Raw genomic sequence first — 56877 nt, 5'->3', positions numbered from 1 at the left:
GCATATGGGCCGGTTGGAGCAATTGGGTGTGGACGCGGCGCTTATTGGGGAGCACTTCATGAGGCAGGCCGATGTAAAGGAAGCGGTAGAGCATATTATGAGCGGACTTAGTAGAAAGTCATGCCATGTGCAATAGGAGACAGGCGCCATGACCATAACATATCCAGCAGACAGAGCGGGGCGCGCATCGCGTGCCGTGAAAGCAAAAATATGCGGATTAACGACTCTTGACATCACCCGCCGCGTGGTCAAATGCGGACCGGATCATATCGGCTTCGTGTTCGCGCCGAGCCGCCGACAAGTGTTGCCGCTAGAGGTGAATCATTGGTTGAAGACGTTGAAAGCGGAAGGGGTAGCTCTTCCCGGCACGGTAGGCGTATTCGCGCAGCCGACGCGCCAAGCGTTGCAGGAAGTGCTGGATGCCGCTCCGCTGGATGCCGTCCAATTCAATGCTGAACACGATCCATCGCTTCTGGAATGGGTGAAATCTAAGTATAATGTCGGCGTGTGGGTGACCGTACCGATAGGATCGGGCTCGCATGCGGAGCAAGACGGCAAGGACCCGGTTATGCCGGAAATGGGCATTATCCGCCAAATACCGTTCATCGACGTCATACTGCTTGACACCCACCATCCCGCTCAAGGAGGCGGCTCAGGAAAAACGTTCGATTGGAACGTCATCCCGTCGTATCAAGAGCTGCTGCGGAACTGCGGGCTTCCGTTATACGTAGCGGGCGGATTGGGACCTGAGAATGTCGCCAGCTTGCTGGCGCGGCACCAAGTGCATGGTGTCGATGTATCCAGCGGCGTGGAAACGAATGGAACGAAGGATATCGATAAAGTAGCATCATTTATTGAAAGGGTGAGCCATCATGACAACTAATTCTACGACGACCGTGCTTCCGGATGCGAACGGGCGGTTCGGACCGTTTGGCGGCAGATTCGTGCCGGAAACGTTAATGACCGCTTTGCTGGAATTGGAGGAAGCGTATCGGAAATATGCGCAGGAACCGGATTTCAAGGCTGAGCTGATAAAGCTGCTGACGGAGTATTCCGGCCGTCCGACATCATTGTATTATGCGGAACGTTTATCCCAAGCTTTGGGCGGAGCCAAAATTTACTTGAAACGCGAGGATCTGAACCATACGGGGGCGCACAAAATCAATAATACCATCGGTCAAGCTCTGCTCGCCAAACGAATGGGCAAAAAGAAAGTCATAGCCGAGACTGGCGCCGGACAGCACGGCGTCGCGACGGCAACGGTTGCCGCGCTGCTCGGGATGGAGTGCAAGGTATTCATGGGAGAAGAGGACATGAAACGCCAACGGTTGAACGTATTTCGGATGCAGCTGCTCGGAGCGGAGGTCGTGCCTGTGCTGTCCGGAACGAGAACGCTGAAGGATGCATGCAGCGAGACGATGCGATATTGGGTCAGCAACGTGACGGATACGTTTTACATTCTCGGCACTGTTGCCGGGCCGCACCCGTATCCGATGATGGTGCGTGATTTTCAACGGATCATCGGCGACGAGACGCGCCGGCAAATCTTGGAGCGCGAAGAGCGGCTCCCTGATTTAATTATCGCTGCCGTGGGTGGCGGCAGCAATGCAATGGGGATTTTCTACCCGTTCATTCAGGATGAATCCGTCCGCCTGATGGGAGTCGAGGCCGCAGGGAAAGGAATAGATACCCCCCTGCATGCAGCAACGATGACGCTCGGCACGCCGGGAGTATTCCAGGGAACGCTTAGCTATTTGCTTCAGGATGAGCACGGTCAAGTGCAGCCTGCGCATTCCATTTCGGCAGGATTGGACTACCCAGGCGTCGGACCGGAGCACTCCTATCTGAAATATACGGAGCGGGCAACATATGCGCCGATTACTGATGCCGAGGCGCTGGACGCGCTGCAGCTGCTGAGCCGCACCGAAGGCATCATTCCTGCGCTGGAATCGTCTCATGCGGTGGCGCAGGCGGTTAAGGTGGCTCCGGCGATGCAGCCGGATGAAATCATCGTTATTTGCTTATCCGGGCGCGGAGATAAAGATGTGAACACGATTATGGAAACGTTGGGAGGGGATTTGGCATGAATGACACATTGACGAATCAGAGCAACCGGTTGGATGCAACCTTCTCGCGTTTGCGGGAAGAAAAGAAGTCAGCCTTGATGCCGTTCTTCACGTTAGGGGACCCGAGCTGCGATGTTACACTGGAATTGCTGCTTCGCATGGAGGCAGCGGGCGCTGACATTATTGAGCTTGGCATTCCGTATTCCGATCCCTTGGCTGACGGACCCATTATCGAACGGGCATCGGCGCGTGCATTGACGAACGGAGTGACGCTTGCCGACGGATTCCGAATTGCCAAGCTGGCGCGTGAACGGGGGGCGCAAATTCCATACGTGCTGTTCACGTATTATAATCCGGTCATGCAGCTGGGTGTCGAGAAATTTTTTCAAGCTGCGGCCGAGGCCCAGTTAAGCGGAGTCATCATTCCTGACTTGCCTTATGAAGAAAGCGAGCTGGTACGCATTGCGGGCGACAAATACGGCATTCATCTTGTTCCGTTAGTCGCGCCGACATCGTCAGAGCGCATCGGCCGCATTACGGAGCAAGGGCGCGGTTTTATTTATTGCGTATCTTCTCTCGGCGTCACAGGGGTGCGGGAATCGTTCGACGACCAAGTGGAGACCTTCGTTAAACAGGTTCGGAGCACGACGAATTTGCCAATCGCAATCGGGTTCGGCATTTCAAAGCCGGAGCATGTGCGCCGCTTCTCTTCATTTTGCGATGGAGTCATAGTCGGCAGCGCCATTGTGCGCCGCATTGAAGAGTCGCTGCCCTTGCTGACAAATCCGGAAACTGCCGCGGAAGGGATCTTGCAAATTTGCAATTTTGTGCGACAATTAAAACATTAACTTTTCTGTATGGAGAAGCACGAATCCGTACAGAAAGCAACATCGGAAGCTTATGCTTTTTGAGGGTCAATGCAAGATTCACTATGCGCAATAACTTCCATAGGCTTAGAAAGGTGGTTACCGGATGCAACCGAAAAGCAGTATCGTTCATCTCCCTGTGTACCAGCCGGGGAAATCCATTGAACAAGTAAAGCGCGAGCTGGGCTTGGAACGCATTATTAAGCTCGCGTCGAATGAGAACCCATTCGGGTGCTCTGACAAGGCCAAGCAGGCAATTCAGCAAGAAATCGAGAATGCGAGCCTCTATCCTGACGGCGCAGCGGTAGCTTTAACGGAAGCTGTAGCGAAGTATTTGGATGTTCAGCCGAATCAAGTTATATTCGGCGCGGGTTCAGACGAGATCATCCTTATGATCTGCCGGGCATTCCTCGTTCCAGGGGACGAGCATATTGTGGCCGATCAGACCTTCCCCCAATATAAGCACAATGCAGATATTGAAGGCGCGGTCACGGTAGAAATCCCGCTGCTCGACGGAACGCACGATCTGGAAGCGATGCTCGCAGCCGTTAATGAACGGACGAAGATTGTCTGGATCTGCAATCCGAACAACCCGACGGGCACGATCATTTCGCAAGCGGAGCTGGAGCGCTTCATGGAACGGGTGCCAGCCCATGTTCTTGTCGTGTTAGACGAGGCTTACTGCGAATATGTTATGGACGACTCTTTTCCTGACAGCATGAAGCTGATTTCGCAATATAAGAACGTCATTTCTTTGCGCACGTTCTCCAAGATTTATGGTTTGGCATCTCTTCGCATCGGTTATGGGATCGGGCATGCGGACGTTATTCATTTGATTAACCAGGTGCGCGAGCCGTTCAACACGACGCGTTTTGCCCAAGCGGCAGCCCTTGCGGCGGTGGAAGATCAAGCTTTTATTGCGGATTGCCGCGAGAAGAATGCAGCCGGAATCAAATATATCGAACAGCAATTTGAACGGTTACAGCTCAAGAGCTTTCCGGCTCATGGCAACTTCATCATGGTCGATGTCGGCAGACCTGCCGTTGACATGTTCGATGCTCTGCTTCGCAGGGGCATCATAACGCGTGCGGGACATAAGAAGTATCCGAATCACTTGCGCATTACAGTCGGAAGCCAAGAGCAGAACGAAGCGATGATACAAGCATTAGAATCAGCATTAGAAGAAGATAAGGTGACATCATGAGAACCAAGATAACGATTTTGGGCGTGGGGCTTATTGGTGGCTCCCTCGCCCTTTGTTTTAAGAACAAGCCGGGACTGCATGTCGTCGGCTATTCGCCTAATCCAGCCTCCACGGAGAAATATATAAAGCGGGGCGTAGTCGATGAAGCTACGACATCCTTGTTCGAAGCTGTTCAGGGAGCTGACTATATATTTGTGTGCTCACCGGTCGGAATGTTGGATGCGATGCTCAGCCATCTGCGTGAACTGGAGCTGAAGCCGGGCTGCATCGTGTCCGATGTCGGCAGCACGAAAGATTCGGTGGCTCGGTGCGCGCGCTCGCTCGGCTGGCATGACATCCACTTTATCGGAGGCCATCCGATGGCAGGTTCGGAGCGTTCGGGGGTCGAAGCGGCCTCGACCTTGCTGTTCGAGAATGCATTCTATGTGCTGACGCCGGATCCGGGAGTCGATGAGGATGCATACAGCCGTCTCGTGTCATTGCTTCGCTACACGAAAGCGCACATCATCCGCATGAATCCGGATGAGCACGACGAGGTAGTCGGGGCGATTAGCCATTTGCCGCATCTCGTTGCCGTTGCCCTTGTCAATCAAGTCAGACGTTATAACGAATCGAATGAGCTGCATGAGCTGCTGGCCGCCGGAGGATTCCGGGACATTACCCGCATCGCGTCGAGCGATCCGGTCATATGGCGGGACATTTTGTTAAATAACAGGGATGTCCTTCTCCATTTACTTCAGGACTGGAAAGCGGGTACGGAGCAATTTATTGATTTATTACAGCGTCGTGACGGAGAAGGGATTAAGCGTCAATTCGAGGAAGCGGGGGAATTCAGAAGCCGGATGCCGGAGCGCCGCAAAGGGGTCATCCATTCGCTGTACGATCTCTATATGGACGTGCCGGACCATCCGGGGATAATCGGAAAGATCGCGTCGGAGCTTGGCAATCACCTCATTAACTTAAGCAATTTGCAGATTATCGAGAGCCGCGAAGACGTGCCCGGAGTGCTCCGATTGTCTTTCCGCCATCAGTCCGACGCAGATCGTGCCAATGAGCTTCTTACTTCCAAAGGATTCACGATTTACGCATAACGGAAAAATTTGTGAAATGAAGAAAATTTTTTACGAAACCTATTGACTTAATGAAAACGGATACAATATAATAGCATTACAGTATGGTTTCTCTCCACTCCTATCCAATAGAATTGCACAATGTGCAACCACTCCCTCAGGGAGTGGTCTTTTTTTTGTTAATTTGCTTTTCTTAAAAAATTTTAATCATATTTCGACTTTATTGTGATAAAATACGACTATATCTGATAAGGTTGTGTAACATGTTTGCAATACATATTACATACCCATAGTAAGGTGCACGGGGGGTCACCGTATGACTCCGATTATTGAACTCCGATCCGCAACTTTTTAAGACTTCAAGAGTATAACATTTCAGTAGCGCATCGGGAAGGATATGGAAAGCAAGGAGGAACTTGAGTCCATGACCGATTCCCAAATCATCCGCGACATTAAAGACGGAGATGTCGAACAATTCGCGGAATTGATGAATCGTTATCAGCGCAAATTGCTATCATTTATTTTTCATATGTTGAAAAGTTCTCAGTTGGAATTGCTCGCTGAAGATTTATGTGCTGAGACGTTTTATAAAGCGTATCGAAGTCTGCATACGTTCCGTGAGGCGGATGCATCCTTTTCGACTTGGTTATATACGATTGCGCGCAATACGGTGCTAAGCGAGCTCCGTAAGCAGCGAAGCATTCAAGTATCATTGGATGAAGACCATAGCATCGTTCCGGAAGCACCGAGGGAGGTGGCGCCGGAATATGCGCTGCTTCGCAATGAGAAGGTAACCTTGGTTCGCGAAGCGATTAACCGCTTGCCGGAGAAACAACGTTCTGCCCTCATTCTTCGTGAGTACGACCAACTGGACTATCAGGAAATTGCCCAAGTGCTGGGGCAGACGGTAAGTTCAGTTAAATCGTTGCTATTCCGTGCTCGAGCCAGTGTAAAGACTCAGCTGGAAGCTTACATAGCAGAGCCGGGTGTTGAAGGGATGAACTAAAAATGAAATGTGCGGAAGCGCTCGAGTGGTTATCGGAATATTCCGATATGCCTGCTGACGATCCGCAACGTCAAGCTATCGACAAGCATTTGAGCGAATGCGAGGCATGTGCGGAACAATTTGCAGTGTGGGCTGCAAGCGAACATTGGGTGGAAGAAGAGGCGGATATAGAATACTCGGCTAATCCCGCGGCTGGATTCCAGATGAGCAGCGTAATGGACCGCATCTATAAGGAGCAGGATTGGCTAATGCCAGTTCATCGCCGCTCGCAAATTTTATCCCTGCGTTCGCGTAATGTGCTGGCAGGGATAATTGCATTTTGTATGGCCATTTTCCTATGCGCGCTCGTTGTTCTATTGATTCGTAACGGACAGTCGAATATGGAGGAAGTGAGCGGATTGATTCCGACGGTGCTTGCCGGCAGCGAGCAATCTTCCTGGTCGACCATGAGCATTGACTTGCCTGTCGCCAGTGTCAGCGACCCAATGATATTGCATGTCGTGCCTACGATACCTAACTACTGGATTGCGTTGTCTTTGTTTGGGGTCACGTTTGCGCTATTATTGTTGAATTGGTTGACGCGTGTGCGCAAGTAACGCAGAACGGAATTAGAGGAGAAGATATGAGTCAGATTATCGGACTAGTGCGCCACGGATTAACCGATTGGAATGCGCAAGGGAAAATACAAGGTCAAACGGATATTCCGCTCAATGCAACAGGGCGCGAGCAAGCGAGGCTGCTGTCGGAACGATTGGTGGCGGAGACGTATGCGTTTGACGCCATCATCTCAAGCGGTCTCGGGCGAGCGGAGGAGACGGCTCGCATTATTGCTGACGCACTACATATCCCGTTGCTCATGCCTGAGGCAGGCTTGCGGGAACGGGCTTACGGGCAGGTCGAAGGGACGACGCCTGAAGAACGGGAAAGCCGCTGGGGAGCGGACTGGCGTCACATGGAACTTGGCCAGGAACATGACGAGCCGCTGAGAATGCGTGCTGTACAAACGCTTGAAACGATTGCGAAGCGGCATGAAGGCAAGAACATTTTGCTCGTAACCCACGGCAGTTGGTTGGCTCAACTCTTTATGGCGATATTCGGAGATGCGCTGCAAGGACATATCGCTAATTTATCTTATTCCATACTTGAGCGTACGGGGGAAGGATGGCATCCGCTGCTGTATAACTGCACGAAGCATATGCAGTTGTCGGACGCATTTACTTTGCAACGGAAGCTCTAGCCTCAGGCAGTTCGTTATTACTATTGTAATGCGGGCTGCTTTTTATTTTGCATATTATTGAAAGCGGTTTCTCTCGGCTGGAAGCGCAGTCCATGTTGCTGGGAATGACTTGTGCGGACAGAAGTGAATAGGATGAAGCAACACTGCAGGGCGGAATTCATATCGACAATTGCAGAGACAGGTATCCTCCCAGGTGAAATCCGCGAGCAGAGAAAAAAATGTTCGAAGGGAGAGCTTGAGGTGAAAAAGATGGTTCATTGGATAAGCAGGAAGTCGAAGAAGACGGCATTCATCTTATTTGTGCTCGCTGCGGTGGTGCTAACATCAGTCTTGCCGCCTGTTGGATTTGCTGCAGAGGCGAAATTTGCGCAGATGGCCGATGAAGAGCTGTTGGATTATGAAAGCCGCAAATCATTCGATTTTTTCTGGGAAATGGCGAATACGGATCCAGACAGCCCGGGCTATGGACTTATTCGCGATCGGGCGCCGAGCGATGACAAGATGAGCAGTGTCGCTTCGGTAGGCTTCGGTCTGAGCGCAATTGCCATCGGGGTGGAGAGAGGCTGGATTACGAAAGAAGAAGGGAAAGAAAGAGTCAAAGGCACGCTGGACACCTTGCTGCATGAAGCCGATCGGATTGAGGGCTTCTTCTATCACTTTCTCGATATGAATACGGCCAAACGTTACGGGAATGTTGAACTGTCCATTATCGATACTGCCATCACGGTTAGCGGAGCGCTTGCCGCTGGAGAATATTTCGGCGGGGACATCAAAGTCATGGCTGAACAGCTGTATGACAAGGTCAATTGGGGCTGGTACCGGGATCCTGCTGGAAGGATGGTTCGATGAGGATGTCATCGGGATAGACAAAGGAATCGTTTTATTGATGATCGAGAATTATCGCACAGGCTTGGTATTGAATTTGATGAACAAAAATAAGTATGTGCAGACAGGTCTGAAACGAGTCGGGCTTATGGACGGAAGCGGTTAGCTCCACCACACTTGTTTTTCTTTCACTTGATGTCGGTTTCTCGGTATGCTAAGCCTGGCTCATGACGAGCCGGGTTTATTTTATTTTCAAAAATTGAATAAATGCTGAACTTTTTCCAATAATGGTTAATGTACATCGAGGATACGGCTAAGCGCAAAGTCTGATGGGAACGGAGGAATTGCATGAATCTGGCGGATATGCTCAGTTACGCGGACATTACTCAGTTAACTCGGATCGCTAAGCGTTACGGCTGCGACTGCAATGAAAATTCGAAGCATGAGCTCATCCAATCCATTCTGACCGTCATAGGGAGGAAGGATGTGTTCGAGCGGCATGTCATGGAGATGACGCTCGAGGAGCTGCGCTTTCTCAATTCGATTTTGTTCGATAACCGTTCTTCTTTCAGCTTGGAGGAACTCATTGCGCGCGTGCAGCAAACCAAATTTGGTTCGGAGAGGAATGAAGAAGCCCCTCTTCTGCAGAAGGAGACGCACCCGCGCGATACGATCTCTAAATTCAAGCACAGCGGTTGGTTGTTCAACGGATGCAGCCAGCAAACCAAGTATCTGTTTCAGGTGCCTACTGACTTGAAGCGAAGATTCAAGGACGTGCTGCAGCAATCATTTGCGACGAGATTGACCGTCACTGCCGAGCCTCAAGCCTACCGGGACGAGGATGGGCGAATGGGTGATGACATCGGGCAATTGCTTACGTTCGTCCGCAATGAGAACATTCAGTTGAATGCCGAAGGCGTCATGTATAAAAAGACGCAGCAGAAGCTTCTTGAGACCTTCGCCATTCACGAGGCGACCGTGTCCAAAGGAGAATGGAGATTCGGCTACGGCCGGAGGTTTCATGATTATCCGAATCGGCTGTCGTTAATTTATGACTATGCCTTCTTTCAAGGCTGGATTGAGGAATGGGATGGACGGCTGCGTTGTTCGCAGTCGGGTGAAGAGCGATTGGCGCAAGCGGGCACAGAGCCGTCCGCGTCATTGTATCGGTTTTGGCTCAAGCTATACAAAAATGCGATACCTAATTTATTGTCGCTTGTGCATTGGATTCAGCTATGCGCGATGCGATGGACTACGCTCGAATCTTTGGAAGCCACATTGCTGCCGTATGTCAGGCCTTTTTACTACGATACGCCAGCGTCAATCTTCAGGCAACGAATCATCATGATGATGCTGCATTTGGGGTTGATTCGGCTAGGTGAAGACGCCACAGACGGACAAGTGGTGCAAATAACGAAGAAAGGCCAGCACATTATTGAAGGCGTGTATATTGCACATGAGGATAAAATTCAGCTGAGCGTTGACAAGCCACGTGCCCGTTGATACGATGAGACCAAAATTTTACCGTTCGGAAAAGGGGAGCAATAGCAATCACCCGTTTCTAAAACGGAAATAAGGTCACTTCGGAGGGGATAATGGTGTACATACCTTATAAGAGCATCATGCCAACAATCGACCCGACAGTCTTCGTGGCAGAGGGTGCTAAAATTATCGGCGACGTGTCGATTGGGACGGAATCGACCGTGTGGTACAATGCCGTGCTGCGCGGGGATATGGCTCCGATCGTAATCGGAAATCGCGTCAACTTACAAGACGGCGTCATCGGTCACGTCAATACGGATCAACCTTTAATCGTTCAGGACGAGGTCTCCGTCGGGCATGGGGCAATTATTCATGGCTGTACGATAGGCAATGGTACATTGATCGGTATGGGGGCGATTGTATTGAACGGTGCCGAGATCGGTGAATATGCTTTAGTAGGAGCAGGTTCTGTCGTCACTGAAAATAAGAAGATACCGGCCTATACTCTTTCTCTCGGTTCACCAGCTAGAGTCATACGCGAGCTGACAGAAGAAGATTTGCAACGAATGAAGAGAACAACGGAAAGCTATGTGGTGAAAGGAAAGGAATATAGGATCTCTTAATCGTGCAGGTTTGGAGGTTGAATCCTATGGATAAAATGAAAGTAACGTATGAAGCAATGCTCAGCTTGACCGCTGAAATGATCTGGGACGATGCGATTCGTAAATACCGTACGGAACGCATATATGAGGAAATTGACAAAGCGCTGGCTTCTGGAGACGAAACGACGTTCCGGACGCTGACTGATGAATTGAAGACGTTGAGGTAATACCCCGATGAAGAAACGCTTACGGCGATTCTTCATTTTTTTGTATAACATTGTATAATGGAGAGGAAGATACAGGAAAACGGGGGAGACAGCATGAAGTTTAGCGAATTGACATTGGAGCAGTGGAAGGAATGGGAGCCCTATCTCGACACATGCGTATTGCCGATTACCGGGCTTACGGGAGAGGAGTCGCCCGTAGAATCGGCCGACCGCCTCGAGAAATTGCGGGACTGGCTGGACGGAGTGGAGATTCCGTTTCGCGGCCGGGTCGTGACCTACCCCGCCTATCATTTTGTCATGGACAAGCAGCCGCAGCAGCAAGATATATCATTGATTAACGGTGTGTGCTCCCGGCTGCGCGAGCGCGGATTTGCGCATATTGTCATTATTTCGGCAGACATGCATATAACGAAGGACATGCTCAAGGCAGCGGATGAAGTGTTTTCTCCACTTGCATTTCCATGGAAGGAATTAACTTTAATTAAAGAAGAAATGAATAAACGCATACAAAAGATGTGGTTGCAATCACAAACTGATGAGTAAATGTGACAAAATATAAACAATTCATGGCGTGAATTGGTATGTCTAGGCAATTCTATTGGTAAATTCTTGACGCTTTCATGGTGCTGGGATATTATAGTGATGTCCTAGTTAAGAATGTGATTATCGTCATAGCAACTTGCCAGAACGGTTGGGTAAAGGGGGTAAGACAGTAGATGAGTAAACCGCACGATAACGAGCAATCACCTCAAAAGCCGGGCAAAGAAATGTCGCGTCGACAATTTCTTACTTACACATTGGGTGGCGCAAGCGCCTTCATGTTTGTCGGTCCTGCGATTCCGATGGTTCGGTTTGCCGTCGATCCACTTCTACAGAAAAAGACAGAAGGCAAATACATCAAAGTAGTGGAAGCGAACAAAATTACGAATGACCCGCAAGAATTCACTTTCGAAATTACTCAGATTGACGGCTGGTATGAGAGCAAGCCGACGCTTATCGCCTGGATCAGCAAAGATCAGCAAGGCAACATTTTTGCGCTATCTCCGGTATGCAAGCATTTGGGGTGTACGGTTGACTGGAACAACAATCCGAAGTTGAAGGACCAGTACTTCTGCCCGTGCCACGGCGCGCACTATACGAGAGAAGGCAAACAACTCGCTGTTGCTCGCGCACCGCTCGACGAATACAAGGTCAAAGTGGAGAACGGCTTTGTATACTTAGGTGACATCATACCGAACCAACATGTGCAGTAACAAGGAGGCGTAATAACAGATGTTTAAAGGAGTGTACCACTGGATTGACGAACGTCTGGATATCACGCCGATGTGGCGCGACGTGGCGGATCATGAAGTGCCGGAGCACGTAAACCCTGCGCATCATTTTTCCGCATTCGTGTACTGTTTCGGCGGTTTGACGTTCTTTATTACGGTCATTCAGATATTGTCCGGGATGTTCTTGACGATGTATTATGTGCCGGACATCGTGAATGCGTATTACAGCGTTGAATATTTGCAGACGAAAGTGGCCTTCGGCCAGATTGTTCGCGGCATGCACCATTGGGGAGCCAGTTTAGTTATCGTTATGATGCTCTTACATACGCTACGTGTATTTTTCACCGGTTCATATAAGGCTCCCCGCGAAATGAACTGGGTTGTGGGCATGCTGATTTTCTTTGTAATGCTAGGTCTTGGGTTCACAGGGTACTTGCTGCCTTGGGACAACAAAGCATACTTTGCCACGAAAGTCGGTATGGAGATTGCGGATACCGTTCCTTACATCGGGCCGTACTTGAAAGAACTGATGCAGGGCGGTACGGTTGTCGGCGCTCAAACGTTGACTCGTTTCTTTGCGATTCACGTCTTCTTCTTGCCGGGGGCTCTGTTGGCCTTGCTGGGCGCTCACTTCTTTATGATTCGCCGCCAAGGCATTTCGGGACCGCTATAAGAGAGGAGGAATCGAGATGGCACAGGGTAAGTCAAAAGATGAAAAAGTCGTATATGTCGGGGATTCTCGGATCAAAAAGAAAGACTTACATGTTACGCCGCAAGACTACACGTCCTATCCGGGCAAGTCTGAAGCGTTTATTCCGAACTTTCTATTGAAAGAATGGATGGTCGGCGTCGTCGCATTGGTCGCGTTCCTCGTACTGACCATATCCGAGCCGCCACCCCTCGGATATCCGGCGAATCCGAACAATACCGGATTCGTACCGATTCCGGACTGGTATTTCTTGTTCCTGTATCAATTTTTGAAGTATCCATACGCATCGGGAAGCTATGTCGTCATCGGTACGGTTCTCATTCCAGGTCTAGCATTCGGGGGATTGCTGCTTGCTCCGTTTTTGGATACGGGCAAAGAGCGCCGTTTCTACCGCCGTCCGATCGCATCATCGCTGATGATCGTCTCTTTGATCGCCTGCGTCTATTTGACCAAGGTCGCATGGGATGGCTACAACCATGAACTTGCAGAGCTGAATATTAAGCCGGAGCATATCGAACGGGAAGAGAAAGCTCGCGAAGCGGATCTGGCTGGCAAACCTACCGGTCAACCGAAGCCGGACAAATCGGTTGCGATCGTGGACAAAGACGACCCTGCCTTCGCCAACATGAAGAAAGCGACTTGTCTCGCATGCCACGCGAACGATTTGAAGGGAGCCTCGGGTCCTTCCTTGTTAGGTATCGGAGATACGATGAATAAAGACGAGATCTTGGACGTCATCAAGAACGGTAAAGGCAACATGCCGCCAATGGTCGATAGCGCCAAGGCGCAAGGTCTGAATGACGAAGATATCGAGCATATCGCCGATTGGCTTGCGAAACAGAAAGCCGCACAGTAAAATAAGGATAAATATATGAAACCTGACTGCTACAGCGGTCAGGTTTTGTTTCTGATCGAGACACATTTCCGATCGGGCTAAAAATGATTGCCTGCCGTAACATTGGAGTGCATATCGCCGCCATGTGACAGCATGCAGGAAAGAAGGGAATTCATGAAGCCGCTATCGCTCATAAGCCGCAGCTTTCTATCGCGCCGTTGGGTGCTTAGATTGCTGTTCTGGAGCAACTTGACAGGAACGGTATACGGGTATTATTGGTACAAAAACCAGCTTATCTATACGTGGGAGCATCATCCGTTCTGGCAAATCGTCTTCGTGCCGGACAGTCCGACCGCGAGCTTGTTTTTTACAATCAGCATCGGGATATTGCTGTTCTGTCCGCGTCCGCGTTCGACTTGGGGTACGGTCGTCAAAAATATTATCGAAGCGCTTGCCGTCGTCACCTCGATTAAATATGGGGTGTGGGCATGTGCGATGATTGTGGCGGGAGCTTATAAAGGGTCGCCGATGATGTGGCAAGACTGGATGCTTATCGGCTCTCATTTGGCGATGGCCATAGAAGCGCTGTTGTATGTGCGCTTGTTCAGCTATGGCAGCGCAAGTGTAACGCTGGCGGCTTGTTGGACATGGCTCAATGACACAGTGGATTATAGCGCTGGTATCTATCCTTGGCTGCCGAGCACGCTGCAGGATGATTTAGTCGCGATCTGCCTGTTTACGTTCTTATTGACCGGAGTGAGCGTCCTGCTCGCTTGGGTCACGATGCGTCATGCGAGAGGCAGGGGCGCTCACTTACATATGAAGTAATAGGATAGATGCTTGTTCTAAATGTGGACATCTCCCCATACGATGATGAGGGAGGGATGTACATGCGTGCGCTCATCGTCATGATCGGAATTTTTGGATTATGCTTGTTTGCCTATGCACCTGCAGCTGTGGCGTTGACCGGCGGGAAGCTGGAACCTGAGCCCGGAGCGAATTGGCGTATGTTGGACAAACAAGCGGAAGAACTGTACCGTTATGTCGTCGCCGGAGAGTGGGAAAAGGCACAACACAAAGTGACAGAGATGGGGAAGCTGATGTCAGAGACCTCATTCACAGGCGCTACGGGTGTCGAGGGTGTACGAGCTTTGAGCGATGCGATAGTGCAGGTGAAGCGAGCCTTGCCCGCAGTTGAAATCAATGAAGCGAAGCTGATGCACGTAACGGCACGCCTGCGCTTGGCTGCGGACGCGTTGACCCATACGAAGCAACCGATGTGGCTGCAGTACGAGCAGGTGCTGCGTGATGATATGAACCGCCTTATGCAAGCGGAGCGAAAAGAAGACTGGCGGCTCAGGGCGAACCAATGGCTGGAGCATATAGACCGGATTAGAGCGGCAGCCATCATTCAGCGCAATCCGGAAACAATCGAAATAATGGAGTCCATCGTTCAACTCGTGCAGCGGGGCGTGCAGGGCGAGATTCGAACGGCAGAGGTGAATCAAGCGCTGAATAAGTACGGAGATGTGCTGCTAAGTCAATTGTTCGGCAAGACGAAGGAAGAACCGGCGCTGGGATCGCTGCAGAATCATTCGCTGCCGATGCAATGGACGTTTATGCTCGCCTTTATCGTCTGCATGACCTTAACCTACGTTGCATTTCAGAAATATCGCTATGAGCAGGATGTGATTCGCCCCGGCCGTTTCAGAAAATAAACGGAACTGAAAAAGGACAAAACGCATTCGTCCCGGACGAGTGCGTTTTTTTATGTTTTGAGAAGAGCGGTGACAAAAATGAATGAGACAACCGCTAAAGGAACAATAAGCTCACCAATTCCATAGCAAGTAGCATGGTCATGAGCGATTCAATTGCCGCACAGATTAAAAAAGAGCGCTTTCATCGTAGATTAGGTCGTATCGTACGCAAGAAGAGCTTGTTAAAATGGTGACAACGCTTACAACTAGGAGGTCCAAATCAATGAAAACGCGATTCATTAAAGGGGTAACCGTAGCATTGGCAGCAGTTCTGCTGCTAGCAGGATGTTCCAGCAGATCGGGAGACACGAAGATAAATGCCGATCAATCGAAGAAAAGCAGCTCGGCCGCGTCCAGAATAACCGTCGACAGCAGTGTCAATGATCCGGTTGTTCAAAGAGTGTACAAAGATATCGTGGAGGCGTTCAAGCAAGAAAATCCAGATATCGACGTAGACCTGCAGTTCCCGGGCTCTGAGCACGATAACATCTTGAAAGTAAAGATGGCAGCGAATGAGATGCCGGACGTCTTCGATACACATGGCTGGGCGCAGGTGCGCTACGGCAATTACTTGGCGGATTTGCGCGATGAAGCGTGGGTTCCGGAATTAACCGATACCATCAAAGACGTTGTCACAGACAAGGACGGGAAAGTATATGCGCTTGTGCTTAGCGAAGCGAAAGACGGGTTCACTTATAATGCCGATCTGCTTGAAAAATTGGATATCCCGGTTCCAAAGACATTTGACGAATTAATGGCGGCAGCCGATAAGATTGTGAAAGCAACGAACGGCGAGACGGTGCCGTTCCATTTCTCCGGCATCGATGACTGGACGATCGGCCAATACTTCGATCTGATGGCGACACCGCTGCTCATCAGCCCGGAAAACAATGAGAAAGAGGCGCTTCTGAACGGAACATTCGACTGGACGAAGTGGACGCCATTGCCTGAGAAGTTTCAGGAAATGCACCAAAAAGGCTATCTCAACAAAGATGTCATAACAGCAAAATATAGCGATGCATCCCGTCAGTTTGCGGAGGGAAAAGTAGCTTTCGTTATGGTTAACCCGAGCTTTGCGGAAGAAGTGCGCAAAATCAATAAAGACATGAAGATTGGCTACATGCCCGTGCCTTCGTTGGTTGCCGGCGATGAGCCAAGCTTCTCCGGCGGCGAGCGCTTTACGATGGGGATTTGGAAAGATTCCGAAAAAATGGAGCAGGCGAAAAAGTTCCTCGCATTCTTTGCCAAGCCAGAGAACATGAGCAAAATCGCGAACGTTACGATGCTTCCACCAGGGCTCAAAGGCGTTGAAGCGCAGCACGAATTTTCCCCATATTATGAACAGTACAAAGATGTTCGTGTATTTCCATACTTCGATCGTGTCTTTTTGCCAAGCGGAATGTGGGATGTATTGTGTAAGCAAGGCACAGAGCTCCTGGCGGGACGTATCACGCCGGAGAAATATTCCGAGGTCATGAAGCAGGAAGCAGAGCGCCTGAGAAATAGATAGGCAGCAAGCTTATGTGAAGAGGGCGTTGTTCATTCGAGCAAGCCCTCTCTCCATTAGAGGTCAGGAGTGAGGCAACGATGAATACGAATAGAAGGCTATCATCAGGCAGCGTTTTGAATCTATTTTATATTCCCGCCTTAGCGCTGTTTGCATTGTTTGTGTTTTATCCCTTTATGAAGGGAATTCAGATTTCGTTCACGAATTGGGACGGATATTCCCAAGATTTCAGATGGATCGGCTTTGACAACTACAGGCGGATGTTCTCTGATCCACAGATTGTCAATGTCATGAAAAACACGCTCATCTACGGCATGGGCAGCACTTTTTTGCAAAATGTGCTCGGTCTGTTGTACGCTTTATACTTGAACCGTTCGATTCGGGCCAAAGGACTAATCCGAACTATCGTATACTTACCGGTTATCATTAGTCCGCTCATTATGGGCTATATCTGGTATTTCTTCTTTCAATATAACGGGGGCGCTCTGAATGATATTGTGCTTTGGTTTCAGGACGATCCGATTAATTTATTAGCAAATGCGGACATAAACGTATGGATTATTACTTTTGTCAATACGTTCCAATACATGGGGATTGCGATGGTCATTTATTTGGCTGGATTGCAATCGATATCAAAAGAGTATTATGAGGCGGCGCAAATTGACGGAGCATCATCGTTCAAGCAATTCCGCAACATCACACTGCCGCTGCTCGCGCCATCTATCACGATTAACGTGGTGCTCAATCTAATCGGCGGGTTGAAGCTGTTTGATGTGATTATCGCCATGACCAACGGCGGACCGGGCTATGCGTCCTCGTCGTTGTCTACGTTGATGTATCATCTGTATTTCTCTAGACAAGATGCGGGTTATGCGGCTTCGCTCGGCAACCTGATGTTCGTCATCATATCCATCATTAGTATGTCTGCGCTCTACTTCTTGCGGAGAAAGGAGATGCAGCAATGATGAAAGCGTACAAGAAATGGCTCATTGCTATCGGTTCGATTGTGCTCGTTGCGATTCATACGATTCCTTTTTATATTTTGTTGACCAGTTCCTTCAAGGCGGCAGACGATCTGTCTTCCAAATGGGCATTTCCGGGATATCTATACCTCGATAACTTCGTGAATGCATGGAACGAAGCGAATCTCGGCAGAGCGTTCATCAATAACACCTTGATCACCGGAGTTGCGATGATTCTTGTCGTCGTGATCGGCTCGCTGGCTGCCTATCCGTTGGCACGGCATCAGACACAGTGGAACAAGTTCATGTATATGCTGTTCATCTCGGTGCTTATTGTGCCGCCGCTGGCAATTTTGGTCCCGTTATACCGTTTCTATGTCGATATTCAAGCGCTTAATACGTACTGGGGAATCATCCTCATCCATGTGACATTCAACTTGCCGATTACGATATTTCTATATACCGGGTTCATCGGAACGATACCGAAAGATTTGGATGAAGCGGGCATGATTGACGGTTCCAGCCGAGTGGGGTTATTTTTCCGGCTCATCATGCCGCTGTTGAAGCCAGTGACGGCGACCGTTATTATTTTGGCGGGCGTTGCCATTTGGAATGACTATCAATTCTCGGTATTTTTTCTGGAAAAGACCGAAGTGCGAACGATTACGGTATCTTTGGCGAAGTTTTTCGGTCAATATAACAGCAATATCGGTTGGGTTGCCGCAGGCTCGCTTATGGGGGCGCTGCCGATAACATTGGTTTATTTGGCTCTCCAGAAGCAGTTCATTCATGGCTTGTCTTCTGGCGCGGTGAAGGGCTAGAACCTGTTTTGAACACGAACTACTATGCAGGAGGGCATCATGACATTACAGAAATTGCATTCGCTCCGATCCAAATTGCTCGTTCTGTATTTCATCATATTGATGATTCCGATGATTGTCATCGTATATGTGATGCCCTCCTATTTTTATAATGTCATTACGGACAAGACGTCGAGGCAGACAGAGACCATTTTGGAATCGCTGTCGAAAAATATGGAGACCTATTTGGACGATCTGGTCCGGCTTACGATAACGCCTTATTTGAGCGAAGAAGTAATGACCGCGTTGAAATTGAAAGCGAGTTCACGCTACAGCAAGGCAGATGATTATACGAAGCTGCTGGCGGAGCGCGCGCTGCATAGCGGCTTGCCGAATTTGATGCGCAATCTGCGCAGCGACATTCTTGGAATTGTGCTGCTGCCTCTGGATGGTTCGACCTATATGATTCCTTCCTCACAAGGGGGGCAGATTACAGAGAATTACCCCTTCCGGGATCAAGCTTGGTATAAAAAAGCGTGCGATGCCGATGGCAAGACGGTATTCATTAGCCCGCATACGCGTGATTATGTTACGAATCCGGCCGTATCGCACGCCTTCTCGGTAGCCCGGCTTATTCAGGATCCGGATTCGCGGCAACCGCTTGCCGTTCTAATGGCAGATGCGGATCTGTCGATCATTAATCATTTGGTCAAGGATATCGAATTCGATGTCTCTTCGGTAGTAAGCGTTTACGATCAAGACGATAAGCTGATTTTCTCCAATCATGAGCTGTCAGCAGAGGTGCAGCTGCAAGTTGTGCGGGCGGATGAAGTGGTCACAGGCGAGCACGATTCGTATGTCAAAATCGCGAAGAAGATGAACAGTTCGGGATGGAGCATCGTTGTGCTGCTCTCCGAGACGGAATTAATGAATAATATCCGTTGGTTCTATATCGTCGGCGGCTTATTCGCCATTGCGGGAGTGGCGGCGACGTTCTTGCTATTCAACCTGTTGTCCCGTTGGATTATCAATCCATACCACAAGCTGCTGGCCGCCATGAATCGCTTCCGGCGCGGAGATTGGCAAGCGCGCATCGAAGTGAAGAACGGGACAGGCGAGATACATGAGTTGTCGCTCGCTTATAATACGATGGCGGATCAGATTAGCGATATGGTCAAACGGGAATATATCGGCAAGCTGCAGCTGAAGGAGGCTGAGTACCGCGCGCTGCAATCGCAGATTCAGCCGCATTTCCTCTACAATACGTTGAATGGATTTATCGGATTGAACCGCATGAACAAGCGGGATGTGCTAGAGGAAGCCATCGTGTCGCTCAGCCGGATGCTGCGTTATACGCTAGAGGATCGGACCAAGAGCACCGTTCGGGAGGAATTCGATTTTTTGCAGCGTTATTGCGAGTTGCAGCAAATGCGCTTCGGCGGGAAGTTTTCGTTCGAGATAGCGCATGACGAGATAGTTGGCGGATATATGATTCCGAAGCTGCTGCTTCAGCCGCTCGTCGAGAACGCGATTATTCATGGCATCGAACCGCTCAGGCGGCCAGCCGCCTTGCGGGTAAATGCGGCGATGGAGCCGATGGATGGCGAGGAATGGCTCTCAATCGTAATCGAAGATACGGGGAAAGGCTTCGATGCAGCAGCAGTCCGGCCGCATGCGGTCGGGCTGTTCAATACGAAGGAACGCTTGAAGCTGATGTACCCTTCGCCGGTCTTCGCTGTTCAAAGCGTGGTGAACGAGGGAACCAAGATTATGATTCAAATCCGGAAGGAAGAAGTGAGTGCATGAGAATTATCATTGCCGATGATGAATATCTGGTGCGCATGACGCTGGTAAGCATGATTCAAGAGATGCCCCATCCGTTTGAAATATGCGGGCAAGCGGAAAGCGGCGAGGAACTGCTTGACCTGCTGCCGGATTGCAGGCCCGATATCGTGCTGCTCGATCTGCGGATGCCGGAGATGGGCGGGCTGGAGGCGATGCGCATTGGGAAAGATCAATCCCCAATGACGAAATGGATTATTCTGACCGGATTCTCCGACTTTGATAGTGCGCGGGAATCCGTCAAGCTGGGGGCCTCCGATTACTTGCTGAAGCCGTCGAGCGCAAAGGAATTGGAGCAGGCGCTGCTGAGAGCCGCCGCGATGGTGCAGGAAGAGCGCAACCTGCTGCATAAGCAGTTCGAGAGCAATTTGAACGCGATCTTCTCAGGCTGGATCACCCCAACATTAGCCTCCAAAGATACATTCATTGAGCGGGCGCATTATAAAGGAGTCACGTTCGCTCTCGACAGTGGGAAGGAGGAACGGGGCGAGGCATTCCACAAGCAATTTTTTACGCAGCTGCGTTTAGAAATGGAGGATGCCATATCAGAGGCATTCTATCCTGCCTTATTCATGCTCCCTCATGGCGACATGGCCTTCATTGGCGCTTGGTTGCCGGAGCGGGAAGAGGAAGGAACCCGGGTGCTGCGCGGGGTGCTGCGCAAGTTGGAAGCAGATGTGAAGGCGCGAAGCTGCACACAGGCTGCCGTGACATTATTCTCAACGGGAGTATGCGTCTCGTTGCAGGAATTGTGGCGGGAGCTGAACGAATGTTCGCGCATGGCGCCGCTGCGCGTAACAAAAGGGATTGGCACACACTGGAGCAAGGAGCAGTTCGCCGGCCAGACTCCAGAATGGCCTATTGAATTCGGCCAATTATGGCTCGATCTGAGTGATGCTTACAAGGGGCGCCAATATTTGGACTATATGAAGACTGTTGATCGTATCCAACAGCATTTCGCTGCCAAAAGCTTGCAAAGTCTTACTCAGCCTGTGGCTCAATCCATTGAAGAGTTTGCTTGTGTCGCTTTTAACCGCCCGATCGGCGTAAGGGGCGATGAATGGGTTCAGACGCTATATGAGATCGGAGAATCATTGCTCCAACACCATGCTTCGAAGGATAGCGGCTCGCGGATAATCGAACAAGTCATTTCCTATTTAGAACAGCATTATGCAAGTGAAGTCACATTGGCGGAGCTTGCCCGGGATTTTCATGTGACGCCGAACTATTTAAGCACCTTATTTCATCAGACGACGGGTATTACTTTTGTGAAATATGTAACCCGGCTGCGGATGATGCGGGCGAAGCAGTTGCTTGCGGATCAATCATTGCAGGTGCAGCAGGTTGCGGAACAGGTCGGATATTACAGCACCAGACACTTTACGAAATGCTTCTTCGAATTCGAGGGGTGCTCGCCATCCGAATATAAGAAGAAGTGCAGGGAGAGGGTTAATGATGAATATTACTTATAACGAAGCGGAGCAACTATTTCACCTGCAGACCAAAGGGACCAGCTACATGATGCAAGTGGTGAAGGGCGGTTACTTGGCCCATGTGTATTGGGGAAGGAAATTGAGAGGAATTCATGAGAGGGAGAGGATCAGTTACGTGGAGCGCTGTTCGTTCCATCCGAATCCAGACCCGGAGGACCGTTCGTTCTCGCCCGATACGCTCCCGCAGGAGCTGGCGGGCTATGGTAGCGGAGACTTCCGCCATCCGGCTTATGAAGTCCAATCCGAACACGGAACGACGGCGTCTGAACTTACCTATAAAAGACACATTATTTTTAGCGGAAAGCCTCAATTGGAGGGGCTGCCTGCGACATATGCCGAGTCTGAGGAAGAAGCGATGACGCTTGAGATCGAGTTGGAGGATGAGATTATAGGGCTGCGCGCGGTGATGCTGTATACCGTTTATGCAAACCACGATGCCATTGTGCGCTCTGTCCGCTATAGCAACGCGAGCAGTTCGGAAATGAAGCTGCAGCGAGCGCTCAGCATGAGCGTGGACTTCCCGCATGCGGAGTTCGACCTGCTTCGGCTGCCGGGAGCTTGGGCGCGCGAACGCCATATTGATCGTCACCCCCTGGCCGCCGGCACGCAATCGGTGGAGAGCCGCCGCGGGTCGAGCAGCCATCAGCAAAATCCATTCATCGCGCTGTTATCGCGCGGAGCGGATGAGGAGCACGGTGACGTCTATGGCTTCAGTCTAGTATACAGCGGCAGCTTTCTGGCGCAGGCAGAAGTTGATCAATTCCGCTCGACGCGCGTCTCGATGGGGGTGAACCCATTTGACTTCGAATGGCTGCTGGAACCGGGGCAATCGTTCCAGACTCCGGAAGTGGTTATGATCTATTCCGGCGCAGGGCTGGGAGCAATGTCGCGTTCGTATCATCGTTTGTACCGCACCCGGCTATGCCGCGGATATTTCCGCGATCGCGAGCGCCCGGTGCTGGTGAACAACTGGGAAGCCACGTATTTCGACTTTACGGCAGACAAGATAGGGGCATTGGCAGGCGCGGCAGCAGAACTGGATATCGAGCTGCTCGTACTCGACGATGGCTGGTTCGGAAAGCGGAATGATGACCGCAGCTCGCTCGGCGATTGGTTCGTCAATGCCGACAAGCTGCCGGGCGGTCTGGAGGATGTGGCGCGCCGGGTGAATGCGCAGGGCGTGCAATTCGGCCTCTGGTTCGAGCCGGAAATGATCTCGCCTGACAGCGAGCTATACCGTGCCCACCCGGATTGGTGCCTGCATGTCCCAAATCGCAGACGGACGCAGGCGAGATCCCAGCTTATACTGGACTTCTCGCGCCAAGAGGTGTGCGATGCGGTCGTCGCCGCGTTGTCCGGCATTTTGGCGAACGCTCCCATCTCTTACGTCAAGTGGGACATGAACCGCAATATGACGGAGATCGGTTCGGCCAGCCTGCCGCCCTCAAGGCAGCGGGAGTCGGCGCATCGTTATATGCTGGGGGTTTACAGCGTGATGGAACAGGTGACGAGCGCCTTCCCGCATGTGCTGTTCGAGAGCTGCTCCGGCGGGGGCGGCCGCTTCGATCCGGGCATGCTGTTCTACATGCCGCAGACGTGGACGAGCGATGATACCGATGCGGTAGAGCGGTTGAAGATTCAATACGGCACAAGCCTCGTCTATCCGGTCAGTGCGATGGGCGCGCATGTGTCGGCGGTGCCGAACCATCAGATTGGCCGTGTCACCTCCTTGGAGATGAGGGGGCATGTTGCAATGTCGGGCAACTTCGGCTACGAGCTGGATCTAACGAAGTTCACGGACGCTCAGAAAACGGCGGTCAAGGAACAAGTGGCGTTCTATAAGTCTGTCCGCGCCTTAGTTCAGAACGGGGACATGTACCGGCTGCGCAGTCCATTCGAAGGCAATGAGACAGCGTGGATGTTCGTCTCTGCCGACCGATCGGATGCGTTGCTCGGCCACTTCCGCGTGCTGGCAGAACCGAACCCGGCCAGCAGCCGCATCAAGTTGAGAGGCCTATGCCCGGATGCGATGTATCGCTTGGAACAGACCGGATGCATCTATGGCGGGGACGAGCTCATGTACGCGGGAATTTTGCTGCCGCAGATAGAGCACGATTTCAGCAGCATTATGTACCGTTTTACAGCTTTGTAGGAATCAGACCGCCACTTTTTACTCGCCATGAGCGGAGGGTGGCGGTTTAGGCATTAACACTCCACGACTAAACCGATTTTTTATCGTTTCGATTTGACGAATGCAGGAAAGCAAGGCCTTTGTCTCGGGGAGCAAGCCGCGTTGGTCGGGCACTAGGATGGTTGACGGATGAAGCGAAAAGGTCTATATTATACGTATAGGGGTATATACTATAATGAGTTAGGAGGAATCAGTGATGACAACCGTGGAATTGACAGACAGCACGATTGAAGCTTTCATTCAGGACAAGAAGCTGGTGTTGATCGACTTCTGGGCGCCTTGGTGCGGGCCTTGCCGCATGCTTGCGCCGACGCTTGATAGATTGGCCGAAGAATTGGGCGACCGGGCGATTATAGCCAAGGTCAATGTAGATAGCAACCCGTATGCAGCCATCAAGTATCAAGTGCAGGGGATTCCGAATTTGAAGTTGTTTTACGAGGGCAAGGAAGTAGAGGGCTTTGTAGGAGTTCAGCCGCTGGAAACGTTGAAAAGCGCAGTTATGGCCTATACCCGTTAATGCATATAAGACCGTGAGCTATCATCAGCTGCGCGGTCTTTTTTTGATCGTCAGTCCAACCGGGAAAGAGCGAGGGCACTTTTTAAAAGGCAAAATGAGGATTTCATTGTTGACAATGATAATCAATATCACCTATTATAACTAAAGAGTCTGATAATGATTCTCATTATCGAAAGATGACGATTTGAGAATTGATATTCAGCATTCATCAGGCAAATTCATCGGTTCTCAATACATATCTATAGGAGGTATTTTCATGTTACGTTCTTTCGTCCGTCATTCCGGCAAGCTTATGCTAGCTGCCGCATTGGTATGCTCTTCGCTGGTGCCTGCCGCATTCATTGCTCCTGCAGCGAGTGCTCAGGCCAAAATTGTCGTAAAGGATTTCGCCGACCGGGAACTGACATTAAGCAAGCCAGTTGAGAAGGTAGTCACGCTTGCCGCTGGAGATGCGCAGATTGTGACGGCATTGGGCGGGAAAATCGCCGGCCGTCCGAACACGAGCAATAAGACATTGCCAAAGGAAGTATTGGACGCGCCGATTATCGGATCGGGACATGCGCCGAATTACGAGAAGATTACTGCATTGAAGCCAGAGCTCGTCATTGCGAGCAAAAGCTTGAACATAAAGGATATTAAGGCGTTGGAAGCAACTGGCGCGCTCGTCTACGTGGCCAGCTCCGAATCTGTTAATGAGATTAAGGAGAACGTGCTGAAAATCGGAGAGCTGCTCGGCAAGACGGAGAAGGCCAAGGCAACCGTCAAAGCAATGGACATCAAGCTGCAAATTGCCGGTAAGATCAATAAAAATAATCCGAAGAAGGCCTTAATTGTGTATGGTGCTCCGGGCACCTTGCTCGCTGCGCTCCCGACTTCGCTTCCGGGCGATTTACTAACGAGGGCGGGCGGCAAAAATGTAGCTGCAGAGTTTCCAAAGCTGGATAAAATGTCTGGATACGCCCAGCTGAGCGCGGAGCGCGTCATTGCAGCGGACCCCGATATTATTTTGCTCATTACGCATGGCGACCCGGAAGCGGTCCAGAAAGCTTTTAATGAAGAGATTAGCAAAAATGCAGCCTGGAGCAGCATGACGGCCGTGAAAAACGAAAATATCGTCGTGCTTCCTTCGCATCTGTTCGGCACCAATCCAGGCACGAAAATCGCAGACGCCTTGAATGTTCTTGCGACTCATTTGAAGCAGGCGGAGTGATAACGGATGAGCATCGATACCAAGCTGAAGGCTCCAGAAGCGTTCAGCGAGGGGCTGCAGAAGCAGGACCCGCGTAAGTGGAAGCGTACGGTGACTATCATTATAACGCTGGTGCTGCTGGTGGCGGCGTTTCTCTACGGACTGTCGACAGGCGCGGTATCCATACCCGTGAAAACGATTTGGGAGGTGCTTGTTCATCGCGAGACCTCGACCGATGACCAGATCATTTGGAACTTCCGGCTTCCGCGCACCTTGCTGGCGATGGTGGTAGGCAGCTCTTTGGCCATCTCCGGCGCGTTCATGCAGGGAGTCATGCGCAACCCGCTCGCCGATCCTGGCATTATCGGGGTGTCGGCTGGAGCGGGCTTGATGGCCGTCATCATTATGCTTGTTTTTCCGGAAATGATTTATTTGGTTCCGGCTGCCGCTTTTGTCGGAGCATGGGTCGCCGTTATGGTTACATATAGCCTTGCCTGGAAGAAAGGGGCTTCGCCTTTGCGCATCATTTTGGCGGGGGTCGCGGTAAACGCATTGGCCGGGGCTGTTACATCGGGCATCATGCAGCTCTACAGCGACAGGGTGCAAGCGGTGCTGCCTTGGCTGTCCGGTGGTCTGGCCGGCGTGAGCTGGTACCATCTTCAGATGGTGCTGCCATACTTTGGGGTTGCGCTTCTTCTGTCATTGTTCGGCATTAGGCATGCAAACGTGCTGCTGCTTGGCGATGAGGCGGCAAAGCTGCTCGGGCATCCGACGGAAAAGAGCCGCTTGTTTCTTATATTCATCAGCACTCTGTTAGCCGGCATTGCCGTAAGCGTGTCAGGGTTAATTGGCTTCGTCGGCCTCGTCGTGCCGCATATGGTTCGGCTTATTGTCGGCAATAATTATGCATACCTGCTTCCGGTATCCGCCTTGGGCGGTGCTGCGCTGGTCGTATTCGCCGATACAGCCGCACGGAGCTGGTTCGATCCGCTGGAATTGCCGGTTGGTATTTTACTGGCCGTGCTGGGGGGACCATTTTTCCTCTACCTTTTAAGACGCGGAGGTGTGTTCAGTGGCGGTGCTTAGAGCGGAGCAGCTTTGCTTCGGCATGTCACAGCATTTCGCAATCAAGGATGTCTCCTTGTATGCCGAGCAAGGGGAGCGAATTAGCATAATCGGACCTAACGGCTCCGGCAAGTCCACGTTGCTGAAGCTCATGGCCAGACTGCTCAAGCCGCATCATGGTGTAGTGATGCTGGATGGGAAGGATATCGCGGACCTGAAAGGGAAAGACACGGCAAAAGCGCTGTCGATGCTGACCCAAATTCAGCCGCAGCTAACCGACATGACTGTCCGCGACCTGGTGCAATACGGCCGCCATCCCTACAGCAGCATGCTGACAGGCACATCCCGGGAAGACCGCGCCGTGACGGAATGGGCTATCTGTGCCACGCGCATGGAGAATTTGGCTGACCGTCCGCTAGAATCGTTATCGGGGGGAGAGCGCCAACGCGCATGGATTGCGATGGCGCTTGCCCAACAACCTAAGGTGCTGCTGCTGGATGAACCGACAACCTATTTGGATATTGCGAACCAGCTTGAGGTTCTGGAGCTGATGAACCAGCTGAATTCACAGATGAACATGACGGTTGTGATGGTTCTGCACGACATCAATCAGGCAGCGCAATACAGCGATCGCATGATTGTTATGCATGAAGGGAGCATCGTTCATCACGGAGCTCCACGGGACGTAATGACGCCGGACATGTTCGAGAGCGTATTCCGGATCCGCGTACGCATACACCAAGAAGAAGCATATCCGTATATATTTCCGCTGTCTGTTGCGGCCGGCACCCTATGAGGTTATCCAGAAAGCCCATTCTTTACGAGGGATGCTTCTTGGGTAGTTGGATTGCGTTAAACTTGCACTTCCGATGCTGAAAATGGTCCTTTTGATTATGCGCTTTTAAAGGAGGAATCGACATGATTGCTGTTACGAATTGCATTCGCGTGCATAAAGGGATGGGGAGCCATCTGGAGACCCGGTTTGAACGGCCGAAGCACGTGCATCGGATGCCGGGATTCGTGAGCATGGAGCTGTTGAAGAATGAACAGGAGGAGGATTACGACGAATTCGTAGTCCGTACGGTGTGGCAGGATCGCGCCGCGTTCGACAGCTGGGTCCGGAGCGAGGAATTCACGCGTGGTCATTCGCGCCGCGAGCAGGCCGACGGCAACATCATCGATTTCAAGGTGACGATCTATGACGTGGTGCATCGCCATCAACCCGCTGCCGTGTCAGATTCGTCCGCCGATACGGCTATATAAAGAGATCTAAAAGCCGGGACATACCAATTCGTTGGTATACTCCGGCTTTTTCATTGACACAGCGGCGACGACTCGTTACTCTTCGCGGAAGCCCTCGCCCAATACATCGTGGACATCATTGACGACAATGAAAGCGCGCGGATCAATCTCCTTCACCAACGTTTTGAAGCGGCGAATTTCCGTGCGGCTTACAACGCAGTACACCATTTGCTTTGGTTCCCGCGAGTAAGCGCCAATGACAGGCACTAGCGTTACTCCCCGCTCCATCTCCTGCGTAATGATATCGGCGATTTGGTCTGAATGGTCGGTTATGACCGTAAAGGCTTTGGCCGCATAGGCCCCTTCTTGAATGAAATCAATCATTTTAGAGGAAATAAACACGGCCACCAATGTATACAATATCTTTTCTTTCGGTATGTAGAACAGTGCCGCGCCAATAATGAAAATATCGAGGAAAAGGATGAACTGCCCCATGCTGATGCCAAGGCGGCGATTCGCCATGCGCGCAAGAATATCGACGCCGCCGGTCGTGCCGCCGAAGCGGAAGACGATGCCGAGGCCCGTCCCCAAGGTGACGCCGGCGTATAGAGTAGCCAAAATGAAATCATGCTCGGTCTGGAAGGGAATGATCCAATGGCGGGCAACCGCCTGTTCAAACAGCCATAAGAACAAGGTGAGCGAGAGAACGCCATACACGCTGTACACCATCTGTTTGCTGCCCAGAGCGCGCCAGCCTATAGCGAATAGCGGAATGTTAAGCAACAATGTGGACAAGGAGGGTTGAATGCCTGCTGCGTAATTGAGCAGCACGGTAACTCCGGTAACTCCGCCCTCCATAAGCTGATTCGGAATAATAAAGTAAATTAATCCGAATGCATAAACCGCCGTGCCGAGCGTTATCGGAAGAAAGGTCTGCCATACGCGTTGAAACAGGGATGACTTCACGTAATTCAGGGCTCCTTTTAGTGGGTTATAACTTACATCTTCATTAGTATATCGAATTCATTATTAGATAAAAAGCATTTGTTTTCCATACGGGTATACGTTAACATAGTAGCAGAATGTACTTTGAAAATGTACTGCGTAAAAGAAGGGGATTGCATGACGAATACAGATGTAAAGTCACTCTTGTCCTCGCTGCGCGACAAGCCGCTATCACAGATGCAGCGCGAGGTCGATGAGTACATATCTCAGTTTCAAGAAGGATATTTCAGCCCGCTCGCCATGTTGGCCAGATTGTCTGAAGAAGTGGGAGAATTAGCTCGCGAAGTGAACCATTATTATGGGGAGAAGCCGAAGAAGTCTTCAGAGGCGGATAATTCAATTGATATGGAGCTTGGAGATATATTATTTATCCTGCTTTGCTTCTCCAACTCGCTTGGTATTGACTTGACGAAGGCATATGATGCATGCATGCACAAATTCAATACTCGTGATGCCAATCGTTGGACCCGAATAGAGAAAGAGACACAGGAATAGACGCAGAAAGGATGAAGGAGAGATGGAACGAATTCGTGTAGCCGTCACGGGAGCCAGCGGTCGTATGGGAAGAGAAGTCGTGAAGATGGTGTTGGAAGATGAAACGTTGCAGCTCGTTGCCGCTGTCGCCGCGACGACAGGGCCGGTAGATGCCGCTTCGCTTGCCGGGCTTCCGCCATGCGGAGTAAAGGTTACATCGGATCTGGAGAGCGCCTTGCAGCACACGCAGCCGGACGTAATGGTCGATTTTACGACGCCGGGCACCGTCATGAACAACACGCTGATTGCGGTTCGCCATGGCGTAAGACCGGTCATCGGCACGACGGGCTTCAGTCCCGACGAAATCGAGCTATTGCAGCAAATGTGCCGCGATCAACGGCTTGGAGGCTTGATCGCGCCTAATTTCTCGATCGGCGCCATCTTAATGATGCGCTTTGCCGCGCAAGCGGCAAAGTATTTTCCCGATCTGGAAATTATCGAGTACCATGGAGATCAGAAGTTGGACGCGCCTTCCGGCACGGCGGTGAAGACTGCGGAATTGGTGTCCAAAGTGCGCGAAGAGCATCGTCAGGGCAATCCAAGCGAAGAAGAGAAAATCGAGGGCGCCCGCGGGGGCTATTATGACGGATTTCGCATCCATAGCGTCCGGTTGCCTGGTATATTTGCACAGCAAGAAGTGATTTTCGGAAGTTTTGGACAAACCTTGAAAATTCGCCACGATTCGTACGAGCGTGCCGGCTATATGCCGGGTGTTAATTTGGCAGTGAAGAAAGTGGTTCAACTTCAAGAGTTAGTCTACGGATTTGAGCATCTGCTTGATGATTGATTGCCGCGCTTCATGACTAGGGGATAGACAACGGAGGGTTACGACATGTTAAATATCGCATTTATCGCACATGACCGCAAAAAAGATGAAATCGTGAATTTCGTTACCGCCTATGAAAAAGTATTTGTGGATCATCAATTATATTCTACGGGTACGACAGGATTGCGGATTATGGAGCAGACGAATCTGAACATCCATCGCTTTCAATCCGGTCCGTTGGGCGGAGATCAGCAAATTGGGGCGCTTGTGGCGGAAAATGAAATGGACCTGATTATTTTCCTGCGCGACCCGTTGATGGCCCAGCCGCACGAGCCGGACATTATCGCATTGCTGCGTCTATGCGACGTACAGGGCATTCCGGTCGCGACGAACATCGCAACGGCGGAGATTTTGGTCAAGGCGCTGGAGCGCGGCGATTTCGCTTGGCGGGAGCTGGCCCATAAATATAAACCGGGAGTCGAGGAGTAATGAGCGGTCTCGATATATTGGCCTTCGGAGCGCATCCCGACGATGTGGAGATCGGGATGGCCGGGACCATTGCAAAGCATACGGCGCAAGGCTTCAAGGTCGGCATTTGCGATCTGACGGAGGCAGAGATGTCTTCGAACGGCACGGTAGATTTGCGGCGTGAGGAGGCAAAGCAGGCGAGTGTCGCGCTGCGTCTCTCCGTTCGGGAAAATCTGCGTTTGCCGGATCGGGGGCTTCAGGTAAGCTCTAAGCATATTGATGCGGTCGTAGAGGTGATTCGCCGTCAACGTCCGCGCATCGTGTTCATGCCTTATTGGGAAGACCGTCATCCGGATCATATACAATGCAGCCGGATTGTTCAGGAAGCGGTGTTTAACGCGAAATTGCGGCGTTACATGCCTGAGCTGGATGCGCATTTGGTGGAACAGGTTTATTTCTATTTTATTAATGATGTCGCATCGCCTCAACTGCTTGTAGATGTGACAGAGGTTTACGACTTGAAGCGCGCGGCGCTCCATGCGTATGCATCTCAATTTACGAAGCCGGACGGCAGCGGCGCCTTCGTTGCGACGCCTTTGAATCAGGGCTATGTGGAACGGGTGGAAGCGCGGGATACTCTCTTGGGTCAGGCGCGCGGGTTTGCGTTTGCGGAAGGCTTCGTCACAAAAGGGCCATACGCGGTTTCATCATTCTTATAGTGTGTGTTCCAAAAGGCCGCTTTTGCCGAACCGCATCATGAGGTGCTTCGTGATCAAAAAGGGATTTTTTGAACAACCTCTTTTATAGAGATAAATCATTCTGCCGTCGTAACAGGTGGATACACCATGGCACGATAAGAGGAGGGAAGGGCATGAACGAAGGACTCAGAATCGGCATAACGTGTTATCCGTCTCTCGGCGGCTCCGGGGTCGTTGCAACGGAGCTTGGCAAGCTGTTGGCCGAGCGGGGGCATCAAGTTCACTTTATTACGCACAATATACCGTTTCGCTTGGGCTCGAGCTTTCAGAAGAACATTCATTATCATGAGGTGGAAGTGAACGATTATTATGTCTTTCGTTATCCGCCCTATGATTTATCGTTAGCGAGCAAAATGGCGCAGGTCGCCAATTTGCAGCAGCTTGATTTGCTGCACGTGCATTATGCGGTACCCCATGCGGTATGCGCTTATTTGGCCAAAGAAATGGCCCATCCCGATCTAAAGGTAGTAACGACGCTTCACGGTACCGATATCACTGTTCTGGCGCAAGACGAGTCGCTTAAGGACATGATTCGATTCGCTATCAATAAAAGCGACGCGGTGACGGCTGTGTCGAAAGATTTGATCCGGGAAACGCGCGAATTGCTGGAAATCGATCGCCCGATCGATTTAACGTATAATTTTGTGGACAAACGAGTGTATTATCCGCGCGATTGTTCACAGCTGCGCTCGGAATTTGCATATCCGTTCGAGAAGATTATGATGCATATCTCGAACTTCCGCCCCGTGAAGCGGGTATGTGATGTCGTTGACGTGTTCGCGCGCGTGCAAGAGAAGGTCCCCGCTCGTCTTGTCTTTGTGGGGGAAGGGCCGGATATGCCGAAGGTTCAATGCAAGATTCGCGAAATGGGGCTTGAGGACCGCGTCCATTTTCTCGGGAAGCAGGATGAAATCGCACAGGTCATTTCGCTGGCCGATTGCCTGCTGCTTCCATCGGAGAAAGAAAGCTTCGGACTCGTCGCGTTGGAAGCGATGGCGTGCGGCGTGCCGACTATCGGTTCGGAGGCTGGCGGGATTCCAGAGCTGGTAACGCATGGAGAAACGGGTTTTTTGGCGCCGATTGGCGAAACGGAGACGATGGCGGAGTACGCGATTCAGCTATTGTCGCAGCCCGGACTGGCGCAGAAGATGCGGGAAGCGTGCTTGCATCGTGCCCGCCATGTGTTCTGCAATGATTTGATCTCGTGGGAATACGAGAAGATCTATTACCGGGTGCTGGGCAAAGAGGTCAAGGTGCCGAAGCCTGTCTGCTGATGGGCGGTATCGATTACAACTATGTTGAGCTGATGCGCGCAATGGTTTCCATCATTGCGCGCACTTGTGTGTAAATGGGGTGTGCTGTGCTATGAAAGTAATCGGAGAAAGCGCATTGTTCACAGAAGCGCATGATGTCATGAAGAGGCTCATGGAGAATGGCTATAAAGCGTATATGGTCGGCGGCTGTGTTCGCGATTCGCTGCTGGGGCGTCCCGTCAGCGATGTCGATATCGCCACCTCGGCGCTTCCGGAGCAGGTGCTCTCGCTGTTCCCCCGCGTCGTGCCTACCGGGCTTCAGCACGGTACGGTGACTGTCGTCATGCCGACGTGCACTTATGAAGTGACCACCTTCCGCAAGGAAAGCGGGTACGAAGGTCACCGCCGTCCGGAAGAGGTTGAGTTTATCGATGATCTGGAAGAAGATTTGATGCGGCGCGACTTTACGATTAATGCGATGGCGATCGATGTGGAGGGGGAGCTGCATGATCCATTCGGCGGCGCAGCCGATTTGGAACAGCGGCTTATCCGCTGCGTAGGTGACGCCGAGCAGCGGTTCCGCGAAGATGCGCTGCGCATGCTGCGCGGCGTGCGCTTTGCCGCCCTGCTGGGCGGCCGGATTGCGAAGTCGACTTGGAAGGCGTTGTGCCATGAGAAGCCGACGCTCGCCTACGTCGCGATGGAACGGGTGCGCGACGAGCTGTGGAAGCTGACGGCAGGGGCCGACCCGGCGCGCGGATGGGCCCTGCTCTTGCGCAGCGGTCTCCTTCAGCATACGAAGGAGCCGCTGGGCGCGTTGGCGTCGACCGAGCCGACCCGGTGGCAGCCGCTGCTCTGCGCGCTCGGGCGAGTGACCTCGCCCGATCTGCGCCTGGCGCTGCTGCTCCTCGGGCACGAGGTCGACGAAGGAGAGGCGAAGCGCATTGTGCTCGCGCTTCGCCTCTCCGGAGCGCAGCAGGACGCAGTGCTTGGCGTCCTGCGCGCGGAGGCGCGGCTCACGGCCGGGGGCCATGCCGCCCTGGCCGCTGCCGCCGTGCCAGGCGGCGCCCTAGCGTGGCGCCGCCCATTCGCGGAAGCGCTCTTCGCCATTGGCGAAGAGGCGCTGCGCGGTTGGCTCGCCTGCCGCAGCGCCTTGGCGGGCTCGGGCGAGCCAGAGGCTGCCGTGCAGCCTTTCCTCCAACATGGCTATGCCTGGTTGGAGGACATTGCCGTCCGCCGCCTGCAGGATATTGCCCTGACGGGCTCGGATCTGCTGCAGGCGGCGGGACGGGCGGCAGGGCCTTGGCTGCGCCGCAGCCTCGAAGCGGCTTGGCTGGCCATCGCCCTGCAAGAAGTGCCTAATGAACGCGAAGCGTTATTGAAATATGCTGTGAAAGAGTGGAAGGAACGATGAGCGATCGATTGTTGGAATGGTTTCAAGATCACCCCGGGGAATACATATCCGGGGAAGAGATAAGCCGTCATCTGCACATTACGCGCACCGCGGTATGGAAGCAGATTAATCGGCTCCGGGCAAAAGGCTACGAATTTGAAGCCGCGCCCAAGCTGGGCTACCGCCTCGTTCAAAGTCCGACTCGCCTCGACGAGATTGTCCTGTTGACGAAGCTGAAGACGAAGAAGCTCGGCCGGCAAATCCGGATGCTGGAAAAGACCGAATCGACGAATAACGTAGCCGCCCAATGGGCCAAGCAAGGCGCGGAGGAAGGCGCGATCGTCATTGCGGAGGAACAGCTCCGCGGCCGCGGGCGGCATGGGCGGGGCTGGCATTCGCCGGCAGGCAAAGGCATTTGGATGAGCTTGGTGTTGAAGCCGCGCATTCCGCTCCAATTTACGCCGCATCTGACGCTCCTGTCCGCGGTGGCGCTGTGCCGGGCGATGAAGCGTCTGACGCATGCCGATTTGGGCATCAAATGGCCGAATGACATTTTGATTGACGGTAAAAAGGTATGCGGGATATTGCTGGAATCGTTCGCAGAGGACGAGCGGCTCGTGCATGTCATTGCCGGCATCGGGATAAGCGTCAATCTGGATGAGGCCGATTATCCGCCTGAGCTGCAACCGATTGCCACGTCTTTAAAAGCGGCATCGGGACGGGAAGTGGACCGTGCTGCCTTGCTGGCGGAATGTCTGCTTGAACTGGAGCAGCTCTACCAGCTCTATGAAGAGCAGGGCTTCGGACCGATTCGCACGCTGTGGGAAGCGCAGAGCGTCACGATTGGACGAACTCTGTCAGTCGAGACTCCATATGGGATGGTTCACGGCGTTGCGCAAGGCTTGGATGAATCGGGCGCGCTCGTGTTAGCAGGCGAAGACGGCAGCTGCCGCAAAGTTTTTTCCGGAGATGTGCATTTTACTGGGTGAAACATGGAGCACTTTCTGTTATACTAAATGGCGGCAAGGCGGTATCTGAATAGAACCGCACTCGCCCCCAACAATGCAAGGAACTCGTGCTGACCAAGTACATATTCCTTGATGAACGTGGTGCACGTTTCTGCTCTGAGCCGAAGGGACCGAGACAGAAGGACGTCCGCTTGCGACCTCTTTTTATCTTTTGGGACCTTTTTAGTGGAAACGCTAAAAGGTTTTTTTGTTTTGCACACACTAAAAAGAGATGAAAAGGAGATGAACAGCACGATGATCAAGCGTAAACAACCGCTAAGTATTGTGAAAATGAAAAAAATGAAAGAGCAAGGCGAGAAGCTGGCCATGGTTACCGCCTACGATTACCCATCCGCACAGTTGGCCGAGGAAGCCGGCGTCGATTTGCTTCTGGTCGGCGATTCATTAGGGAATGTCGTACTCGGGTATGATTCCACGCTGCCGGTTACATTGGATGATATGGTATATCACTCCCGTGCCGTACGCCGCGGTGCGCCCAACACCTTTGTCGTTACCGATATGCCGTTTATGACTTACCATAGCTCCGTAAGCGAAGGCATGACCGGCGTGCGCCGGATTATGCAGGAAGGGCATGCGAACGCCGTGAAGATGGAAGGCGGCCCGGAAATCGCCTTGATGGTGGATGCTTGCGTCAAAGCAGGCGTGCCGGTGCTTGGGCATATTGGACTGACGCCGCAATCCGTTCATCAATTGGGAGGTTACCGGATCCAAGGCAAGACGCTGGAAGACGCCAAGCGCTTGCTTGAGGACGCCCTTGCTATCGAGCGTGCCGGAGCCTTTGGCATCGTGCTTGAACTCGTAACAGAACAAGTGGCGGCCTATATTACGGAGCGGCTCTCGATTCCTACTATCGGAATCGGCGCGGGAGCGAGTTGCGATGGACAAGTGCTCGTCTTTCATGATATTTTGCGTTATGCTTCGGATTATCGCGAGAAGCGCTTCGTCAAGACTTATGCTGACATCGGAACGACGATTCGAGACAGCATTGCGTCTTACGTGGAGGACGTGAAGCAGCAGGCGTTTCCGCAGGAAGCGCACGCCTTTACGGCCGATGACGAAGTCGCCGGACAGTTGTACGCGAACGGAAAGGCGGAAACCTCATGATTGCAGCAAGAACGATGGCAGAACTGCATGATGCGGTTCGTCAGTGCAAACAACAGAAAATACATCGCGCCGAATGCCCCTCTATAGGGTTCGTGCCGACAATGGGATTTCTGCATGAAGGTCATGCCAGTCTAATGAGGGCAGCAAAAAAACAATGCGGCATCGTCGTCTTAAGCATATTTGTCAACCCGATTCAATTTGGTCCAAATGAGGATCTGGAACGTTACCCAAGAGATGAAGCGCATGATTTAGCAATGGCGGAACAGAATGGAGTGGACATTGTCTTCCTCCCGACTGCCGAACTGATGTATCCGGAACCGACGAAGACTATGGTCCGAGTACAGGATGTTACGGCTCCGCTCTGTGGAGCCTCGCGTCCCGGACATTTCGACGGGGTGACGACGGTTGTCACGAAGCTGTTCAATCTGGTGAAGCCGGACAAAGCGTTCTTCGGAATGAAGGATGCCCAGCAAGTGGCCGTCATTCAGCAAATGGTGAAGGATTTAAATTTTGGCGTTGAGATTGTGCCTTGCCCGATTGTGCGCGAAGAGGACGGGCTTGCGCTCAGCTCCCGCAATGTCTATTTGTCTGCAGAGGAGCGTGAGCAGGCATTGGTGCTGTCACGGACATTGCGTCAAGTCGATGCTTGGCTGGAGCGGCGTCCGGACATGACGGCGCCTCAGCTAAGGGAGCTTATCGTCAAGTCGATCCAGGAAGCGCCGCTGTCTGATATCGATTACGTGGAAATATTGCAATTTCCTTCGCTTGTAGCGCTATTGCCGCAGCAGTCGCTGGCGGATGCGGATGCTCGCGTATTGATTGCTTTGGCCGTGCGGTTCGGCCGCACCCGATTGATTGACAACCGTTTATTGGAGAACAAATAGGGGGAATGTGCCATGTTACGTGAAATGATGAAATCAAAAATTCACCGGGCCACCGTTACCGAAGCCAATCTGAACTACATTGGCAGCATTACGATTGACGAGCATCTTATGGAGTGTGCCGATATTTGGCCGAATGAAAAAGTGCAAATAGTAAACAATTATAACGGTGCCCGTTTGGAGACATACGTCATTCCCGGGCCAAAACATTCCGGCGTGATCTGCCTGAATGGAGCGGCTGCCCGCCTGGTACAGCCCGGAGATAACGTCATCATCATTTCTTATGCTTCCATGTCGAATGAAGAAGCGAAGCAATATGATCCGAAAATCGTCTTCGTGGACGAGGACAACAAGCCAGTCGAGCTCGCGACGCAGACCGAGGCGTATGCGACTGTTCGTTAATCGTTAACGGCATCATTCGGCAGCGGAATTGACAAGCGAAGGCATTGCTCGGGAAACGTTGGAGCATCGAATGAAATGCACCCCCTTAACACAAAATGAACGTGAGCCGCAAGATGACGATACGCATCACTTGTAAAGGTGGGATGAATCGTGCTGCAACATGTATTCGCTACAATGAACGACTTGTTGGATGATATTATTCGCCAGTACCCTCACGCACAAGGCAAGGAAAAAAAGGAATTGGACCATCAAATGTCATTGCTTCGCTCCATGAGCGATCTCATTGTGGAGGAATGGCTGCAGTTTGAAGAAAAGCTTGCGCTGCTGCGTCCTCGCGGCAAGGGCAAGGATGCTTCTGGCGGCAAGGCTGTAAAGGAACAAGAGCTCTTGGTTCCCGATTATGGCGATCCGTTTCAGCGGGGCCAAGGATATTATTTGCTAATGATGTACAAAGAAGCAGTCAAGCATTTGGAGCAAGCGGCGCTTCATCAGCCGGACAATATTGAAGTGCGGGCTTATCTGGCCATGGCGTATTTGAACATGGGGCGGACTCAGGAAGCCGGTCATCATTTCGAATTCATTATTCCGTTAACGGAAAGCAAGTGCTTGAAGGCCATCGCGTATAATGCGCTCGGTTGTATTCAAGCAGAGCAGCGCAACTTGTCCCTGGCGCAAGAGTATTTTGCGAAAGCCCACCAGATGGATCCGTCCTTGCCTGAACCCGTTTTTAATTTGAAGGTGTGTTTGTCAAATTGCGGCCATTTGCAGTACGGCGCAGGAAATATTAACCACATGCAATAAAGATTAGAGGGGAACATTCGTGCAAAATGCGCACAGATGTTTCCCTCTAGTCATTTCCAAATGACCGAACATCTGTTATGCTAATAACAGTAATTGCGAGAGGATTTTATTAAGATGAGATTTGCTGTATTGGACTTTGAAACGACAGGCAATCAGCCTAACGATGAAATTATACAAATCGGGCTCGTCATTCTCGGTCACGATTTACGGCTGGAGCGCGAGTATCATACGCTCGTCCGGCCGACAGTCACAATTCCTGAATTCATTACGCAATTAACCGGAATTGGCAATAATGATGTACGGGACGCGCCAGATTTGGATGAAGCGATGACGGGGCTTGTGCCTTTGTTAAGCGACGTTGTGCTCGTCGGACATAATGTTGCGTTCGATTATCAATTTCTGCGCCAAGCTTTGGAGCAAACCGGCTATTTACCGTTTACCGGACGTATTTTGGATACGATCGAGCTGCTGCGCATCCTCTTCCCGTCTCTATCGTCGTACCAGCTAGGTTCGGTGGCGCATGAGTTCGGAGTCAGCCATGACCGTCCGCATCAGGCCGACAGCGATGCAAGGGCGACAGCCGATGTGTTCGTCCGCTGCCTGCAAGCGATCGACGATCTGCCGCTTTTGACTCTGCAGCGCATCGTAGATGTATTTGGCGATCAAGAAGAGCGCGATTTAAAGTGGATGCTAGTGGAGAAGCTAAAGGAACGTGAGCGGGATGTGTCGGATTGGGAGGAGAAGGATGGTTACTTCCCTTACCGTCAGTTAACGTTGAAGCAAGGGGATTGGACGGATACGCTCCCTCCGCGTGAAGGTTCCGGGAGCAACCCGCTCGACAAGGTGTCATTCCGCGGCTTCATGGATGAAGTAAGAAGCAATCTGGCGAATTTATTGCCGAATTACGAGCCGCGCGAAGCGCAGGAGCAGATGTTCAACGAAGTGATGGAATGTCAGGAACAGGACCTTCATCTTTTGATAGAAGCCGGAACCGGAACTGGAAAATCATTGGGATACTTGCTCCCATCCTTATATTACAGTGTCTCTCAAGAGAAGAAAGTGATTGTTAGCACGCACACTATCAATCTGCAAGAACAGTTGAGACAGCGCGATTTACCGCTTCTGGAGAAGATTGTTCCGTTTTCATTCAAAGCTTCTGTGTTAAAGGGACGCAGTCACTATTTGTGTTTGAGAAAATTTGAACATAAAATAAATCATAGAGAGTTCGTTCATGCGCGTGACGACAGCATAACCGCGGCCCAGTTCCTCGTCTGGCTCAGCCAGACCGAGCATGGCGATGATGAAGAGCTGCATTTGGTCCACAAAGGCCCGGATTTCTGGGATACGGTGTCCAGCGACAGCGACTCTTGTCTGAACCGTGCCTGCCCATGGTTCAGGCGGTGCTTCTATCATCGGGCGAAGAATGAAGCGAATCTGTCGGACATCATTATTACGAACCATTCCCTGCTGTTCACTGATGTCATTGCAGAACATCGCTTGCTGCCTTCCTATGAACACTTGGTTATAGACGAGGCTCATCATTTTGAAGAAACGGCAGGCAAACATTTAGGCATCCATTTGCAATATTTTTCACTCATTCACCCGTTAACGCGGCTGTTCAAAGACAGCAAAAACGGAGCTTTGGTCTTGCTGCAGATGCGTCTCCGCCTGTCAGGCCACGAGAAAGCGCTTATCTGGGCGGAAGGAATTGACAAGCTGCTCACGCAGATCGTCGACGTGAAGGAGCAATGGGACCGTTTGAATGAAGCCTTGTTCCAATTGCTTCCTCCGACTGAGAACGGTCAATCCGAAGCTGCCGGGCAGACGGTGTACCGGTTGCCGTCAGGCGAACGTCCCGAAGCTTGGGCCGGCATTGCCGAGCTCGAAAGCGACATCCATGTCCGGCTTAGCGATATCGTGCGGTCGGGAGAGAAGCTGGCGAACGAGTGGAAGGATTACGACGACGAAGAAATCCAGGGAGTTGTCGTAGACGTAACGGGCCTATTCAAAGAAATGGGCATCGTTCGGGATGAATTCCGCAACTTCATGCAGGGTAAAGACCCGGAAACGGTCTACTGGATGGAAGGCAATTCCCAGTACAAACACAAATCGATGCACATGTACGCTGTCCCGGTCGATGTGAGTGATGCACTGAAACGGTATTTCTTTGAACCGAAGAAAAGTGTAATTCTGACATCGGCTACGCTGTCAGTCGATAAGTCATTCCAGTTCGTGGCGGAACAAATCGGGCTGAAGGATGCGGAACGGGACGGACGGCTGCACACGGTCATATTGCCATCGCCGTTTAATTACCGGGAACAGGCCTTAGTGGTGATTCCGCGTGATTTTCCAAGCGTAAAAGGCGCAACGGACGCCAGGTTCAACCAGATGCTGACGCAATCGATAGCGGATGTCGCGCAAGTCACGAGAGGGCGAATGCTTGTGCTGTTTACCTCGTACCGCATGCTGCGGGATGTATATACGCCATTGAAGGAAGCGCTGAGCGTCCACGGGATTCACGTGCTTGGACAAGGCATTGACAGCGGCAACCGCAGCAAGCTGACCCGCAGGTTCATGGAGCAATCCGCTTCTGTCTTGCTGGGAACGAGCAGTTTCTGGGAAGGGGTGGATATTCCCGGAGATGCGCTTACGTGCTTGGCGATAGTTCGGCTTCCGTTCCAGCCGCCGAACCACCCGTTGGTCGAAGCAAAATCAGAACGGCTGAAACGTCAGAACCAAAATCCGTTCCGGAAATATTCCGTGCCGCAAGCCGTTATCCGCTTTAAACAGGGATTTGGACGTTTGGTTCGGACCTCTAAAGACAAAGGCATCGTCATCATCTATGATACGCGCGTGATCGAAACAAGCTATGGCAAGCACTTTTTATATTCATTGCCGGGACCGAAGATGGAGCATATGGCTGCAGAACAGTTGGTTCCGCGCATTGAAACGTGGTTGAACGATAATCAAAAGACGTTGAAGAGCGATGAGGGGACTTGATTTCACGTATGAAAACATTAAAAATATCTGAAGCAGTTGTTCGACGTCTGCCGGTCTATTTGCGCCATCTGATAGAACTGAAGCAGCGTGAAGTGCTGACTGTTTCTTCGCAGGATTTGGGCCAGAAGCTGGATTTGAATCCAGCGCAAATCCGTAAGGACTTGGCTTATTTTGGCGATTTCGGACGCAAAGGCATCGGCTATGACGTATCTTATTTAATACAGCAAATCCGTCATATTTTGAAGCTGGATCAAATCATTAACGTCGGCTTGGTCGGCGCGGGTAAACTGGGGCATGCGCTGTGCAATTACACCGTATACTTGAAAGACAACATGAAAATCGTAGCCGTGTTCGATGCGATGGAGTCCAAGATTGGCACGGAAATCAATAATCTGAGAGTTCAGCCGATGAGCGAAATGATTCAAACGGTCCGTAATCAGCACATCCGCATTGGCATTATAACGGTGCCGGCAACGGAAGCGCAGTATGTAGCGGATCAATTCGTCGAAGCCGGCGTGGAGGCCATCTTGAACTTTGCGCCCGTTATTTTGAAGGTGCCGTCTCATGTGCGCGTGCACACTGCTGATTTCACGACGGACCTGTTCAGCTTGGCTTATTATTTAACGGATCAGGGAAAGGAAGTTCCAGTCGAATGATAAAGAGAATCATTATTGAAAATGGCGCCTTTGCGGTACTCAACGCTCAATCCGGGCAAACCACCTGCAAAGGAACGATGGTCATTGAAAATGATCGAATTGTGCACTTGGGGGAATCGCTTCCCGCGCAGTACGATACGAGTGAGGCAGAACGAATAAATGGCAAAGGCCTATTCTTCCTGCCTGGTTTAATCAATACGCATGGCCATGCCGCGATGTCGCTCCTGCGCGGCTATGGCGACGACATGGTGCTTCAAACGTGGCTGCAGGAGAAGATGTGGCCGATGGAAGCGAAGTTTACGGCCCAGGATGTGTACTGGGGAACCGCATTATCCGTCGTTGAGATGCTCAAAGGCGGGACCACGACGTTCGTCGACATGTATGATCATATGGACGAAGTCGCCAAGGTTTGCGAACAGTCGGGGATTCGCGGCTGTCTGATGCGCGGCGCGATCGGCTTGTGTCCCGAGGACGTCCAAGACGCGAAGCTTAAAGAAGCTGTTCAATTCGCAAAAGACTGGAACGGCAAGGCTAACGGACGGATTACGTCCGTGTTGGCTCCGCATGCGCCATATACTTGTCCGCCTGCGTTCATTGAGAAATTCGTGCAAGCGGCGCATGATTTGGATTTGCCTCTCCATACCCACATGTCCGAGACGAAGGCGGAAGTGGAGCAGAACGTGAAGGATTACGGGCTGCGTCCGGTTGCTCATTTAGAAAAATTAGGCTTTTTCTCCCGTCCGTCATTCATTGCGCACGGCGTGCATTTGACAGATGAAGAAATCGCGACTTTGGCTCGCTATAACGTTGCCGTGTCCCATAATCCGGGCAGCAACCTCAAGTTGGCGAGCGGCGTGGCCCGGGTTCCGGAATTGCTGCGCGCAGGTGTTGTCGTTTCTCTCGGGACAGATGGTCCGGCCAGCAACAACAACTTGGACATGTTCGAAGAAATGCGGCTTGCGGCGCTGATTCACAAAGGAGTATCCGGAGATCCTACGGCGATTCCGGCTGCGGAAGCGCTGCGCATGGGTACCGTCTACGGGGCGCAGACGATTTCGCTGCCAGACGTGGGGCTGCTTGAAGTCGGTATGAAGGCGGACATGGTTGCCGTAGATATTGATCAAGCTCACTTTATTCCACATACGGATCTCGTATCGCACATGATTTATTCCGCTTCGGCGAAAGATGTGAAGCATGTATGGATTGACGGGGAGCAGGTCGTGAAAAATGGCGAATGCCTGACGCTCGATGAAGAACGGATCCGTCATGAGACGCAGCAATGCTTCGAGCAACTGCTGCAACGATAAGCGGGGGGATTGATTCATGGAAAGAAGCCGCACACGTCGGCGTTCCAAATGGAAATGGTATATCCCGCTGGCAATTCTTATTCTGATCCTTCTGATTGCAGCCATATATATGTATGTGCAATATATAAATGCTGACGAGCGAGTGAAGGAAGCGGATATCATTCGCCGAGCGAATGAGAGTGTAAAGCTTACAGAAATATCCAATGTCGAGAAGAGCGTCTGGGACGATGTCATTTATGTTGTCGAAGGTAAGGATGAACAAGGCCAGGAACGGCTTGTCTGGGTATTTCCGAATAAAGTCGTATCCATGTATGCTTTCGAAGGAATCAAAAAAGAAGCAATGAAAGCAAAAATAAAAGCGCAATATAACAAAGTTCACATCGTACGGCTTCTTCCCGGATTCAAAGACGGGCAATATATATGGCAGGCGATGCTGGAGCGCGCAGACGAACAAGGAAACAACCGCTATTATTATCATTTTTATCTGTTCTCCGACGGCTCGCCGTTCGGAGAAATCTACGGATTGCCTAACAAATAGCAGTAAAATATGCAGCTAGTGCTTATATAATACCGCATTCTTACAGGTTACGCGTTTAAGCGTTGCCCCGAGAATGCGGTATTTTTGTTGGCAGCGGGGACATGGCAGCTATGGTACACTTTACATTCAACTTCAGTGTATACGATGTGATATACTCTAATATGTACTGGGTGATATATCCCATTGGGAAATATAGAGCAAAGGTAGCGGATGGAGCGGCTATTGCAAATAGATTTGAGACTCAAGGAGGTATTTCAGCATGACGAAAAAAGTTCGTGTCGCGCCTACCGTCCTGATTATGATGGTGACGGGTGCCGTACTGTTCGGCGGATGGGCGTTGTATCAGAAAAATTTTGTAAAACAGCCAGTGGAACAAATTGTGCAACAGCATGCTGAAATTACGCGATATCATGTTGACTGGCAGACTGGCGCGATGAAGGTTCAAATTCAGACGAAGCCGGGTGTCGATGTCCGTCAACTGGTTCAGCAGCTGACTGGCGACTTGGAGAAGCAAGCCAAGGGCAACAAGGTAGTTATCGAATATATGAATGAGCACAGCACGCCTGAGATTGATAAATGGTGGTCACAGGCATTGTTTGATGTCGCTGAAGCGATGGTTCATCAAAATTACAGCCATATTCCATCGCGTCTGCAGGAGCTGCAGCAGAAACAGCCTGGAATAGAGGTTCAGACGGAAATGGACAACCAGTATGTATATATTACGCTGAAGGACGGGCAAGGCAGCAAGACGATGCTGCTGCCATTAGAAGGTACACGGATGGGGGTGTGGCCAAATGAAAAATCTGCAATCATTGATGCGGTGGCCTGAGTGGGTTATCGGCGTATCCATCCCTCTGTTGTTGTTTGTTATTTTCCTTGGGATTAACGTGTTTCCTATTTTGCTTGCCGCCGCCGCAATCGGTGTATTGGCGTTCGCGGCGCAGCGCCGGGGTGCTGGAATGACTGCATCCGCTGGCCGCAAAGATTCACGGAGTCTCAAAATAGCTGCCATGAGCTTCGATAAGATTGGCGGTCAAGATCGCGCTAAAAATGAACTCGTGGAAGCCTTGGATTTCCTCGTTCATCCGGACGCGATCCGTAAATTCGGAATACGTCCGCTGAAGGGCATTCTTCTAACCGGCCCTCCCGGGACGGGGAAGACGCTGATGGCCAAGGCGTCGGCACATTACGCAGACGCGGTGTTCATTGGAGTATCCGGCAGTGAATTCGTTGAGATGTTCGTCGGGGTTGGCGCCGGCCGGGTGCGCGAGCTGTTCAAGGAAGCGAGACAGCGTGCCGTGAAGGAGAAAAAAGAGAACGCGGTTATTTTTATCGATGAAATTGACGTTATCGGCGGCAAACGCGAAGGCGGGCAACAAAAGGAGTACGATCAGACATTGAACCAGCTATTGACGGAAATGGACGGTTTATATGCAGATCAGACGCCGCGAATTCTTGTGATGGCGGCAACGAACCGTAAAGAGATACTTGACAGCGCCTTGCTTCGTCCAGGCCGGTTCGACCGTCATATACAGGTAGATATGCCGGACAAGAAAGGACGCCGTCATATTTTGGATTTGCACGCGGATAACAAGCCGCTGGCCGATGATGTCAATCTGGACCGGATTGCGGAAGAGACGTTCGGATTTTCCGGCGCCCAGCTCGAAAGCGTGCTGAATGAAGGCGCGATCTATGCGATGCGCGCACAGTCTGACGTCATATCGACGGCGCATTTGTCTCTAGCGATCGATAAAGTGCTGATGGGAGAGAAGAGCGACCGCGAAACGAATGAGGAAGAACGGCGCCGGGTCGCGATTCATGAACTGGGCCATGCGATTATGGCGGAGCTTGTCCGTCCGGGCAGCGTCTCTCAAGTGTCGTTGAGTCCGCGGGGCCAAGCGCTTGGCTACGTCCGGCATCAGCCGCAGGAAGAACGTTACTTGTATACGAAGCCGTTCTTGGAAGAGCAGATTATGATCGCGCTGGGCGGCGCGGCTGCCGAAGAGATTTTTTATGGCAACCGCAGCACAGGCTCTCAAGGAGACTTCGACCAAGCGCTCAATATAGTCGAGACGATGATCAATTCAGGCTTGACCAGCTTGGGCATTGTACGCTTGAAGCATCTGTCTCCCGATGTCTTGACAAAAGAGATACAGGCGATTATGTTAGATTTGACGAATCGCACGCATGAACTGTTGAAGGAGCACCAGGAAGCATTCGAGCGCTGTCTGAAGCATTTGATTGAAGAAGAGTTCGTAAACGGTGAGGAATTCCGGTGTCTATTATGTGACAAGAAACAATTACCAGCGTGAAATTACGCTGGTTATTTCTTTTTATTTTCAACAATCATGTTAAGATAATATTAGGTACCTATGCACTGATAACGCGAGCTGTATCTCGGGTACACTATGCAGAGCATAGCAACATGAAAGGTGGAAGAGACCATGTTTTTCAAAAAAATCGGCGTCATCGGCGGCGGTACAATGGGCCAAGGCATTGCAGAAATGCTTGCTGTGAAAGGCCTGGACGTGCTGCTGGTGGAGCAAACGCCGGAAAAGCTGGACCATGCATACGAAATGATTGAAACGAGCTTGGACAAACAGCTGGAGAAATGGGCTATCACTCAAGCGGAAAAAAAATTAATTCTTTCGCGCATACATAAGGTGACGCATCTGGCTGAACTTAGTGCATGCGATATGGTTATAGAAACCATCTCCGAGGACATCGAAGCGAAGAAAAGCGTGTTTGCGGAGTTGGATCGCGTTTGCCCTAGCAATATCATTCTGGCCAGCAACACATCGACATTGTCATTGACTGAATTGGCAAGCTCTACGAAATATCCGGAGCGGGTTATTGGCATGCACTTTATTCATCCGGTATCGAAAGTGGATCTGGTCGAAATTATCCGCGGGTTAAAAACTTCGGATGCCACATTCGATGAAACAAAACGGTTTGTTGAAGAAGTCGTGCAGAAAAAAGGCGTAATGGTATATGAATCGCCTGGCTTTGTCACGACGCGGATTATTTGCAACTTAATCAACGAAGCATTGCATGTGCTGCAAGAAGGAGTCGCATCCGCAGAAGATATCGACAATGCGATGCGAATCGGATACAATTTCCAATATGGGCCGTTAGAAATGGCTGACCGCTTTGGTCTAGATTCCGTACTGGCAGCGATGGAGCGCATGTTCCGCGAATTCGGCGACATTAAATATCGTCCGTCCGTATTGTTGAAAAAAATGGTGCGCGCCGGCCACCTCGGCGTGAAGACGGGCGTCGGATTTTTCAACTATGACAAGGATGGGGATAGAATATGAAAGTACTAGTCATTAATGCGGGCAGCTCCTCGCTTAAATATCAGTTGTATGACATGGTGGATGAGTCGGTATTGGCAGCAGGCCGAGTAGAAAGAATCGGGATGGATTCTTCCATTCTCGTGCATGAGCCGCACCATACGGATGAGATTACTGAAGTCAGCGAAATTTTGGACCATACGATCGCGATTCGCAAAGTATTGGACAAGTTGACGGATTCGGAAGTCGGTGTCATTACATCCACAAGCGAAATCGAAGCCGTCGGCCATCGGGTCGTTCACGGAGGTGAATCATTCAAGAACTCCGTGCTTGTTGATTCCGAGGTAAAATCGGAAATTCGCCGGTTGTTCGAGTTGGCGCCGCTTCATAACCCGGCTCACATGATGGGTATCAAAGCGGTGGAAGCGAACATGGGCAACGTGCCGCAAGCGGTCGTATTCGATACGGCTTTCCATCAGACGATGCCTGCGAAGGCTTACATGTATGCCATTCCGAAGGTGCTCTACAAGAAGCACAAAATCCGTCGTTACGGCTTCCATGGCACTTCCCACGATTATGTAAGCAAACGTACGGCAGAAACGCTCGGACGCCCGCTCGAAGATTTGAAAATCATCACGTGCCACATCGGTAACGGTGCGAGCTTGACGGCCGTACAGGGCGGACAATCCATCGATACTTCGATGGGGATGACGCCGCTTGAAGGCTTGATGATGGGAACACGCAGCGGGGATTTGGATCCTGCCGTTGTGCCGTTCACGATGATGAAGGAAGATCTGACGGTTAACGAAGTGAACTCCATGCTGAACAAGCATAGCGGCTTGTTGGCGATTTCTGGCATGTCCAGCGATATGCGCGAAATAACGGATGGTATGGAAGCAGGCGAACCGAATGCAACATTGGCATTCGAAATGTATACGTACCGCGTGCGGAAGTATATCGGCGCTTATGCGGCTGCGATGGACGGAGTAGACGCAATCGTGTTCACAGCCGGCGTAGGGGAGAACTCTATCGTGATACGCCAACACGTGTGCGAGCAGTTGACATTCCTTGGCGTTGAAATCGATCCGGAATTGAACAAGATTCGCTCTAAAGAACCGCGCCGCATCTCTACGCCGAATTCGAAAGTGGAAGTGCTTGTCATTCCTACGAATGAAGAACTGGTGATTGCACGCGATACGTACCGCCTCGTGAAGGAAGCAAAAAACGTATAAGGGAGAGAGCGAAACGATGGCGACGACTTGTGTCATCCGCGAAGTGAGCCGCCATGTAGGCGAACAAGTCCGCATGGGCTGCTGGCTTCACAACAAACGTTCGAGCGGCAAAATTCAATTTTTGCAGCTGCGTGACGGCACCGGATTCATTCAGGGTGTTGTCGTGAAGAGCGAAGTGCCTGAAGAGGTGTGGGAAGCAGCAAAGAGCTTAACTCAGGAAAGCTCGTTATATGTAACCGGAGTTGTGCGCGAAGAGCCGCGTTCGAAATCCGGTTATGAAATGACAGTGACGAACGTTGAAATTATTCAATTGACCGAAGACTATCCGATTACGCCGAAAGAGCATGGCGTCGATTTCTTGATGGATCATCGCCATTTGTGGCTGCGTGCGCCGAAGCAGCATGCCATTTTGACGGTTCGCGGAGAAATTATCCGTGCGGTACAGCAGTTTTTCGACGAGCGCGGCTTTACGCTGGTCGATCCGCCAATTTTGACGCCTTCTTCCTGTGAAGGAACGACCGAGTTGTTCCACACAAAATATTTTGAAGAAGACGCCTTTTTGACGCAGAGCGGACAGCTGTACATGGAAGCGGCAGCGATGGCTCTAGGCAAAGTGTATTCTTTCGGACCGACATTCCGTGCCGAGAAATCCAAGACTCGCCGTCATTTGATTGAGTTCTGGATGATTGAGCCGGAAATGGCGTTCGTGGATCACGATGAGAACCTGCGCGTACAGGAACAGTTCGTATCCCATATCGTGCAATCCGTCTTGAAGAACTGCCGTGCGGAGCTGGAAACATTGGGACGCGACACCTCCAAGCTTGAGAAAGTAGTTGCGCCATTCCCGCGGATTACCTATGATGACGCAATCAAGTTTTTGCAGGAGCAAGGCTTCGACATTCCTTGGGGCGAAGACTTCGGTGCGCCACATGAAACGGCAATTGCGGAGAAATATGAGACTCCGGTCTTCATTACGCACTATCCAACGAATATTAAGGCATTCTATATGAAGCCGGATCCGAATCGTCCGGATGTCGTGCTCTGCGCCGATATGATTGCGCCGGAAGGCTATGGCGAAATTATCGGCGGCTCGCAGCGGATCGACGATCCAGAGCTGCTGGAAGAACGTTTCCGCGACCATGAGCTTTCTTCGGAAGCGTATCAATGGTACCTCGATTTGCGGAAATACGGCTCTGTTCCGCATTCTGGCTTCGGGCTCGGACTTGAACGCACCGTAGCGTGGATTTGCGGTCTGGATCACGTGCGCGAGACCATTCCATTCCCGCGCATGCTGTACCGTTTATATCCTTAATCATGTGAAGCAAGCTTGCCATCCCGTACCGCATAAAGCGGTACGGGATTATTATTAGAGACATACAAAATGTTTGAAAACGTTACCAATATGGACTTACTAAAAAATCAATTTTATGCGACAATAGGATAAGTAGGAAGCGGAGAGGGGATTAACGTATGAGCGGGGACGCCTTTCGAACCTTCGCCAAAGGAATGGCGCTCGGATTGCAATCGGGAAGCATAAGCGTGCCATATCATTTGTTGCGTTATTATAGGCAGTTAAAGCTGAGCGATACAGATGTAATGCTGTTCATTCATCTCATCGGCTTCAAGCAGCAGGAAATGAAAGATTTCCCTACCATTGAAGAGCTGCAGGAGCGAATGGGCGCGTCCGCGGATGCGGTCATCAAATCACTCCAAAAACTAATGAAAGACGGCTTCTTAACAATTGATGAGGAAATAGACCCGCAGACAGACGTGCAATACGAACGGTATAATTTGACCGGTCTATGGGAGAAGCTTGCGATCGTCATGGCGGAAGAATTCCGCGCCGAACGGCAGAAGCTGCGCGCTGTAACCTCATTGGCCGAATCTGAGCCGCCGAATCTGTTTAACATTTTCGAAAAAGAGTTTGGCCGCCCCTTGTCACCGATGGAATGCGAGACGATAGCGGGCTGGATTGATCAGGATCGTTATCCGGAAGAATTGATTCTATTGGCACTGAAGGAAGCGGTCTTTGCGGGGAAAGTTCATTTCCGTTACATTGATCGCATCTTGCTGGAATGGAATCGGAACCGCATTCATTCGATTGAGGACGCGAAGGTCTATACACAGAAGTTCCGCTCCGGCGGAAGATAATGAACCGCACTGCATGGGAATGCAGCGCGGTTTTTTCTATGCGGCAGAGCAGTTATGCGCGTCTTACCGCCTCATCCCTAATGTAGAAAAGTCCGTCCAACCGGACGGGCTCTGCATGCTGATAGCGTAACAAGCGCTAACGGAGCGCCTGCATACGGTATACGTACTCGAACAGGAATTCGAACGCTTCCAGATGACGTTTGGCCTCGAACGGGGTGGCGCCCCAAGCATATATTCCGTGCTTGCGCAGCAGAATTCCCGGAATGCGCGGGTCGAGCTTCTCTGTAATACAGGGCACGATGCGCGGGATTTCCGCGTAGTTGGGCACGATCGGAATTTCAATGCGGGCGTCTTCTTCCCATATGTTGAATGCTTTGATGAGCTCGACACCTTCCACGGGAACGGCTCCCTGTTCCCAGAACAACTCGGATAGAACGTTATTCCATACCGTATGTACATGGAAAATGGCGCCGCAGCCCGTCATTCGATAAATTTCACAATGAATGAGCGTTTCTGCGCTTGGTCTGAGCTGTGTGCACTCTGCAGGCTTACCGTGTTCATCGACGAATAAAAAATCTTCAGGAGTATGGAGCGATTTATCTTTACCGCTTGCCGTAATGGCAAATTGAAAGCGGCCTTCTTCGATGTCACTGGCACGTACGGACAAATTGCCGCTTGTTCCCGGGAACCAGTCACGTGCAGCAAATTGTTCCTTGATGGAGCGAAGCTCGGCAAGGGCGCGCTGCTTCTTTTCTAAAGTGAGATTCCCGATAGTTATCATTTTACTGCCTCCGTATCACTGAAATAAAATTGAGTTCGCTGACCTTCATTTTCTTTACGCTATCCGTTTTGTTTTAAATGCCCGATGATGTCATGGAACGTATCGAACGGAGCATGCGGAATATGCAATTGCTCGCATTTCTCAATCAGGTGCGAGCGGGCATAGACGAATTCCACCAGTTTTGCAGCGGCAAAATCGGTGACGCTATCGCCAACCACGATCCGCTCGTATTGTTCGGGTGGGAACCTTCTCACGATCGTTGTCTTGCACATGCCGCAATCATTGTTGCATGGCTCCGAGCATTCATGCGGCCATGTAATGCGGACCGTGTCGCCGCTGAAGTCGCTGCCGTTGCAATAAATGCGATCAGATGGAATGCCGAAAGGCTTAAGCAGCGGATAGACGAAGAAATCGATGCCGCCGCTTGTCACGTACAGCTCGATGCTCTCATCACGGCAAAATTGCACGAATTGCTCGAACCCTGATCGAATGATCGCTTGCGAAGTCGCAAAACGAATCACTTCGTCACGCATGGATGCCGGGAGCAAGGCAAACAATTCTCCGACGCCTTGACGTATGGACTTGCGCTCTGCGATGACGTCCTGAGCGATAGGTTCCCAACCCGCCGGATTAAAATGGCGGATAATTGCGATGATATTGTCATTTACCGTAATCGTGCCGTCGAAGTCGCAGAAGACGACACGCTTCTTGGCGGTGGTCATTGCTTTACCCCCCATGCTTGAATTGCGGCCCGCAGCTCTTCATGATCCGCCGCAAAGCTTTCCAGGGGCGAACCCTGCATGACGGCATCGATGGCTTGAACGAAGGCGCGTCCGCCGGCCGCAGTGCCGAGCGGATGCCCGTGAACGCCACCACCCGCATTGACGACGACATCAGTGCCGAAATCGCGGATAAGGAGCGGCACGAGGCCTGGATGAATGCCGGCGGATGGCACAGGGAAGCTCGGCGGAGCATCGATTGCCGCTGTCGTAAGCGCCTCGCGGATCGCTTGCGTCTCTTCCTTCGGCATCGTAACCGAGCCATAGGGCGAAGGGAAGAGGACGAGATCGGCGCCAGCGAGCCGCATGAATTTGCCGAGCACGAGTGAAGCGGAAATTCCATGATGCGGCGAAGGGTAATACGATCCGGCCAATGCCGGATGAGCCGCTATTGGAACGGTAATGTCGCGATCTTGGCTTAATGCATGAAGCACGTCATAGCCATAGCCCAGCACATTGAAGAGCAGAGCATTGGCTCCGGCTTCTATGGCTCGGAGCGCTTGATCGCGCAGGCTGAATGTCGGCCCGGTCAGGTTGACGGCGTAGAGCAGCTTCTTGCCAGTGCGCTGCTCTGCTTCTTGTGCTGCCTGCATACAGACTCGAACCCTTCTGCCGATCGGAGTCAGCGGATTCTCGAACAGGATCTCATCGTCTTTGATGAGATTGACGCCGCCTAGCGCCTGCTGATAGAATTGTTCCCGCAACGTTTGCAAGTCGTGTCCGATGACGGATTTGAAAATGCTCATCAAGAGCGGGCGGTCGTGCACATCGACGAGCTTGCGGACGCCATCCACTCCGAATTTAGGCCCCGGAAAGGCCTGCTTGAACTCATCGGACCAGTTCACATCGATGAGCTTAATTCGCCCGTCCATCGACAGCTTGCCGAAAATGGTAACGAGCAATGCCGGAATATCGTGGCTAAAGTTGATGTCTGGATAAGCGATGGATATTTCCGCGCAGCGCTCTCCGGGAACGTCCGAGTGATGCTCCTGTACTGACACGACGCGCCCCAGATGCTTCTCCATATCTGCTTTTTCCGCTTCGGGGAGGTCGGTCCAGCTTCCGACGGTCAAGCCAACGGCGATGCCTTCGGCTTTCTTATGAAAGTCGGCACGGTCGTCGTATAGACGGTACGTGGCGACGCAATGATTCATCATTCCATGTTCCTCCCAATTTGTTCTCCCATCTCCTGCGCTCTTGCTTCTGCGCGATGAATGGCAGTCCTTATCGCATCCGCAAATCGATATTGCTCCAACACCTCCAGTGCCGCTTGCGTCGTGCCTCCGGGCGAGGTGACTTTGCGGCGAAGCGCGGCTGGCTCTTCTCCCGTCCGTCTGACCATTTCTGCGGCGCCCAATACGGTTTGAACGGTTAAATCGTGAGATTGCTCCCGGGACAAGCCGCCCTCCATCCCTGCCTGAACCATGGCTTCCATCAAGTAATAGATATAAGCGGGGCCGCTGCCGGACAGGCCGGTAACGATATTCAAATATGGTTCTTCAACCTCGGTGACGATACCCATTGCATTCAGCATTGTCATCGCAGCATATTTTTGAGCGGGAGTCACCTCTTGCGAGCAGCATAGCGCCGTGGCTCCGATTCCAATGTTGCTGGATGTATTCGGCATCGTGCGCACTATCGGCGTTGCCCCGACGATGCGCTGCATCGTAGCGATGCTGAGGCCGGCAACAACGGACACGAGAACCGTGTCAGCGCGCAGCAACGGCTTAAGCTCATGCAAGGCTGCGGCCGCATCCTTCGGTTTTATCGCGAGTACGATAATATCTGCCGCCGCAAGCCGGTTCTGCTTGGCTTCTGCCGTTAAGTCAATGGTCACTCCATATCGGTCCTGCATTTCGTGCAAACGTTCTGCATTGCTGCGATTGATTACCGCGATTCGTTCCGGGTTGGTCAAGTGTTGCTCTGTCATGCCGCGCACGATGGCCTCTGCCATGGACCCCGCTCCAAAGATACAGAAGTGAAGCGATCGGAAGGCGTCATTCACTTGTGCTTGTTCAATTTTCATGTTGTTCATCCCTCTTCCTTCTTCATCTTCTTTTCCTTATTACTCTCTAATTTGGCCTTTTCCATAAATGCGGTATTTCTCGGAGGTAAGGGCAGGCAATCCCATAGGACCCCGGGCGTGCAGCTTCTGGGTGCTGATGCCGATTTCCGCTCCGAATCCGAATTCGAATCCGTCCGTGAACCGCGTCGATGCATTGTGATATACAGCCGCCGCATCCACCTCTTGCAAGAAGCGATCGGCGCGTTCTTTATTATCAGTTACGATGCATTCGGAGTGCATCGTGCCGTAGCGGGCTATATGCTGAAGCGCCTCATCCAATGAATCGACAATGCGCACGTTCAGAACATAATCGTTATATTCAGTCGCGTAATCTTGTTCCGCTGCAGGCTTGGCCCACGGAGTATATGCCCGCGTGCGTTCGCAGCCGCGCAATTCAACGTTGTGAACCTGGAATGCTTCGAGGAGACCGGTTAAATGACGATCGGCAAATTGCTGATGCACAAGCAGTGTCTCCATCGCATTGCATACTGAAGGACGTTGCACTTTCGCATTCAAAGCGATCGCTTCTGCCATTCCCGGATCGGCATCTGCATCGATGTACGTATGGCAAATGCCGGCACCCGTTTCTATGACCGGTACCGTCGCATTTTGCACGACATTTTGAATGAGCGATGCCCCGCCTCGGGGAATGATAACATCAAGCAGCCCGTTCAGCTTCAACATCTCATCTACAGAGGAGCGGTTCGGATCTTCGATAATCTGCAGCGCGTCTGCAGGGAGATTGGTATTGGCGAGCGCATCATGCAGCACTTCAATGATTCGTTTGTTCGATTCAAGCGCGGAAGAGCCTCCGCGCAGGACGACCGCATTCCCGGTCTTCAGGCACAGCCCCGCCGCATCCACAGTCACATTCGGACGCGCTTCGTAAATGATGCCGATAACCCCTAAAGGAACGCGAAGCTTCTCAATGTGCAAGCCATTCGGCCGGTCAAATGTCTCCAGCACGTCGCCAACCGGATCCGGCAGACTGACGATTTGTCTCAATCCTTCCGCCATATCCCGAATTCGCTGCTCGTTCAATGCAAGCCGATCCAACAGGGAAGGAGTGATGCCTAGCTCCTTCCCGCGTGCCAAATCACGTGCATTGGCCTCGATAATGGAAGCTGCCTGTTCGACCAATGCATCAGCCATGCGAAGCAGCGCTTCGTTTTTCGCATCGGTGCCCAGCCGATTCATTACGGCAGCTGCTGCTTTGGCCAGAGCTGCTTTTTGACGTACTTCACTCATTGTCTATTCCTCCTCTATGATCGCAAGGTTACCCATTCATCCCGGTGTATGACCTCGATGCGAGACACCTCAATTCGCTTCAATACTTCTTCGCTTGACCAGCCTGCGGCAGTCCGCAGCTGTGACGCATCATAATTGACGATCCCTCTTCCTATGAGTTTATCGTCAGGTCCGACTACTTCGACTACATCGCCCTGATGGAACTCGCCTTCGACTTCGCGGACGCCCACAGGAAGCAAGCTGGATCCGTTATCGAGCAAGGCATGTTCCGCGCCGGAATCGACGAAGATGCGTCCATCCGGAGTGGAATGGAACCCAAGCCATTGCTTCTTCATCGGGAGCGCGTGCAGATGCGTATCGAAATACGTGCCCTTGCCGTGTCCTTGCACGGCTTGAAGCAGGTCGCCCGCTTCGCTGACCTTGCCGACGAACGCGGGCACTCCGCCGCGCATCGCGATGCGCGCCGCATCCAGCTTCGAACGCATGCCGCCGGTTCCGACGGATGAGCCTGACCCGCCTGCAAAAGCGTATATTTCATCATTGATCTGTTCAACGTGCTCAAATCGCGTCGCGTTCGGATCGCGACGCGGGTCGGCAGTATACAAGCCGTCGGTGTCCGTCACGATGACGAGACGGTCTGCATGCACCAGATTGGCGACGAGCGCAGACAAGGTATCATTATCGCCGAACTTCAATTCTTCGACCGCAACGGTATCATTCTCGTTAATAATCGGAACAACCCGCTGCTTCAACAGCTCTTCCATTGTCATGTGAGCATTATGTCCGCGTTTTCGGCTCGCGAAGTCGGTGCGTGTCAATAAGATTTGCGCGACTGGGATTCCAAACTGCTGAAATTGCTCCTGATAAGCCTGCATCAAGAGCGCCTGCCCGACGGCTGCTGCCGCTTGGCCTTCGTGCAGAAGCTTCGGCCTGCTAGGATAGCCGATATGCCGAAATCCCGCCGCGACCGCACCAGACGTGACCAGCACGACTTGCGCCCCGCGCTCGATCAGGGAAAAAAGCTCCCGGACATAAAATGCAATGTGCTCTCGTTTCAACCCGCCGTGATCCGAGGTGAGTGAACTGCTTCCAATTTTGATTACAATGCGCTGATTTTGTACCATAACCATCACTTTCCGCCTGAATGTTTATTTACATTGGCCTATATTATGGAGCGCCTGGCCGGAGGATTGTTTTCCGATCTGCCGCCCGAACGCGCTGCTGTGGAAGAGGGCAAGTAACAAAAAAGACTCCCGTCCTATAAAGGACGAAAGTCGTTCTTCCGCGGTACCACCTTCATTGAGATTAACTGCCGAAGCGTTATCCGCATCGACAAGCCAATCATCCCACTTGAGCGCCCGTAACGGAGGCGTCCGTTCAGCTTTGCGGCAATGCGCTTATACTGACCGCTCAAGGATAGGTTCTGTAATGGTACACGGCGGGGCTCACAGCCTCTGGCAACCCGCTCT

The 56877-nt window shown here is 51.7% G+C and carries 59 protein-coding genes (1 of these 59 only partly in view); 52 read left to right on the top strand and 7 right to left on the bottom strand.

The window, feature by feature from the left end; genetic code table 11:
- The 31 genes from trpC to JSQ80_RS28225 all read left to right on the top strand — a co-directional run.
- On the top strand, window positions 1–136 hold the 3' portion of the coding sequence (gene trpC / locus JSQ80_RS28375) for an indole-3-glycerol phosphate synthase TrpC (RefSeq protein ID WP_206098097.1). 677 nt of this gene lie to the left of the window's left edge; the window shows 136 of its 813 coding nt (coding positions 678–813); the start codon falls outside the window, past its left edge; the stop codon is at window positions 134–136.
- A gap of 12 nt (window positions 137–148) precedes the next feature.
- Window positions 149–883 carry a phosphoribosylanthranilate isomerase gene (locus JSQ80_RS28370; RefSeq protein WP_206098096.1) on the top strand — a complete coding sequence of 245 codons (735 nt, stop codon included), beginning with the start codon at window positions 149–151 and terminating at the stop codon, window positions 881–883.
- A complete protein-coding gene (gene trpB / locus JSQ80_RS28365) occupies window positions 873–2087 on the top strand; it encodes a tryptophan synthase subunit beta (protein ID WP_087435390.1) in 1215 nt (404 codons plus the stop codon). Before JSQ80_RS28370 ends, trpB begins: the two co-directional genes overlap by 11 nt.
- Complete coding sequence (trpA, locus tag JSQ80_RS28360) at window positions 2084–2914, top strand: tryptophan synthase subunit alpha (RefSeq protein ID WP_206098095.1); 831 nt, start codon at window positions 2084–2086, stop codon at window positions 2912–2914. The genes trpB and trpA overlap by 4 nt, the downstream gene beginning before the upstream one ends.
- Before the next feature lie 124 nt (window positions 2915–3038).
- Complete coding sequence (hisC, locus tag JSQ80_RS28355) at window positions 3039–4136, top strand: histidinol-phosphate transaminase (RefSeq protein WP_206098094.1); 1098 nt, start codon at window positions 3039–3041, stop codon at window positions 4134–4136.
- On the top strand, window positions 4133–5227 hold the full coding sequence (locus JSQ80_RS28350) for a prephenate dehydrogenase (protein ID WP_206098093.1): 1095 nt from the start codon (window positions 4133–4135) through the stop codon (window positions 5225–5227). Before hisC ends, JSQ80_RS28350 begins: the two co-directional genes overlap by 4 nt.
- Window positions 5228–5630: 403 nt before the next feature.
- Window positions 5631–6212, top strand: coding sequence for an RNA polymerase sigma factor (locus JSQ80_RS28345; protein ID WP_087435394.1), 582 nt, complete (start codon window positions 5631–5633; stop codon window positions 6210–6212).
- A gap of 2 nt (window positions 6213–6214) precedes the next feature.
- Window positions 6215–6808, top strand: coding sequence for an anti-sigma factor family protein (locus JSQ80_RS28340; RefSeq protein ID WP_087435395.1), 594 nt, complete (start codon window positions 6215–6217; stop codon window positions 6806–6808).
- A 26-nt stretch (window positions 6809–6834) separates the two neighbouring features.
- On the top strand, window positions 6835–7449 hold the full coding sequence (locus tag JSQ80_RS28335; RefSeq protein ID WP_087435396.1) for a histidine phosphatase family protein: 615 nt from the start codon (window positions 6835–6837) through the stop codon (window positions 7447–7449).
- 240 nt (window positions 7450–7689) lie between these two features.
- Window positions 7690–8298, top strand: a complete 609-nt coding sequence (locus JSQ80_RS28330) for a hypothetical protein (RefSeq protein ID WP_206098092.1) — start codon at window positions 7690–7692, stop codon at window positions 8296–8298.
- The gene (locus JSQ80_RS28325; RefSeq protein WP_206098091.1) at window positions 8243–8440 is read left to right on the top strand and encodes a glucoamylase family protein; all 198 of its coding nucleotides are present in this window, start codon (window positions 8243–8245) and stop codon (window positions 8438–8440) included. The genes JSQ80_RS28330 and JSQ80_RS28325 overlap by 56 nt, the downstream gene beginning before the upstream one ends.
- Window positions 8441–8622: 182 nt before the next feature.
- Complete coding sequence (locus JSQ80_RS28320) at window positions 8623–9777, top strand: hypothetical protein (RefSeq protein ID WP_087435398.1); 1155 nt, start codon at window positions 8623–8625, stop codon at window positions 9775–9777.
- A 92-nt stretch (window positions 9778–9869) separates the two neighbouring features.
- Window positions 9870–10379 (top strand): gamma carbonic anhydrase family protein, encoded by a 510-nt coding sequence (locus JSQ80_RS28315; RefSeq protein WP_176392931.1) that lies wholly within the window; start codon window positions 9870–9872, stop codon window positions 10377–10379.
- Between the two features lie 26 nt (window positions 10380–10405).
- Window positions 10406–10585, top strand: a complete 180-nt coding sequence (locus JSQ80_RS28310; protein ID WP_087435399.1) for an IDEAL domain-containing protein — start codon at window positions 10406–10408, stop codon at window positions 10583–10585.
- Window positions 10586–10678: 93 nt separating this feature from the next.
- The gene (locus JSQ80_RS28305; RefSeq protein ID WP_206098090.1) at window positions 10679–11128 is read left to right on the top strand and encodes a DUF2487 family protein; all 450 of its coding nucleotides are present in this window, start codon (window positions 10679–10681) and stop codon (window positions 11126–11128) included.
- A 173-nt stretch (window positions 11129–11301) separates the two neighbouring features.
- Complete coding sequence (locus tag JSQ80_RS28300) at window positions 11302–11838, top strand: QcrA and Rieske domain-containing protein (protein ID WP_087435401.1); 537 nt, start codon at window positions 11302–11304, stop codon at window positions 11836–11838.
- A 19-nt stretch (window positions 11839–11857) separates the two neighbouring features.
- Window positions 11858–12529: a menaquinol-cytochrome c reductase cytochrome b subunit gene (gene qcrB, locus JSQ80_RS28295; RefSeq protein WP_087435402.1), complete on the top strand. Its 672-nt coding sequence runs from the start codon at window positions 11858–11860 to the stop codon at window positions 12527–12529.
- 16 nt (window positions 12530–12545) lie between these two features.
- A complete protein-coding gene (locus tag JSQ80_RS28290) occupies window positions 12546–13421 on the top strand; it encodes a menaquinol-cytochrome c reductase cytochrome b/c subunit (RefSeq protein ID WP_206098089.1) in 876 nt (291 codons plus the stop codon).
- A gap of 153 nt (window positions 13422–13574) precedes the next feature.
- Window positions 13575–14228, top strand: a complete 654-nt coding sequence (locus JSQ80_RS28285; protein ID WP_087435404.1) for a DUF1405 domain-containing protein — start codon at window positions 13575–13577, stop codon at window positions 14226–14228.
- A 62-nt stretch (window positions 14229–14290) separates the two neighbouring features.
- Window positions 14291–15118, top strand: coding sequence for a sporulation protein YpjB (locus tag JSQ80_RS28280; RefSeq protein WP_206098088.1), 828 nt, complete (start codon window positions 14291–14293; stop codon window positions 15116–15118).
- Window positions 15119–15380: 262 nt separating this feature from the next.
- Window positions 15381–16667 carry an ABC transporter substrate-binding protein gene (locus JSQ80_RS28275; protein WP_206098087.1) on the top strand — a complete coding sequence of 429 codons (1287 nt, stop codon included), beginning with the start codon at window positions 15381–15383 and terminating at the stop codon, window positions 16665–16667.
- Between the two features lie 77 nt (window positions 16668–16744).
- Complete coding sequence (locus tag JSQ80_RS28270; protein WP_206098086.1) at window positions 16745–17629, top strand: carbohydrate ABC transporter permease; 885 nt, start codon at window positions 16745–16747, stop codon at window positions 17627–17629.
- Window positions 17626–18447, top strand: coding sequence for a carbohydrate ABC transporter permease (locus JSQ80_RS28265; protein ID WP_087435408.1), 822 nt, complete (start codon window positions 17626–17628; stop codon window positions 18445–18447). Before JSQ80_RS28270 ends, JSQ80_RS28265 begins: the two co-directional genes overlap by 4 nt.
- Window positions 18448–18486: 39 nt before the next feature.
- Complete coding sequence (locus tag JSQ80_RS28260) at window positions 18487–20232, top strand: sensor histidine kinase (RefSeq protein WP_206098085.1); 1746 nt, start codon at window positions 18487–18489, stop codon at window positions 20230–20232.
- A complete protein-coding gene (locus JSQ80_RS28255; RefSeq protein ID WP_206098084.1) occupies window positions 20229–21740 on the top strand; it encodes a response regulator transcription factor in 1512 nt (503 codons plus the stop codon). Before JSQ80_RS28260 ends, JSQ80_RS28255 begins: the two co-directional genes overlap by 4 nt.
- Window positions 21724–23913 (top strand): alpha-galactosidase, encoded by a 2190-nt coding sequence (locus JSQ80_RS28250; RefSeq protein ID WP_206098174.1) that lies wholly within the window; start codon window positions 21724–21726, stop codon window positions 23911–23913. The genes JSQ80_RS28255 and JSQ80_RS28250 overlap by 17 nt, the downstream gene beginning before the upstream one ends.
- 235 nt (window positions 23914–24148) lie before the next feature.
- Window positions 24149–24469: a thioredoxin gene (gene trxA, locus JSQ80_RS28245; protein WP_206098083.1), complete on the top strand. Its 321-nt coding sequence runs from the start codon at window positions 24149–24151 to the stop codon at window positions 24467–24469.
- Window positions 24470–24725: 256 nt separating this feature from the next.
- Entirely contained in the window at window positions 24726–25679 is a 954-nt protein-coding gene (locus JSQ80_RS28240) for an ABC transporter substrate-binding protein (RefSeq protein WP_206098082.1), read from the top strand.
- A gap of 6 nt (window positions 25680–25685) precedes the next feature.
- Complete coding sequence (locus tag JSQ80_RS28235) at window positions 25686–26744, top strand: FecCD family ABC transporter permease (protein WP_206098081.1); 1059 nt, start codon at window positions 25686–25688, stop codon at window positions 26742–26744.
- On the top strand, window positions 26731–27519 hold the full coding sequence (locus tag JSQ80_RS28230) for an ATP-binding cassette domain-containing protein (protein ID WP_206098080.1): 789 nt from the start codon (window positions 26731–26733) through the stop codon (window positions 27517–27519). Before JSQ80_RS28235 ends, JSQ80_RS28230 begins: the two co-directional genes overlap by 14 nt.
- 122 nt (window positions 27520–27641) lie before the next feature.
- Window positions 27642–27986 carry an antibiotic biosynthesis monooxygenase gene (locus tag JSQ80_RS28225; RefSeq protein WP_206098079.1) on the top strand — a complete coding sequence of 115 codons (345 nt, stop codon included), beginning with the start codon at window positions 27642–27644 and terminating at the stop codon, window positions 27984–27986.
- 75 nt (window positions 27987–28061) lie between these two features.
- Here JSQ80_RS28225 and JSQ80_RS28220 read toward each other — a convergent pair whose 3' ends face one another.
- Window positions 28062–28931, bottom strand: a complete 870-nt coding sequence (locus JSQ80_RS28220; protein ID WP_087435416.1) for a YitT family protein — start codon at window positions 28929–28931, stop codon at window positions 28062–28064.
- A 156-nt stretch (window positions 28932–29087) separates the two neighbouring features.
- Between JSQ80_RS28220 and JSQ80_RS28215 the strand changes: the two genes are divergently transcribed.
- From JSQ80_RS28215 to JSQ80_RS28115, 21 genes are all read left to right on the top strand, one after another.
- The gene (locus JSQ80_RS28215; protein ID WP_206098078.1) at window positions 29088–29465 is read left to right on the top strand and encodes a nucleotide pyrophosphohydrolase; all 378 of its coding nucleotides are present in this window, start codon (window positions 29088–29090) and stop codon (window positions 29463–29465) included.
- Between the two features lie 22 nt (window positions 29466–29487).
- Entirely contained in the window at window positions 29488–30291 is an 804-nt protein-coding gene (dapB, locus tag JSQ80_RS28210) for a 4-hydroxy-tetrahydrodipicolinate reductase (protein ID WP_206098077.1), read from the top strand.
- Between the two features lie 45 nt (window positions 30292–30336).
- On the top strand, window positions 30337–30759 hold the full coding sequence (gene mgsA / locus JSQ80_RS28205; protein ID WP_087435419.1) for a methylglyoxal synthase: 423 nt from the start codon (window positions 30337–30339) through the stop codon (window positions 30757–30759).
- On the top strand, window positions 30759–31457 hold the full coding sequence (bshB1, locus tag JSQ80_RS28200; RefSeq protein ID WP_206098076.1) for a bacillithiol biosynthesis deacetylase BshB1: 699 nt from the start codon (window positions 30759–30761) through the stop codon (window positions 31455–31457). Before mgsA ends, bshB1 begins: the two co-directional genes overlap by 1 nt.
- 152 nt (window positions 31458–31609) lie before the next feature.
- Window positions 31610–32770 carry an N-acetyl-alpha-D-glucosaminyl L-malate synthase BshA gene (gene bshA / locus JSQ80_RS28195; protein ID WP_206098075.1) on the top strand — a complete coding sequence of 387 codons (1161 nt, stop codon included), beginning with the start codon at window positions 31610–31612 and terminating at the stop codon, window positions 32768–32770.
- A gap of 91 nt (window positions 32771–32861) precedes the next feature.
- Window positions 32862–34163 (top strand): CCA tRNA nucleotidyltransferase, encoded by a 1302-nt coding sequence (locus JSQ80_RS28190; protein ID WP_206098074.1) that lies wholly within the window; start codon window positions 32862–32864, stop codon window positions 34161–34163.
- Window positions 34160–35131 (top strand): biotin--[acetyl-CoA-carboxylase] ligase, encoded by a 972-nt coding sequence (locus JSQ80_RS28185; RefSeq protein WP_206098073.1) that lies wholly within the window; start codon window positions 34160–34162, stop codon window positions 35129–35131. The genes JSQ80_RS28190 and JSQ80_RS28185 overlap by 4 nt, the downstream gene beginning before the upstream one ends.
- Before the next feature lie 273 nt (window positions 35132–35404).
- On the top strand, window positions 35405–36274 hold the full coding sequence (gene panB, locus JSQ80_RS28180) for a 3-methyl-2-oxobutanoate hydroxymethyltransferase (protein WP_206098072.1): 870 nt from the start codon (window positions 35405–35407) through the stop codon (window positions 36272–36274).
- On the top strand, window positions 36271–37158 hold the full coding sequence (gene panC, locus JSQ80_RS28175) for a pantoate--beta-alanine ligase (RefSeq protein ID WP_206098071.1): 888 nt from the start codon (window positions 36271–36273) through the stop codon (window positions 37156–37158). The genes panB and panC overlap by 4 nt, the downstream gene beginning before the upstream one ends.
- Before the next feature lie 12 nt (window positions 37159–37170).
- Window positions 37171–37557: an aspartate 1-decarboxylase gene (panD, locus tag JSQ80_RS28170; protein ID WP_087435425.1), complete on the top strand. Its 387-nt coding sequence runs from the start codon at window positions 37171–37173 to the stop codon at window positions 37555–37557.
- Window positions 37558–37707: 150 nt separating this feature from the next.
- Complete coding sequence (locus JSQ80_RS28165; RefSeq protein WP_087435426.1) at window positions 37708–38358, top strand: tetratricopeptide repeat protein; 651 nt, start codon at window positions 37708–37710, stop codon at window positions 38356–38358.
- A gap of 114 nt (window positions 38359–38472) precedes the next feature.
- Window positions 38473–41358: an ATP-dependent DNA helicase DinG gene (gene dinG / locus JSQ80_RS28160; RefSeq protein ID WP_206098070.1), complete on the top strand. Its 2886-nt coding sequence runs from the start codon at window positions 38473–38475 to the stop codon at window positions 41356–41358.
- An 8-nt stretch (window positions 41359–41366) separates the two neighbouring features.
- Window positions 41367–42014 carry a redox-sensing transcriptional repressor Rex gene (locus tag JSQ80_RS28155; RefSeq protein ID WP_087435428.1) on the top strand — a complete coding sequence of 216 codons (648 nt, stop codon included), beginning with the start codon at window positions 41367–41369 and terminating at the stop codon, window positions 42012–42014.
- Window positions 42011–43321 (top strand): amidohydrolase, encoded by a 1311-nt coding sequence (locus JSQ80_RS28150; RefSeq protein WP_206098069.1) that lies wholly within the window; start codon window positions 42011–42013, stop codon window positions 43319–43321. The genes JSQ80_RS28155 and JSQ80_RS28150 overlap by 4 nt, the downstream gene beginning before the upstream one ends.
- Before the next feature lie 16 nt (window positions 43322–43337).
- Complete coding sequence (locus JSQ80_RS28145) at window positions 43338–43859, top strand: cell wall elongation regulator TseB-like domain-containing protein (RefSeq protein WP_206098068.1); 522 nt, start codon at window positions 43338–43340, stop codon at window positions 43857–43859.
- A gap of 259 nt (window positions 43860–44118) precedes the next feature.
- Entirely contained in the window at window positions 44119–44688 is a 570-nt protein-coding gene (locus JSQ80_RS28140; protein ID WP_206098067.1) for a quinolinate synthase, read from the top strand.
- Complete coding sequence (locus tag JSQ80_RS28135; protein ID WP_240464333.1) at window positions 44654–46171, top strand: AAA family ATPase; 1518 nt, start codon at window positions 44654–44656, stop codon at window positions 46169–46171. Before JSQ80_RS28140 ends, JSQ80_RS28135 begins: the two co-directional genes overlap by 35 nt.
- 132 nt (window positions 46172–46303) lie before the next feature.
- Entirely contained in the window at window positions 46304–47176 is an 873-nt protein-coding gene (locus JSQ80_RS28130; RefSeq protein ID WP_087435432.1) for a 3-hydroxyacyl-CoA dehydrogenase family protein, read from the top strand.
- Window positions 47173–48384, top strand: a complete 1212-nt coding sequence (locus JSQ80_RS28125) for an acetate kinase (protein ID WP_087435433.1) — start codon at window positions 47173–47175, stop codon at window positions 48382–48384. Before JSQ80_RS28130 ends, JSQ80_RS28125 begins: the two co-directional genes overlap by 4 nt.
- Window positions 48385–48400: 16 nt before the next feature.
- Window positions 48401–49696: an asparagine--tRNA ligase gene (gene asnS / locus JSQ80_RS28120; protein ID WP_206098066.1), complete on the top strand. Its 1296-nt coding sequence runs from the start codon at window positions 48401–48403 to the stop codon at window positions 49694–49696.
- A gap of 158 nt (window positions 49697–49854) precedes the next feature.
- Window positions 49855–50535, top strand: coding sequence for a DnaD domain-containing protein (locus JSQ80_RS28115; RefSeq protein WP_087435435.1), 681 nt, complete (start codon window positions 49855–49857; stop codon window positions 50533–50535).
- A 136-nt stretch (window positions 50536–50671) separates the two neighbouring features.
- Here JSQ80_RS28115 and mtnB read toward each other — a convergent pair whose 3' ends face one another.
- The 6 genes from mtnB to proB are packed head-to-tail and all read right to left on the bottom strand — an operon-like array spanning window position 50672 to window position 56538.
- Window positions 50672–51316 carry a methylthioribulose 1-phosphate dehydratase gene (gene mtnB / locus JSQ80_RS28110; RefSeq protein WP_206098065.1) on the bottom strand — a complete coding sequence of 215 codons (645 nt, stop codon included), beginning with the start codon at window positions 51314–51316 and terminating at the stop codon, window positions 50672–50674.
- A 59-nt stretch (window positions 51317–51375) separates the two neighbouring features.
- Window positions 51376–52038, bottom strand: a complete 663-nt coding sequence (locus tag JSQ80_RS28105; RefSeq protein WP_206098064.1) for a 2-hydroxy-3-keto-5-methylthiopentenyl-1-phosphate phosphatase — start codon at window positions 52036–52038, stop codon at window positions 51376–51378.
- On the bottom strand, window positions 52035–53252 hold the full coding sequence (locus JSQ80_RS28100) for a 2,3-diketo-5-methylthiopentyl-1-phosphate enolase (RefSeq protein ID WP_206098063.1): 1218 nt from the start codon (window positions 53250–53252) through the stop codon (window positions 52035–52037). Before JSQ80_RS28100 ends, JSQ80_RS28105 begins: the two co-directional genes overlap by 4 nt.
- On the bottom strand, window positions 53249–54130 hold the full coding sequence (proC, locus tag JSQ80_RS28095; protein WP_206098062.1) for a pyrroline-5-carboxylate reductase: 882 nt from the start codon (window positions 54128–54130) through the stop codon (window positions 53249–53251). The genes JSQ80_RS28100 and proC overlap by 4 nt, the downstream gene beginning before the upstream one ends.
- A 30-nt stretch (window positions 54131–54160) precedes the next feature.
- Entirely contained in the window at window positions 54161–55408 is a 1248-nt protein-coding gene (locus JSQ80_RS28090) for a glutamate-5-semialdehyde dehydrogenase (protein WP_206098061.1), read from the bottom strand.
- A 14-nt stretch (window positions 55409–55422) separates the two neighbouring features.
- Complete coding sequence (proB, locus tag JSQ80_RS28085) at window positions 55423–56538, bottom strand: glutamate 5-kinase (RefSeq protein WP_206098060.1); 1116 nt, start codon at window positions 56536–56538, stop codon at window positions 55423–55425.
- Window positions 56539–56877: the final 339 nt, after the last annotated feature.

This window comes from Paenibacillus apiarius, from assembly GCF_017052585.1.
GTDB lineage: Bacteria > Bacillota > Bacilli > Paenibacillales > Paenibacillaceae > Paenibacillus_B > Paenibacillus_B apiarius.
The sequence above is the reverse complement of the archived record's forward strand: the minus strand, read 5'-3'. Positions and strand labels throughout refer to the sequence as shown.

What these genes read in the sequence shown, in the direction of transcription:
- JSQ80_RS28215 (WP_206098078.1), top strand. Translation starts at nt 29,088, where the DNA reads ATGACGAATACAGATGTAAAGTCACTCTTGTCCTCGCTGCGCGACAAG.
- JSQ80_RS28105 (WP_206098064.1), bottom strand. Translation starts at nt 52,038, where the DNA reads ATGACCACCGCCAAGAAGCGTGTCGTCTTCTGCGACTTCGACGGCACG.
- bshB1 (WP_206098076.1), top strand. Translation starts at nt 30,759, where the DNA reads ATGAGCGGTCTCGATATATTGGCCTTCGGAGCGCATCCCGACGATGTG.
- panB (WP_206098072.1), top strand. Translation starts at nt 35,405, where the DNA reads ATGATCAAGCGTAAACAACCGCTAAGTATTGTGAAAATGAAAAAAATG.
- JSQ80_RS28145 (WP_206098068.1), top strand. Translation starts at nt 43,338, where the DNA reads ATGGAAAGAAGCCGCACACGTCGGCGTTCCAAATGGAAATGGTATATC.
- dinG (WP_206098070.1), top strand. Translation starts at nt 38,473, where the DNA reads ATGAGATTTGCTGTATTGGACTTTGAAACGACAGGCAATCAGCCTAAC.
- mtnB (WP_206098065.1), bottom strand. Translation starts at nt 51,316, where the DNA reads ATGATAACTATCGGGAATCTCACTTTAGAAAAGAAGCAGCGCGCCCTT.
- trpB (WP_087435390.1), top strand. Translation starts at nt 873, where the DNA reads ATGACAACTAATTCTACGACGACCGTGCTTCCGGATGCGAACGGGCGG.
- JSQ80_RS28280 (WP_206098088.1), top strand. Translation starts at nt 14,291, where the DNA reads ATGCGTGCGCTCATCGTCATGATCGGAATTTTTGGATTATGCTTGTTT.
- JSQ80_RS28150 (WP_206098069.1), top strand. Translation starts at nt 42,011, where the DNA reads ATGATAAAGAGAATCATTATTGAAAATGGCGCCTTTGCGGTACTCAAC.
- JSQ80_RS28275 (WP_206098087.1), top strand. Translation starts at nt 15,381, where the DNA reads ATGAAAACGCGATTCATTAAAGGGGTAACCGTAGCATTGGCAGCAGTT.
- JSQ80_RS28345 (WP_087435394.1), top strand. Translation starts at nt 5,631, where the DNA reads ATGACCGATTCCCAAATCATCCGCGACATTAAAGACGGAGATGTCGAA.
- mgsA (WP_087435419.1), top strand. Translation starts at nt 30,337, where the DNA reads ATGTTAAATATCGCATTTATCGCACATGACCGCAAAAAAGATGAAATC.
- JSQ80_RS28310 (WP_087435399.1), top strand. Translation starts at nt 10,406, where the DNA reads ATGGATAAAATGAAAGTAACGTATGAAGCAATGCTCAGCTTGACCGCT.
- JSQ80_RS28135 (WP_240464333.1), top strand. Translation starts at nt 44,654, where the DNA reads ATGAAAAATCTGCAATCATTGATGCGGTGGCCTGAGTGGGTTATCGGC.
- JSQ80_RS28155 (WP_087435428.1), top strand. Translation starts at nt 41,367, where the DNA reads ATGAAAACATTAAAAATATCTGAAGCAGTTGTTCGACGTCTGCCGGTC.
- JSQ80_RS28370 (WP_206098096.1), top strand. Translation starts at nt 149, where the DNA reads ATGACCATAACATATCCAGCAGACAGAGCGGGGCGCGCATCGCGTGCC.
- asnS (WP_206098066.1), top strand. Translation starts at nt 48,401, where the DNA reads ATGGCGACGACTTGTGTCATCCGCGAAGTGAGCCGCCATGTAGGCGAA.
- proB (WP_206098060.1), bottom strand. Translation starts at nt 56,538, where the DNA reads ATGGTTATGGTACAAAATCAGCGCATTGTAATCAAAATTGGAAGCAGT.
- JSQ80_RS28325 (WP_206098091.1), top strand. Translation starts at nt 8,243, where the DNA reads ATGACAAGGTCAATTGGGGCTGGTACCGGGATCCTGCTGGAAGGATGG.
- panC (WP_206098071.1), top strand. Translation starts at nt 36,271, where the DNA reads ATGATTGCAGCAAGAACGATGGCAGAACTGCATGATGCGGTTCGTCAG.
- JSQ80_RS28190 (WP_206098074.1), top strand. Translation starts at nt 32,862, where the DNA reads ATGAAAGTAATCGGAGAAAGCGCATTGTTCACAGAAGCGCATGATGTC.
- dapB (WP_206098077.1), top strand. Translation starts at nt 29,488, where the DNA reads ATGGAACGAATTCGTGTAGCCGTCACGGGAGCCAGCGGTCGTATGGGA.
- JSQ80_RS28115 (WP_087435435.1), top strand. Translation starts at nt 49,855, where the DNA reads ATGAGCGGGGACGCCTTTCGAACCTTCGCCAAAGGAATGGCGCTCGGA.
- JSQ80_RS28100 (WP_206098063.1), bottom strand. Translation starts at nt 53,252, where the DNA reads ATGATGAATCATTGCGTCGCCACGTACCGTCTATACGACGACCGTGCC.
- JSQ80_RS28290 (WP_206098089.1), top strand. Translation starts at nt 12,546, where the DNA reads ATGGCACAGGGTAAGTCAAAAGATGAAAAAGTCGTATATGTCGGGGAT.
- bshA (WP_206098075.1), top strand. Translation starts at nt 31,610, where the DNA reads ATGAACGAAGGACTCAGAATCGGCATAACGTGTTATCCGTCTCTCGGC.
- JSQ80_RS28125 (WP_087435433.1), top strand. Translation starts at nt 47,173, where the DNA reads ATGAAAGTACTAGTCATTAATGCGGGCAGCTCCTCGCTTAAATATCAG.
- proC (WP_206098062.1), bottom strand. Translation starts at nt 54,130, where the DNA reads ATGAACAACATGAAAATTGAACAAGCACAAGTGAATGACGCCTTCCGA.
- JSQ80_RS28315 (WP_176392931.1), top strand. Translation starts at nt 9,870, where the DNA reads ATGGTGTACATACCTTATAAGAGCATCATGCCAACAATCGACCCGACA.
- trxA (WP_206098083.1), top strand. Translation starts at nt 24,149, where the DNA reads ATGACAACCGTGGAATTGACAGACAGCACGATTGAAGCTTTCATTCAG.
- JSQ80_RS28270 (WP_206098086.1), top strand. Translation starts at nt 16,745, where the DNA reads ATGAATACGAATAGAAGGCTATCATCAGGCAGCGTTTTGAATCTATTT.
- JSQ80_RS28130 (WP_087435432.1), top strand. Translation starts at nt 46,304, where the DNA reads ATGTTTTTCAAAAAAATCGGCGTCATCGGCGGCGGTACAATGGGCCAA.
- JSQ80_RS28185 (WP_206098073.1), top strand. Translation starts at nt 34,160, where the DNA reads ATGAGCGATCGATTGTTGGAATGGTTTCAAGATCACCCCGGGGAATAC.
- JSQ80_RS28225 (WP_206098079.1), top strand. Translation starts at nt 27,642, where the DNA reads ATGATTGCTGTTACGAATTGCATTCGCGTGCATAAAGGGATGGGGAGC.
- JSQ80_RS28285 (WP_087435404.1), top strand. Translation starts at nt 13,575, where the DNA reads ATGAAGCCGCTATCGCTCATAAGCCGCAGCTTTCTATCGCGCCGTTGG.
- JSQ80_RS28255 (WP_206098084.1), top strand. Translation starts at nt 20,229, where the DNA reads ATGAGAATTATCATTGCCGATGATGAATATCTGGTGCGCATGACGCTG.
- JSQ80_RS28140 (WP_206098067.1), top strand. Translation starts at nt 44,119, where the DNA reads ATGACGAAAAAAGTTCGTGTCGCGCCTACCGTCCTGATTATGATGGTG.
- JSQ80_RS28300 (WP_087435401.1), top strand. Translation starts at nt 11,302, where the DNA reads ATGAGTAAACCGCACGATAACGAGCAATCACCTCAAAAGCCGGGCAAA.
- JSQ80_RS28335 (WP_087435396.1), top strand. Translation starts at nt 6,835, where the DNA reads ATGAGTCAGATTATCGGACTAGTGCGCCACGGATTAACCGATTGGAAT.
- qcrB (WP_087435402.1), top strand. Translation starts at nt 11,858, where the DNA reads ATGTTTAAAGGAGTGTACCACTGGATTGACGAACGTCTGGATATCACG.
- JSQ80_RS28340 (WP_087435395.1), top strand. Translation starts at nt 6,215, where the DNA reads ATGAAATGTGCGGAAGCGCTCGAGTGGTTATCGGAATATTCCGATATG.
- JSQ80_RS28265 (WP_087435408.1), top strand. Translation starts at nt 17,626, where the DNA reads ATGATGAAAGCGTACAAGAAATGGCTCATTGCTATCGGTTCGATTGTG.
- JSQ80_RS28235 (WP_206098081.1), top strand. Translation starts at nt 25,686, where the DNA reads ATGAGCATCGATACCAAGCTGAAGGCTCCAGAAGCGTTCAGCGAGGGG.
- JSQ80_RS28305 (WP_206098090.1), top strand. Translation starts at nt 10,679, where the DNA reads ATGAAGTTTAGCGAATTGACATTGGAGCAGTGGAAGGAATGGGAGCCC.
- trpA (WP_206098095.1), top strand. Translation starts at nt 2,084, where the DNA reads ATGAATGACACATTGACGAATCAGAGCAACCGGTTGGATGCAACCTTC.
- JSQ80_RS28350 (WP_206098093.1), top strand. Translation starts at nt 4,133, where the DNA reads ATGAGAACCAAGATAACGATTTTGGGCGTGGGGCTTATTGGTGGCTCC.
- hisC (WP_206098094.1), top strand. Translation starts at nt 3,039, where the DNA reads ATGCAACCGAAAAGCAGTATCGTTCATCTCCCTGTGTACCAGCCGGGG.
- JSQ80_RS28240 (WP_206098082.1), top strand. Translation starts at nt 24,726, where the DNA reads ATGTTACGTTCTTTCGTCCGTCATTCCGGCAAGCTTATGCTAGCTGCC.
- JSQ80_RS28260 (WP_206098085.1), top strand. Translation starts at nt 18,487, where the DNA reads ATGACATTACAGAAATTGCATTCGCTCCGATCCAAATTGCTCGTTCTG.
- JSQ80_RS28250 (WP_206098174.1), top strand. Translation starts at nt 21,724, where the DNA reads ATGAATATTACTTATAACGAAGCGGAGCAACTATTTCACCTGCAGACC.
- panD (WP_087435425.1), top strand. Translation starts at nt 37,171, where the DNA reads ATGTTACGTGAAATGATGAAATCAAAAATTCACCGGGCCACCGTTACC.
- JSQ80_RS28090 (WP_206098061.1), bottom strand. Translation starts at nt 55,408, where the DNA reads ATGAGTGAAGTACGTCAAAAAGCAGCTCTGGCCAAAGCAGCAGCTGCC.
- JSQ80_RS28320 (WP_087435398.1), top strand. Translation starts at nt 8,623, where the DNA reads ATGAATCTGGCGGATATGCTCAGTTACGCGGACATTACTCAGTTAACT.